The 57,671-nt window shown below is 33.2% G+C and carries 38 protein-coding genes (1 of these 38 only partly in view); 25 read left to right on the plus strand and 13 right to left on the minus strand.

From position 1 onward, the window contains the following. The 12 genes from NAB20_RS07250 to NAB20_RS07305 all read left to right on the plus strand — a co-directional run. Positions 1-4,433, plus strand: partial view of a hypothetical protein gene (locus NAB20_RS07250; protein ID WP_375604861.1) — the 3' portion only. It extends 163 nt beyond the left edge of the window; 4,433 of the gene's 4,596 nt are visible here — the last part of the coding sequence; its start codon lies beyond the left edge, outside the window; the stop codon is at positions 4,431-4,433. A 137-nt stretch (positions 4,434-4,570) separates the two neighbouring features. Further along, positions 4,571-9,589, plus strand: coding sequence for a fibronectin type III domain-containing protein (locus NAB20_RS07255; protein WP_375604862.1), 5,019 nt, complete (start codon positions 4,571-4,573; stop codon positions 9,587-9,589). Next, on the plus strand, positions 9,573-10,073 hold the full coding sequence (locus tag NAB20_RS07260; protein WP_375604863.1) for a hypothetical protein: 501 nt from the start codon (positions 9,573-9,575) through the stop codon (positions 10,071-10,073). Before NAB20_RS07255 ends, NAB20_RS07260 begins: the two co-directional genes overlap by 17 nt. A 382-nt stretch (positions 10,074-10,455) precedes the next feature. Then, complete coding sequence (locus NAB20_RS07265; protein WP_375604864.1) at positions 10,456-13,482, plus strand: hypothetical protein; 3,027 nt, start codon at positions 10,456-10,458, stop codon at positions 13,480-13,482. Between the two features lie 6 nt (positions 13,483-13,488). After that, positions 13,489-14,538, plus strand: coding sequence for a hypothetical protein (locus tag NAB20_RS07270; RefSeq protein WP_375604865.1), 1,050 nt, complete (start codon positions 13,489-13,491; stop codon positions 14,536-14,538). Then, complete coding sequence (locus NAB20_RS07275; protein ID WP_375604866.1) at positions 14,535-14,858, plus strand: hypothetical protein; 324 nt, start codon at positions 14,535-14,537, stop codon at positions 14,856-14,858. Before NAB20_RS07270 ends, NAB20_RS07275 begins: the two co-directional genes overlap by 4 nt. A 21-nt stretch (positions 14,859-14,879) precedes the next feature. Continuing rightward, positions 14,880-16,865, plus strand: coding sequence for a hypothetical protein (locus NAB20_RS07280; RefSeq protein ID WP_375604867.1), 1,986 nt, complete (start codon positions 14,880-14,882; stop codon positions 16,863-16,865). Positions 16,866-16,883: 18 nt separating this feature from the next. Continuing rightward, on the plus strand, positions 16,884-17,384 hold the full coding sequence (locus tag NAB20_RS07285; RefSeq protein ID WP_375604868.1) for a hypothetical protein: 501 nt from the start codon (positions 16,884-16,886) through the stop codon (positions 17,382-17,384). 4 nt (positions 17,385-17,388) lie between these two features. Continuing rightward, positions 17,389-18,099 carry a hypothetical protein gene (locus NAB20_RS07290; RefSeq protein WP_375604869.1) on the plus strand — a complete coding sequence of 237 codons (711 nt, stop codon included), beginning with the start codon at positions 17,389-17,391 and terminating at the stop codon, positions 18,097-18,099. 9 nt (positions 18,100-18,108) lie between these two features. After that, positions 18,109-18,735, plus strand: a complete 627-nt coding sequence (locus NAB20_RS07295) for a hypothetical protein (protein WP_375604870.1) — start codon at positions 18,109-18,111, stop codon at positions 18,733-18,735. Further along, complete coding sequence (locus NAB20_RS07300; RefSeq protein WP_375604871.1) at positions 18,728-19,000, plus strand: hypothetical protein; 273 nt, start codon at positions 18,728-18,730, stop codon at positions 18,998-19,000. Before NAB20_RS07295 ends, NAB20_RS07300 begins: the two co-directional genes overlap by 8 nt. 182 nt (positions 19,001-19,182) lie before the next feature. After that, positions 19,183-19,524, plus strand: a complete 342-nt coding sequence (locus NAB20_RS07305; protein ID WP_127823686.1) for a hypothetical protein — start codon at positions 19,183-19,185, stop codon at positions 19,522-19,524. A 321-nt stretch (positions 19,525-19,845) separates the two neighbouring features. On the opposite strand, the gene NAB20_RS07310 is transcribed toward NAB20_RS07305, so the two are convergent. After that, positions 19,846-20,904, minus strand: a complete 1,059-nt coding sequence (locus NAB20_RS07310; protein ID WP_105196189.1) for a 3-oxoacyl-ACP synthase III family protein — start codon at positions 20,902-20,904, stop codon at positions 19,846-19,848. Between the two features lie 806 nt (positions 20,905-21,710). Between NAB20_RS07310 and NAB20_RS07315 the strand changes: the two genes are divergently transcribed. The 3 genes from NAB20_RS07315 to NAB20_RS07325 all read left to right on the plus strand — a co-directional run bounded on the left by NAB20_RS07315 (position 21,711) and on the right by NAB20_RS07325 (position 26,451). Beyond that, entirely contained in the window at positions 21,711-23,849 is a 2,139-nt protein-coding gene (locus NAB20_RS07315; protein ID WP_375604872.1) for an N-6 DNA methylase, read from the plus strand. 32 nt (positions 23,850-23,881) lie between these two features. Beyond that, positions 23,882-25,411: a hypothetical protein gene (locus NAB20_RS07320; protein ID WP_375604873.1), complete on the plus strand. Its 1,530-nt coding sequence runs from the start codon at positions 23,882-23,884 to the stop codon at positions 25,409-25,411. 137 nt (positions 25,412-25,548) lie between these two features. Further along, on the plus strand, positions 25,549-26,451 hold the full coding sequence (locus NAB20_RS07325) for a DUF5655 domain-containing protein (protein ID WP_375604874.1): 903 nt from the start codon (positions 25,549-25,551) through the stop codon (positions 26,449-26,451). A 3,347-nt stretch (positions 26,452-29,798) separates the two neighbouring features. Here the strand turns inward: NAB20_RS07325 and gcvP are convergent. After that, on the minus strand, positions 29,799-32,648 hold the full coding sequence (gcvP, locus tag NAB20_RS07330; protein WP_105195471.1) for an aminomethyl-transferring glycine dehydrogenase: 2,850 nt from the start codon (positions 32,646-32,648) through the stop codon (positions 29,799-29,801). A 159-nt stretch (positions 32,649-32,807) separates the two neighbouring features. Between gcvP and NAB20_RS07335 the strand changes: the two genes are divergently transcribed. The 5 genes from NAB20_RS07335 to NAB20_RS07355 all read left to right on the plus strand — a co-directional run bounded on the left by NAB20_RS07335 (position 32,808) and on the right by NAB20_RS07355 (position 43,129). Beyond that, positions 32,808-38,510, plus strand: coding sequence for an alpha-2-macroglobulin (locus tag NAB20_RS07335; protein WP_127823690.1), 5,703 nt, complete (start codon positions 32,808-32,810; stop codon positions 38,508-38,510). 131 nt (positions 38,511-38,641) lie between these two features. After that, on the plus strand, positions 38,642-41,023 hold the full coding sequence (gene pbpC / locus NAB20_RS07340; protein ID WP_375604875.1) for a penicillin-binding protein 1C: 2,382 nt from the start codon (positions 38,642-38,644) through the stop codon (positions 41,021-41,023). Next, positions 41,016-41,822: a hypothetical protein gene (locus tag NAB20_RS07345; RefSeq protein WP_375604876.1), complete on the plus strand. Its 807-nt coding sequence runs from the start codon at positions 41,016-41,018 to the stop codon at positions 41,820-41,822. Before pbpC ends, NAB20_RS07345 begins: the two co-directional genes overlap by 8 nt. Before the next feature lie 6 nt (positions 41,823-41,828). After that, positions 41,829-42,269 (plus strand): hypothetical protein, encoded by a 441-nt coding sequence (locus tag NAB20_RS07350; RefSeq protein ID WP_127823693.1) that lies wholly within the window; start codon positions 41,829-41,831, stop codon positions 42,267-42,269. A gap of 572 nt (positions 42,270-42,841) precedes the next feature. Beyond that, on the plus strand, positions 42,842-43,129 hold the full coding sequence (locus NAB20_RS07355) for a hypothetical protein (RefSeq protein ID WP_127823694.1): 288 nt from the start codon (positions 42,842-42,844) through the stop codon (positions 43,127-43,129). Positions 43,130-43,285: 156 nt separating this feature from the next. Here NAB20_RS07355 and NAB20_RS07360 read toward each other — a convergent pair whose 3' ends face one another. The 5 genes from NAB20_RS07360 to NAB20_RS07380 form a co-directional block, all read right to left on the minus strand. Beyond that, positions 43,286-43,735: an SRPBCC family protein gene (locus NAB20_RS07360; RefSeq protein WP_127823695.1), complete on the minus strand. Its 450-nt coding sequence runs from the start codon at positions 43,733-43,735 to the stop codon at positions 43,286-43,288. Positions 43,736-43,876: 141 nt separating this feature from the next. Next, positions 43,877-43,942, minus strand: a complete 66-nt coding sequence (locus NAB20_RS07365) for a hypothetical protein (protein WP_375605777.1) — start codon at positions 43,940-43,942, stop codon at positions 43,877-43,879. Positions 43,943-44,101: 159 nt separating this feature from the next. Beyond that, positions 44,102-45,010, minus strand: coding sequence for a TIGR01777 family oxidoreductase (locus NAB20_RS07370; RefSeq protein WP_127823697.1), 909 nt, complete (start codon positions 45,008-45,010; stop codon positions 44,102-44,104). 2 nt (positions 45,011-45,012) lie between these two features. Further along, on the minus strand, positions 45,013-45,831 hold the full coding sequence (locus tag NAB20_RS07375; protein ID WP_375604877.1) for a DCC1-like thiol-disulfide oxidoreductase family protein: 819 nt from the start codon (positions 45,829-45,831) through the stop codon (positions 45,013-45,015). Then, a complete protein-coding gene (locus NAB20_RS07380) occupies positions 45,828-46,541 on the minus strand; it encodes a YqjF family protein (protein WP_375604878.1) in 714 nt (237 codons plus the stop codon). Before NAB20_RS07380 ends, NAB20_RS07375 begins: the two co-directional genes overlap by 4 nt. A 141-nt stretch (positions 46,542-46,682) precedes the next feature. On the opposite strand from NAB20_RS07380, the gene NAB20_RS07385 reads away from it, so the two are divergent. Continuing rightward, positions 46,683-46,832 carry a hypothetical protein gene (locus NAB20_RS07385; protein ID WP_258129754.1) on the plus strand — a complete coding sequence of 50 codons (150 nt, stop codon included), beginning with the start codon at positions 46,683-46,685 and terminating at the stop codon, positions 46,830-46,832. Between the two features lie 95 nt (positions 46,833-46,927). After that, complete coding sequence (locus NAB20_RS07390; RefSeq protein WP_105195480.1) at positions 46,928-47,302, plus strand: type II toxin-antitoxin system HicB family antitoxin; 375 nt, start codon at positions 46,928-46,930, stop codon at positions 47,300-47,302. 171 nt (positions 47,303-47,473) lie between these two features. On the opposite strand, the gene NAB20_RS07395 is transcribed toward NAB20_RS07390, so the two are convergent. The 6 genes from NAB20_RS07395 to NAB20_RS07420 all read right to left on the minus strand — a co-directional run bounded on the left by NAB20_RS07395 (position 47,474) and on the right by NAB20_RS07420 (position 54,182). Then, the gene (locus tag NAB20_RS07395; protein WP_105195481.1) at positions 47,474-48,133 is read right to left on the minus strand and encodes a vancomycin high temperature exclusion protein; all 660 of its coding nucleotides are present in this window, start codon (positions 48,131-48,133) and stop codon (positions 47,474-47,476) included. An 18-nt stretch (positions 48,134-48,151) separates the two neighbouring features. Beyond that, complete coding sequence (locus NAB20_RS07400) at positions 48,152-50,179, minus strand: M3 family metallopeptidase (RefSeq protein WP_375604879.1); 2,028 nt, start codon at positions 50,177-50,179, stop codon at positions 48,152-48,154. A gap of 266 nt (positions 50,180-50,445) precedes the next feature. Continuing rightward, positions 50,446-50,928, minus strand: coding sequence for a 5-(carboxyamino)imidazole ribonucleotide mutase (gene purE / locus NAB20_RS07405; protein WP_105195498.1), 483 nt, complete (start codon positions 50,926-50,928; stop codon positions 50,446-50,448). 67 nt (positions 50,929-50,995) lie between these two features. Continuing rightward, a complete protein-coding gene (locus tag NAB20_RS07410; RefSeq protein ID WP_375604880.1) occupies positions 50,996-51,583 on the minus strand; it encodes a hypothetical protein in 588 nt (195 codons plus the stop codon). Continuing rightward, on the minus strand, positions 51,583-52,893 hold the full coding sequence (locus NAB20_RS07415) for an AAA family ATPase (protein WP_375604881.1): 1,311 nt from the start codon (positions 52,891-52,893) through the stop codon (positions 51,583-51,585). Before NAB20_RS07415 ends, NAB20_RS07410 begins: the two co-directional genes overlap by 1 nt. 128 nt (positions 52,894-53,021) lie before the next feature. Next, the gene (locus tag NAB20_RS07420; protein WP_375604882.1) at positions 53,022-54,182 is read right to left on the minus strand and encodes a 5-(carboxyamino)imidazole ribonucleotide synthase; all 1,161 of its coding nucleotides are present in this window, start codon (positions 54,180-54,182) and stop codon (positions 53,022-53,024) included. A 921-nt stretch (positions 54,183-55,103) separates the two neighbouring features. Here NAB20_RS07420 and hpt point away from each other — a divergent pair. The 3 genes from hpt (at position 55,104) to NAB20_RS07435 (ending at position 57,643) form a co-directional block, all read left to right on the plus strand. Beyond that, positions 55,104-55,637, plus strand: coding sequence for a hypoxanthine phosphoribosyltransferase (gene hpt, locus NAB20_RS07425; RefSeq protein WP_088393136.1), 534 nt, complete (start codon positions 55,104-55,106; stop codon positions 55,635-55,637). A gap of 38 nt (positions 55,638-55,675) precedes the next feature. Next, on the plus strand, positions 55,676-56,248 hold the full coding sequence (locus NAB20_RS07430; RefSeq protein ID WP_105195485.1) for an adenylate kinase: 573 nt from the start codon (positions 55,676-55,678) through the stop codon (positions 56,246-56,248). A gap of 162 nt (positions 56,249-56,410) precedes the next feature. Then, complete coding sequence (locus NAB20_RS07435) at positions 56,411-57,643, plus strand: hemolysin family protein (protein ID WP_240668988.1); 1,233 nt, start codon at positions 56,411-56,413, stop codon at positions 57,641-57,643. Positions 57,644-57,671 lie beyond the last annotated feature (28 nt).

Here is a 57,671-nt window from a genome sequence, read left to right on the forward strand (position 1 = left end):
TTGAATTACCCATAGGTATTAGAAAAACCGTAAGTAACGTACAATATTCAGTAGGAGTTACAAAGGCTACTTTTACGCCTGAATATACCATGCTAACCGTTTTTTGTCGTGTGGATTTACCACAAACCAAAGCCGATGGTACCCCAGTGCAATTGTTTTTTGGAGCAGATAATATAAAGCTTTCACATCAAGGTGGAATTATAGGCGAAGCGAAATTAGTATTGTTAGGAAATATTGATATTCCTTTTAATAATAACCAATGGCAACTCTCGCTCTATGGCGGTTTTGATATGAAAACAGGAGCAGTAAATAGTGAGCTTACTTATGTTACTATAGACTGTGATGGTTTTAAAGAGATGAAAATTTCAGGAGCTGTTGAATTTTCAAGAGATTTGATTTTGCCTTTAGAAAATGGCGTTGTAAACGAAGCTAGAACAACTGTTCCTAAAACCTATTATAATGGTGTAACCAAACAAGTGCCTAATAGAGTAAAAGGTGAGTTCTCCATCATGGGGAGTAATTTTAATGATATTTTAGTCAATGTATCCTTGCAACCCTTTGTTCTAAAAGAAAAGCGAAATGGCAGTAATTATGATGGGAATTTTCAATTTTTAGTTAGTAATGCAGTATTGGATTTAAGTGATTTGCAAAATCATCCTACGGTACAATTTCCTGATTATTATCAGAATAACGGTTTATTAATGCCTACCGCCAATGCTTGGCGAGGGGTGTATGTAGAAACATTTGATGTAGGTTTACCCAAGGAATTTAAGACTACCGATACCCAACAAACCAAAGAGCGTATACACTTAGGGGCATCAAAACTAATCATCGATAAATTTGGTGTTTCAGGAACTTTTTATGGTGACAATATTTTCCCTTTAGAAAAAGGAATTACAAGTGATCAGAAATCATGGGCTTATTCTTTAGATCATATAGATGTTACAATAGCGGCTAATCATTTTGTAAAAGCTAATTTGAATGGACAAATTTTGTTGCCGATAACGAAGAATTCGAGCAATACAAACCCTCAAACTAGTTCAAAAGCATTAGCGTATAGTGGTTTTATCTCTAAAGAAGAACAACGATTAATAGTTGTTACGAAGGATGCGTTAAGTTTTGATTTATGGAAAGCCAAAGCGACCTTATTACCTAATAGTTCCGTAGAATTGAAAATAGCTAATGGTACTTTTTTACCCAAAGCTAATTTGCATGGAACATTGTCTATTACAACAAGTAAGTCAGATACTGAAGAAAATTCTACAGGAAAGAAAACAGTTGATTTTAGTGGCATCACCTTTCAAAATTTGCAATTACAAACGGTAAGTCCCGTGATATCTGTACAGTATATGGGATATGCAGGTACCGTAAGTTTTGGTAATTTTCCCGTCTCTATAGGCAATATAGGAGTTAGTATGCAACAATCCTCAGCACGTTTAGATTTTGATTTGGGGCTGAATTTGATGGAGAGCATAGGAGCAGGAGCTACAGCGCGTATTGGTATAAAAGCCAAATTACACGAAGAAAACTTCCGTCAGAAGTGGAAATATGATGGTTTAGATTTATCCGCCATCAACATTAAGGCTGATTTTAGCGGGTTTAAGATGAATGGTCAGCTTATCCTGATGGAAAACGACCCCACGTATGGTGATGGGTTTAGCGCTGATTTAGATGTAGAAGTAGTCAGTGTTGTAAAAGTTAAAGCTAAAGCCATATTTGGAAAAACCACCTTTAAGTATTGGTATTTTGATGCTTCTGCCAAATGGCCCGCAGTCCCATCCCCTTTTATGATTAATGGTTTTGGAGGAGGAGCCTATTATAAAATGCGTCGTAAAGAAGGCATTTCACCTACAGAGTTTTCCCCTTCTGGATTGAGTTATATTCCAGATGAAACAAGAGGATTAGGTTTGAAAGCCTTAATTTATTTCCATATAGGTAAAGAGGAAGTTTTTGATGGTGAAGCAGGATTTGAAATAGCCTTTAATACCAGTGGGGGAATTAATACTTTGGCCATATTTGGAAAAGGAGGTATCATGGCTAAAATTCCTGGATTAAAAAGTGTTTCAGGTTTGATGAATAAAGTAGCCTCGAGTCCAGCTGCTATGAGTAGTTTTATGGGGGTATCAGAATCTAGTTTAAACGGTTCCTTTGCAAGTAAATTTTTACCCAAAGCCAAAACCTCTATTCCTGGCGAAATATCAGACAAAGTAGGGATTAATGTAGAAGCTGCCATCGAATTTGATTTTCAAAATAAATCGATGCATGGGACTTTTGATGTTTACATTAATACCCCTGGTAATTTTATAGCAGGTGTAGGAGCTGGAGGTCGTGCTGGTTGGGCAGTTTTTCATAAAGACCCACAGGATTGGTATATCTACATAGGTACTCCTGACGATCGTTGTGGGGTGAAGATGGGTGTTGCTGGAATTAGTCTAAAAACTACCAGTTATTTTATGGCAGGAACTGAACTACCAGGTAGCCCACCACCGCCAGATATAGTAGCGCAAATATTAGGAGTAGATGCCCAATCTCTCAATTATATGCGTGATGAAAATGCGTTGGCTAATGGAGGTGGTTTCGCTTTTGGAGCGAGTTTGGATTTTGATACGGGCGATTTGAGTTTCTTGCTGTTTTATGCACGTTTTCAAGCAGGTATAGGATTTGATATTATGCTGAAAGATTACGGAGAAGCCCGTTGTTCCAACACGGGTGATCAAGTAGGGATTAACGGCTGGTATGCCAACGGGCAGTCTTATGCTTATTTACAAGGTGAATTAGGGATACGTGTAAAACTGTTGTTTATTAACATGAAAATTCCAATCGTATCTGGAGGCGCTGCGGTTTTGTTGCAAGCTAAATTACCTAATCCATTCTGGATGCGTGGCTATGTAGGAGGATATATGAATATTTTAGGAGGGTTGATAAAAGGACGTTTCCGATTTAAACTAACCATAGGAGAGGAATGTATCTTTGAAAATGCAAGTCCTTTAGGAGGTATTAAATTAATAACCGACGTAAGTCCTAAAAAAGGGACAGAAAAAGCCGATGTATTCACTATACCACAAGCCACTTTCGCGATGAAAGTTAATGAGCCTATAGTGATACCTGAAGATGATGGTGATCAGACTTATAAAATTATTTTAGAAAAATTTAAGGTTTTAGATGGCACTAAGGAAGTTGCTGGTACTATAGAATGGACTAGTATGAAAGATAGAGCCAATTTTATATCAACTGATATATTACCTCCTAATAAGCCTTTGAAAGTTCAAGTTGAAGTAAGTTTTCAAAAACTTGAGAATGGAATTTTTAGGACCGTTATGCAAAATGGTCAAGTGGCTAAAGAACTAGAAGAACGTGAATTTACTACGGGAGGTGCACCTAACTATATTCCGTTAACCAATATTTTATATTCGTATCCTGTGGTCGATCAAAAATACTTTTTTGAAGAAGAATATGATAAAGGGTATATTAAACTAAAACGAGGACAGGATTATTTATTTGAGGATCCTAGTTGGGAAACTCAAGTAAAAATGAAAGTCCTTCCTTCTGGTACAAGTTTGACTACGGCTTTTAACTATGACACAAATGCTAATGAGGTTTCCTATACATTACCTAATATAGAGCAAGATAAAAAATATAGTTTTGCTATTATTAGTGGTTTAAAAGGTGCAGTTGCCACTACCTCAGCTAGTACAAGTACGACTAGCATAACGGAAGGTGATAATGACATTAGTATTACTCAAAACCAAGCACAATCACAATCTAAAGAAGGAGAAATTGAACGTATAGGTTATGGTTTTGGAACCAGTAAATACAAAACTTTTACACAAAAAATGGAGCATTCCCCTACTCAAAACTATAATTTTGGTATGATTTATTCCGATGTAATTTATTTGAGTAATACTTTGAATAGCCAAGAAGCTTTTGATTTAACCGATTTACAAGGGACTATGTACAGTGAAACAACCCCTTTATTAACGGCAACTTCTAAGTTAAATGACACCTATTACACTACAGATATGGCTCCTTATTTGTATAAAGCCTACCCTTTAGCAGGCAGTTATACCCTTCGAAATCGTGACACGAATGAGCTAGGATTACCTCCGGCAAAAGCTTTGCCAATAAGTACTTATTATCTGACAAGTTTAGAGAATGACACAAATACGCAATGGTTAAAATCAAATTTTCCATTTAAGTATAATTTACCTTTGCTTTATAAATCCGATTGGATGGATTTAAGAGATCAGGTGGTCAATGATTATGTGAATGGTACGATTACGTCAACAAGTTTAGCGTATCAGTTTTTAAGTAAAGAATATACTTTTATGCGTTTTGGATTTTATGAGGTAGCTTTAAAATATCGTCTGCCAGGTAATAAAAAAACAACGGAGTATACGTATAAATTTAAAAATGAGAATCAGGTTAGGTTTTAGAATTTAGAGTTTAGAATTTAGAGTTTAGAACTTGAAACTTTGAACTTGAAACTTTGAACTTGAAATTTAGAATACAATATACAAATTACACTATACAGTATACAGTATAAAACACTTGGTTAAGTAAATATAAAAATATGGGGAAAATAGTTCAAAAAATTATCGCATCACTCCTTCTTTTCACCTCATTGTTGGGTATGGCGCAGGTGTATCCGGTACAGATGACACCGGTGTTTCATGTGCCTTATAGCAGTCGATTATCGGACTATGCTAACAGTATGGATGTTAGAATGCGCTTATTGGTTAATACCACTGATATTGGGATCAACAATCGTCAGGTGCGACTTAAAATGTATGTGCAAGGCAACGGGATTCAGGCGCAGAGTTCGGAGGTGGTGGTAGGCATGAACCCGATATATATAAATGGTGGTGAATTGCTAACGTTGACTAACCTAGAGTTGGCACCTTTATTCCGATTGGAAAACCTAGAAGGCATGAGTCCTTCGCAATATGCTAATGCGTTGCCCGAGGGCTTGTATACTGTTTGTTTTGAGTTATATGATTTTTTAACTAATCAGAAAATTTCGCAAAAAAGTTGTGCGCAACTGTATTTGATGCTCAACGATCCTCCACTGCTTAATACGCCCTCTCGAAATGAAAGTATTGCGGTAAGCGATTTCCCGAATATTTTATTTACTTGGACCCCTCGACAAATAAATGCTACCAATGTCTCGTATCAGTTTGAACTGAAAGAAATATTGGATCCTACCATAGATCCACAAATAGGTTTTTTAACCAGTCCCTTATTGTATGAAGAGGAACTGCGTAGTACAGCCTTGTTGTATGATGTGAGTAAACCCAACTTATTGCCAGGCAAACGCTATGCATGGCGTGTGCGTGCTATGTCAACCTCGGGATTGTCGCTTAATAATGTGTTTAAAAACGATGGTTATAGTGAGATTTACCATTTTACGTATGCCAGTCATTGTCCTGCTCCTACTTTTATATTAAGCGAGGCTGTAAGTGCCCGTAGTGTTCGCGTGAGTTGGTTAGGCGATAAAAGTCACACTAAATACCATGTGCAATACCGCAAGTCGAACGTAGCGGGAGCCGAATGGTTTGAGGTGTACACCATGAACACCCAGACCACACTTTCGGACTTAGAAGCCGGTGTGAACTATGAATTTCGTGTGGGAGGCAGTTGCGAGCCAGCCGTTTTGGGCAATACCGCCACGTTTACCTACTCGGGGATTAATCAGTTTAGCATGCCTGCTACAGGTACTGCTACTACGAGTTTTACCTGCGGATTGAATCCTACTATTGCTATAGCCAATCAAACCCCTATAACCAACCTTATCGTTTCAGAAACGTTTACTGCTGGAGATTTTCCTGTAAAAATATTGGAATTGACAGGTAATAATCCATACACTGGCAAAGGCTATATTATAGTTCCTTATCTTGCCGATACTAAAATTGCGGTTGCATTTAATAACATTACGGTTAATACCAGTTACCAATTGATAACAGGAGTGGTAGAAACCACGTATAATCCTGAAGCGCCGAATATTAGTGATGTAGAGGATTTGAGTGGTGGGAATAATGGACAAATTGTGACTCAAACCGTGCCGTTTGTAATTACTACTGTCACTGTTAACCCCAATGGCGATATTATTGTAGGCGGAGCCAATGGAGAACAAATAACCATACCTGGCGGGAGTAATACGGTGATTACAGGCGGAAACGGACAAATATATAACGTAGATAGTCAAGGTAACGCAACAGGACCATTTGTGCCAGCTCCGGGGGGTGCTACTACTGTGCAAAATACTGATGGAGTCGCTTCAAATGGACAAGCATCGCAGTTTACTGCACAAGGGGTTAGTGTGCGTTTTGAACCTATCAGCAGCACAAAATATGCTTGGGATGCCGCTCCTACTACCGCCCCTAGTTATATTAAAGAGAAATATGCTAAAGTGGGTAGTGACTATTTGTCTTACAAGGCTGTTGTAAACGGTCAGCGTGATGTGCTGAAAGCTAAAATTGCCATTTCAGATCCTAAAATAGTACAGGATAGTATTATTTTTAAAACACAGCATGGAGTACTGATAGATAAAGAAAAAACAGCTGATGGTTACCTACTTACATTAAAAGGGACTAAAACCTATGCCGAAGAAGAAATTCAAGCGGTCATTAAACAAGGGGGGAAATATAAAATAATTAATGCTTTTCGCTTGACACATATTAGCGAAAAACCAATTAATGTTACCCTTATCCCCTTAAATTCGAGTAATAATATTCCGAGCTCGGCTATCACACAATTGCAGGAAGTGTACACCAAGGCAGGTGTAACGCTTAACATTAAAACGGCACCAGTCTTGACTTATGATGGTGGTGGCGATACCAAAATAACCACTAGCGAAAGTGGCGTTTTTGATTATTATACCGATGAGGAAAAAAGCATAAACGCTAAAATAAAAGCGTTACCTGATTATGATCCTAAAACGTATTACCTGATTTATTCTAACCTGCCAAGTGATAAAGGTATAGAAGGTTTTATGGCGTTATATGGGCAGTTTGGGTATGTGTTTCCTAATGCCGGAAACAAAACAGCCTCTCACGAGTTAGCGCACGGGGTTTTTGCTTTACAGCATCCTTTTGCTAATGCCACTGATAAAGGGGAAACCCCTTTCTTAATGGATTATGGCTCTGGTACTGAGTTAGGACATCTTGATTGGGCACAGATTAATAATCCTGCACTGAAATATTATGGGTTTCAAGGGGATAGTCAGGGGGAGGAAAATAAATTTGCACACTTTGCACTTACACCAAGTGGTACTATTATAGATGATTTTTATAAAGACGGCAAAAAAACTCCTATTACGGTTCTGATAACAAAAGATTACACTATAGCATCCGTTAAAGACAATAATACAACCTACAATTGGGATATTCAAACTAAGGCTTATACAAACGGCGATAATAAAATTACAATAAAGAAGATAGAAAAATTTTTAAATGATAAAGTAAATTTGTTCCGCTTAAGAGGAGACGGCTGTATGTACGATTACGTTGTAATTCCTTGGAATGTTAAAGATGAAAAAACAACGGATGTACAAAACACGATAGCTGATAAAATAAAAACTTTTAAAGATACCGATTGGACGATTTCTCCTTTAGATATCAGAGATGCTTCTTGTAATAATAACTTTACCCAAGAATTATTGGCTCAAGACCAGAAAGATTGTGCACAAACTGAATTACAAACAGGTATCCAAAATCTAAAAGCTGCCATTAAACTGACGGATGCAGAAAAAGTAGTCTCTACAGTGAACAGCACTTGTATGGCAGCTATCCGGAATCTTACATATGAAGAGATAGAAAGCCTTATTACCACTGTAGCAGGACAAACCACCCTGAAAGAGCAGTCTGAATTGGCAATTCTGCGTTTGATGTCCGCTATCAAGACCAGCAATTATGGAGACTTCTATACGTATTTAGAGAAAAACAACAACAAAGTCTTAAAACATCTAGTAGCAGAGCTAGACGATGCTTCTATCTATTTCTTGACAGATAAAAAGAACTACACCAATTTTATAGGAGCATTGGTAACAATGTTTAACCAAGCACCACAATCTTTAGAAAAAAGATGGCCTACTAAGGCAGATGATTTTGCAACAAGAATGATCAACCTGAATGCGATTAACTATAGTAGTGATACCTCTTCTGCTATTGCACCAAGATTTACTTCTAAAGTAAATGCAGGAGAATATAGTGAAAGTACAGGAAACATAACTTTGAACGATGTTTATACCACTTATTTTTACAATGCTTTTGATACTAATGGAAGCGGTGTTGTAAAAACAGAGCATACCGAAAAAATAACGGAAGTATCTCCTCTTACGCCGATTATTATTGTGCCAAACGGTGACAAGTTGCCATTGATTGCTACGGCTTTAGGAGAAAACAGCATTGGCAATAACAATTACATTGTGCCAGCTATTTTGCTAAAATACCAAGCCGACAAGATACGCAACGATTATATTGAGAAAGGCGTAGTAACTACTCTAGATTTAGCAACCATCTATTTTAGCGGAGGCACTGCCTTGGCTACCAAAGTAACTTGGGTACGCCGAGCTTGGGCAATGGCAGAAGTAGCAGGTGCAGTTGGGAATATTGCGGTAAATACTGGTACGGTAGAACCAAACAGTAACCTTGGCAAAGCCATTAACGCTTTCAATCTTGGTATGGCAGTTATTGGTGTGAAAAATCTGACTGTTGGAGGATATAAATTTGTAGTTGCACTTCCTGAAAATACCAAAAACTTTTTACAACAAAACAAAGGGATTAGAGATTTATTAGTAGCACAGTACACACAATGGAAAACATTGACCACAAATCTTGATAACCTTTCTCCTACTGAAAAACAATTGGTAACAGAGCAAGAAAAAGTTTGGAAAGCGTTTGCAATGACAGAAAATGTCGTTAGTGGAAATTTGATTTTTAAAGGAGATATAGGTAAAATATATAGTGTATTTATTAATGCGGGATATAAACAAGAAAAAGTGGGGAATATTATAAAAATATTTTCTAAAGACGATAAATTATTAGCTGAAATTTCAGAAAATACAATTAGTTTTAATTATGAAGGATGGGGAAAGAATATAGTTACAAATTCCGACAAAACCACTACTTGTATAGCAAAATTTGATGATGTGTTAGATGCACCTGGTTCTAAATGGATAAAGAATGATTTACCTGAAGGAGCTTTTGGAAGAGGACAAGTCAATAAAGGAGGAATTAATATTTTGGATGTAGATGATAATACATATAATGGATTACAAAAAATAGCTGTTGAAAATTTAAAAAAGTTGGGTAATATTAATCCAACAAAATCAGAAATTATTACAGAGGCAAATGAAATATTCTGGAAAGATTATAATTTACCATTTTTAGAAGAAGCCTTTGCTAGAGGAGACAATATTAGGCTGTTATCTGACCCAAGTACTTTATTTGGATCTACAGGATTTTATCAACGAGAAATTGAGGTTATTACGATAGGATGGAAGAAACCTGATGGAACATTTATTCAGCCTCTTAAAACAAAGTATAATTATAGGTTTAATGACATTACAAAAACATATGAAAAAATTAAATAGTATTAATAAGGTTTCTTTCAAAGAAGAGGCACTATATTTAGAAGATATTCCTATTAATGTTGGTGTAAATATTGAGAGCTGGTTAAAGGAATTTTGTAATATCTCTTATAAATTTGAAAATTATTCAAAATCATATTCAGAATTGCAAAGAGTAATTTTTGAAGATTCTCCATATATAGTGATTTACTTAGAAAATAAAAATGTAGAACGTATATGTATTTTCCCACGAGTCTGGGAAAATGATAGTCGATGTTATCAGGGAGATATCTTTATTTTAGATGAAAGATTAGAAGTTCCTTTTTTGTCAGATAATATTGAAAAATACTTTCCAAATATTCAAATAAAATCCAAGGGATATTGGGATAGGTTTATTGCCCACGAAAGTATAGACTACCTTATAAATAATGATATGAAAATAGAAATATCAATGTCAAGGGTTCCTTCCCTTGTAGGAAGTCTATGTTTGAAAAAGAATGAGAAATAAAATTAGCCCTGCTACTTCCTCAACACTTTTAGAAAAAAGTGTTCCTTATAAGGAATAGTAGCGAAGGGAAGAACGGAAGTAAGATTGATGCTTAGAAAAAGAAAGTTAAGCTGTTTGTAACTTAAAAAGTATCTTCTTGCGTTGCGCGTTAGGGATAGTAGCGGCATCCTGCTGTCTTGAAAAGCAGCAGATACAGCGGATAGCCCGACCTTGTTGCTTAGAAATCGTTGTTTTTAACAACAAACAGGTATGCAACAAGGGAACGCCCAAAACCGTATCTTTGGAAGCTGATTAGTCATTTATGCTAAAACGACTTGTTTTACTCGCATCACTCCTACTTTTCACCTCATTGTTGGGTATGGCGCAGGTGTATCCGGTACAGATGACACCGGTGTTTCATGTGCCTTATAGCAGTCGATTATCGGACTATGCTAACAGTATGGATGTTAGAATGCGCTTATTGGTTAATACCACTGATATTGGGATCAACAATCGTCAGGTGCGACTTAAAATGTATGTGCAAGGCAACGGGATTCAGGCGCAGAGTTCGGAGGTGGTGGTAGGCATGAACCCGATATATATAAATGGTGGTGAATTGCTAACGTTGACTAACCTAGAGTTGGCACCCTTATTCCGATTGGAAAACCTAGAAGGCATGAGTCCTTCGCAATATGCTAATGCGTTGCCCGAGGGCTTGTATACTGTTTGTTTTGAGTTATATGATTTTTTAACTAATCAGAAAATTTCGCAAAAAAGTTGTGCGCAATTGTATTTGATGCTCAACGATCCTCCACTGCTTAATACGCCCTCTCGAAATGAAAGTATTGCGGTAAGCGATTTTCCGAATATTTTATTTACTTGGACCCCTCGACAAATAAATGCTACCAATGTCTCGTATCAGTTTGAACTGAAAGAAATATTGGATCCTACTATAGATCCACAAATAGGTTTTTTAACCAGTCCCTTATTGTATGAAGAGGAACTGCGTAGTACAGCCTTGTTGTATGATGTGAGTAAACCCAACTTATTGCCAGGCAAACGCTATGCATGGCGGGTGCGTGCTATGTCAACCTCGGGATTGTCGCTTAATAATGTGTTTAAAAACGAGGGATATAGTGAGATTTACCATTTTACGTATGCCAGTCATTGTCCTGCTCCTACTTTTATATTAAGCGAGGCTGTAAGTGCCCGTAGTGTTCGCGTGAGTTGGTTAGGCGATAAAAGTCACACCAAGTATCATCTCCAGTATAAGAAAGCTCCCCCTTTGGGGGCTGGGGGGCTTTGGTTTGAGGTGTACACCATGAACCCCCAGACCACTCTTTCGGACTTAGAAGCCGGTGTGAGCTATGAGTTTCGTGTAGGAGGCAGTTGCGAGCCAGCTGTTTTGGGTAATACCGGCACGTTTACCTACTCGGGGATTAACCAGTTTAGCATGCCTGCAGCGGGGACTAGTAACACGAGTTTTACTTGTGGGCTAAATCCTACTATTGCTATAGCCAACCAAACCCCTATAAACAACCTTATCGTTTCAGAAACGTTTACAGCTGGAGATTTTCCTGTAAAAATATTGGAATTGACAGGTAATAATCCATACACTGGCAAAGGCTATATTATAGTACCTTATTTGGCCGATACTAAAATTGCGGTTGCGTTTAATAACATTACGGTTAATACCAATTACCAATTGATAAAAGGAGTGGTAGAAACCACGTATAATCCAGAAGCGCCGAATATTAGTGATGTAGAGGATTTGAGTGGCGGGAATAACCAAAATAGCAATGAAAATAGTGGTTCAATCGTTACTTTTCCAATAACTTCTACTGAAAATATTCAAGTTAACACTTCACAAAGTATTATAAACATAACAAGTCCAAATGGTCAAATTATTACAATTCCTATAAATAGCAATAGCCAAACTACAACTGTAACAGATAGTCAAGGAAATTCCTATGAAGTAAATAATTCAACAGGAGAAGTAAAATCTACAAAATCAATAAGTGAAGTAGTTACTACTGAAGAGCAAGCAAAAGCAGAATTAAAATTTGCTTATAAAGGAGTAGAGTTTTTGCACAAAGACAAACTAGCAACAATGCTACACGGTAAAGATTTGAAAATTGAAATTAAAAAGAAGAATGAAAGTATCTCATTAAGTATTGAAAAAACAAAATTAAAACTCGATGACAAAGATGTAAATTTAATTAAAGAGAATGGCAAGTATTTTGTAACTATAAAAGCTGATGCAGCTACTTTGAAAAAAGAGAAAACAAAACTAATTGTATTGGATAGTATTGGAAAAACCGAAATAGCCATTTTGAATATAGTAACTTACACAGCACCAGTAGTAAAATTTAACAGACCTGATAATTATACTGGAGAGTTCTTGTACGATGACGGTTTTGAAAGGCACGCTACTATAAAAAGCAATACTTATTATCAAAGTATTATTGTTGGCAAAAAGAAAGAAGTTTATTATGCTCCTGTGATTGGTTTGAAAAAAGATCAAATTGCGACAATTAAAGTTGATTTTAACGATTTTGATGATATAGCAAAAAAAGATCCTGATTTTAAGTTGGTTTTTAGACCGACAGTGCAAAATAAAATAGAAATTAATAAACAATCCGAATTAGAAGTAAATGCAAATGATATTAAAACGCTTAATCAAATTATAATAAACGCATTGGAATATGTAAATATTCCAAAACCAAAAACATTAGATCCTATTTTGATAGAAGTTTTTGTAAAAGAGACAAAAGAAAAAGTTGGTTTAATAGAATATTATTGTGCGGAGACTATAAAGAAAAATATACATTTAATTTATGTTAAATTTAATGATGACATAACTTATCCTAGCCCTTTTACCAATCAATCTTTACAATATTATTTAAATACACATTCGCACAATCAATTTTTTATTAAATACACAGTTGACAGTGAGAATTTTAATATAAATCAAACTAAAACAACTTTTTCTACTACTTATTCAAGTACAAATGATATTTTGAAAGGATTAGATGGTTTTAAATTTCCAGGTGTAGATAGAAGTCAGTTTGATCCACCAAACTACGATAAAGCAAATGATTATTATTATGTAACCAGTTTAGTAAGAGAAAAAGCATCAGTATCTAACGACGAATCATCGCAATTCCTTGGAGGGGCACATTTTACCGGAGGAGTTGGTGGTTTTCACGTAAAAGCAACTTCAAGTATTGGAGAGACTCAAGAAGAATTAGCAGCACACGAATTTGGTCATTGGTTGCGTTTACCACATACATTTGAAAGTAATGGGTGGTTAAATATAATTTTAGATTCTAAATTAAGTAATACCAAACATAATTTTATGGATTATCAGATAAACAGAAAAACGTGGTTTAAGATCCAGTTATTAAATACCGAAAGAACTTCTAAATAAAAAAATATGATAAATAAATTAACAATAATTTTCATTTTATGTGCTTGTTGTAAAATGAATGCACAACAAATAAAATATGTATCAAGAGATACGATATTAAATATTTTTAAAAATAATAATGTCTATGATGCAATAGATAAAATAAGGGATCAAATTAGTTACGAAAGAGGAGATTTAGATTACAAAAGCCTCTATTTTGACAAAGAAATAAAAACTTATTTCTTAAAAAGTTTAGATAGAAATTCTCGTTGTCAATATGAATTAGAGAATAAAAATAGAGAATATATAAAATTATTAGATGATAAAAAAAGACTTGAATATGAAGTTGAGAGTTATTTGTACAGAAAAAAAAGAAGCAAGCAAATAGATTCTATTTTAAAATCTGAAAAATTAATATTAAAATTAAAAGACAGTGTAATTGCAGATAGAATTTTGTTGTATAAAAATGGAAGAGACTGTAAAGGGGCTATCCCTAATTTATATTTAATAACAAAAATAAAATATCCTGAAGCATATGATAGTATAAAAAAATGGAGTAAAGAACTACTCGAATGGAATTTTACAGAAGAATTATTAGCGTTTAACGATCCTGATGCAGTCAATTTATTTAATGAAAAAGTAAATAATTATGTCAAAACAAATGGCAAAAACGAATCATTTAGAGATTACCATAATATAGTAAGCTATATTAACACTTCAAGTATAAATAATAAATTATATGATTTATTATTAGTGAATAGGCAAGAAGTTATTATGAGTGAACACGTATTTAATGCTGATGGGACATTTGCTAAAAGTAATAGTATTTATACCTCTCCGAACTTTGATTTTGCAGGAAAAGTATTTTATCTGGTTGATAAATATAAACTTCCTTATGAATTAATAAAAAATGAGTTCGATAAGGTAGCGAAAAGCAACGACATTTCTATTAAAGATAAATTTGTTAAAAAAAATATTAAAATTCTAAAAAAGATAGTAATCGAAGGTTGCTCAAAAATGGAAAAAGAAGAAGAATACTGGATGGTCAATATGCCTTTTTATAAAAAGAAATTGTGAATTCAAAAAATAAAATATTATTTTTTTTAATATTCCTATTTCAATTCCTATCAGCTCAAGAATATTCGATTAAAAACGAGGTTACCTTTGTAATTACTACTGTCACTGTTAACCCCAATGGCGATATTATTGTAGGCGGAGCCAATGGAGAACAAATAACCATACCTGGTGGGAGTAATACGGTGATTATAGGCGGAAACGGACAAATATATAACGTAGATAGCCAAGGTAACGCAACAGGTCCATTTGTGCCAGCTCCGGGGGGTGCTACAACTGCGCAAAATACTGATGGAGTCGCTTCAAATGGACAAGCATCGTAGTTTACTGCTCAAGGGGTTAGTGTGCGTTTTGAACCTATCAGTAGCACAAAATATGCTTGGGATACCGCTCCTACTACCCCTGCAGCGGGTACTGCTACCACGAGTTTTACCTGCGGATTGAATCCTACTATTGCTATAGCGAACCAAACCCCTATAAACAACCTTATCGTTTCAGAAACGTTTACAGCTGGAGATTTTCCTGTAAAAATATTGGAATTATCAGGTAATAATCCATACACTGGCAAAGGCTATATTATAGTACTTTATTTGGCCGATACTAAAATTGCGGTTGCGTTTAATAACATTACGGTTAATACCAATTACCAATTGATAAAAGGTGTGGTGGAAACAACGTATAATCCTGAAGCGCCGAATGTGGTGGAGCAGGATCCTTTGATTGTAGAGGTGTTTGGACCGCAAGGAGGAGGTCAAGATGTAGGAGTAGTTAGTGTAAACGAATCAGAAACAAGTGGAACTACAACAGAAGTAAACTCTGGAAACAATATTAGTAGTTCCTCAAATGTAGGTAACATAAGCACGACTGGGGAGAACCAGTCAAGCAACAGTAATACAAATTCAGAAGGTACTACAAATGAAACTTCAAATCCTACCAATGAGACAGCTTCAGGAAATACAAATCAAAATAGTACAGGAACAAATGTAACGGGGAAAGATTATTACATAGAATACGAAGACAAAAAATATTATACAGGAGGGAAAATAAAAATTCCATACAAGAGGAGTATGTATGAAACTTTCGAGATGAAAAATTTAGAAAAAGGGACAAAAGTAAATTTTACTATTCATGAACCTGGAAAAGAGACGTTATGGAGAGGATATGATGCTACAACAGCCAAACAAAGTTTACCAATTGAGGATAACACCCCGAATTTAATTAATTTGTTGAAATTTGATCTTGTAGCAAATGCTTTTGAATTAGAGAAAAAACCAAGTGTAAGAATAGAGATTGAGAAAACATTAAAACCATTTGTTTTTACAAAACTAGAAGCTATTGATTTATCAAATACAAAAAGAATAGCAGGTGAAGGGGAAACTTTATATTATGTAAATAAACCTACTGTTACAACTGAAGTTAAAAATACAGAATTTAGAATTACTAATACACCCAACTTGATGATAAATGAAATTCCTATTGAAAATGTTAAATGGAAACTTAATAATATTGATTACACTAGTGGTAAGGGAATTTTAAGTTTTTCAAAATATATAAATGAAAAGAAAGATGTAAAGGTAACAGCGATTACTGGGTTTCCAAACTCTAGTAGTAAAGATGTTAATGTGAAGTGGATAAACGAAAACAGAGGAGATGCAAGTTTTATGCCTCCAGCTGTTAGTAGTCAAATAACCCAGTTTAATGATAAATTATTACTTCCTTTCAAAAAAGTATCTGATAAAATTAATGATTTCTTTGGAACAGATAAATTTAAAATTGAAATTAAACCATTAAAAATAAAAGGAGAAAATTATAATGATATTGATTTAAATTCAAGACATTATTTTAAAGTTCTTAAAGGGAGTATCAACGGAGGTTTGTCTCTAAAAGGTGAATTCTTGGGTTATCCACCTTTTCTAAAAATTCTTAATATTGAAGATGTATCAAAAGTCGGAGTTTTTGCTTCGCCGAAAGTTGAAGTTAATTTAATTGGTGGTTCTTTGAAAAAAACAGTTGGCGAAACAAATAATGTCTTCAATGATGAATTTTATTTTGAAGGAAATTTAAAAGGATGTCTTGAATTGGGGCTTAAAGCAGAACTATTAGTCGCCAAAGATTTAGTTGATTTTTCTGTAAATGGTTTTGGAGAAGGCTGTGGTTCTGGAAAAGTTGTATATGATATAACCAGTAATGAGTTTAAAGGAGGTTTTTACTTTGACCCCATAAAATTAGGAGTCAAAGCCAAAATAAAATCAAAAGGAGGCATTAGTTTTACGTTAGTTGATGTAGATAAAACTTGGGCTATAACTGACAAGATTACTTTATATGAATAAAAAATAATAGTTTAAAATATGCTGACAAAAAAAATGATTCGAATTATAAGTATTCCTTTTTTTTTATTTTCATTACTTGGTATTTTTCCTGTTTTTTTTAGTTTAACTACTATAATAAGAGATCGAGATTTATTAATAAATTATAATGAATACCAAAAAAAATATGTCTTAATTGATTCTATTATCTGCACTGATAACGAGGGTACTAATTCGAGTTGGGTTTATGGCTTTTCTAAAGAATTAAATAATTATAAAACTAAAATCTATTTTGGATCAATTAAGGATGATGATCTTAGTGAAAAAATCGAAACATCAAAAAAAGGGTATATTTATAAGTATGTTTGGTATAGATATTGTACCACCAAAGCTTATCTTGGAGAAAAATCACAAATCAAATATCCAATTAAATCTCATTTATTTAATATTTTAAGACTCCCCGTTTTGTGGGTAGTTTCATTATTAATATGCTACATTTTTATAGAAATAGAAAAAAAAGAAAAAAAATTAAACCTAAGATAATAAAATGAAGAGAAAAATATCCATTAGCCTTTTTACTTTACTTCTTTTTTTCCAAAACACTTATTGTCAGGAAAAATCTAACCGAATCTATTCTTTTAATTTAACTGAAATTTATTTTTATAAATACAAACCTGAATTTATAATAAAAGCTACAAAGGATTTTAAAAATATAAAAAATGAGTTTCCAGAGGAATTAATCCAATCAATTCTATCATGTTCGAATGAAGAATGGGAAATTTTCAACACATTGGGAGGTCGGCAAAAAGCAGACATAAATGATCAATCCCACTATGATAGAGTAAAGAAAATGAACGTTGATAAAAATTATTTTGAATTAAAACATAAACTTGAATTTGAAATAGATGGAATACCTACTGCAATTGTGAAATTTTATTTTATAACTCAAGAAAGTCCTAAACCTCAAGCAGGTATTACTGTGATGCAAAAATATGCTGGAAGATGGTATAAAACTTCGATGAAAATGGTTTCTAATTTGGCTATGACAGCATTAAGATTGAAAACTGATGAGTTAGAAAAAATTATTTTAGAAAAGAATGAATCACCTCAATTGCAAGAACTCAATAAAAGAGTATTTATAAAAGGAAAATTAGATTTTAATAAATTAAATCAAGAAATAGACTCTTGGTATATTGATAAATCAATTAATAATTTAAATAAAAAAGATTACTTCAAAGATCCTTATTCAATTTTATAAAAATATACAATGAAAAAAATAATATTTATAGCGATTCTGAATTTTACTCTACTTAACTATTCTCAAAATAATTTGCGAGAATTAAAAGGAATTAAGACTAATTCAATTGGTACATTCCAATTTTCAGAAGCTTCGTATTATGACTATTTAATAAATTCTTCTAATGTAACTGACTCACTTTATGTAAAGGTTGATTATTTGAATTCACCAGAGGGATTATTGACTCAAAAATTTGATAATTTATTATCCATTAACAAGGACAGTATTGTAAATAAAATTTCTGTATTCTCTAAAATCAGTCTTGAATATAATCAAGAAATATATTGTTTTATTAAATTTAGAAGTATTCAACATAAATCCATTTCCAAAAACCAAATATTCATTTCCAAAAAAGAATCAAATGTATGGAAAGAATATATCGAAACAAGTAAAATTATAGAGCATTTAAAAGTAATTTTTTTATTAAAGGAAAAAGCCTTTTCTCAATTTGAAATAAAAGATAATAATCCTAAATACCCTGAAATAAACAAACTCAAGCCATTGGTAAGAGATGCAGATGGTACTTTAAATCTTTATAAGCTGTCAAAAATTATTGAAGAAAACAAATCTACTCTTTCCAAATATTTAGATGAATAAACACCTCATTATACTTTTCATTTTCCTGAGTCATTTATTAATGGCTCAGGAAAATTTGAATAAAAAAGAGGTTACCTTTTTAATTACCACAATCACCATAAACCCCAATGGCGATATTATTGTAGGCGGAGCCAATGGAGAACAAATAACCATACCAGGAGGGAGTAATACGGTGATTATAGGCGGAAACGGACAAATATATAACGTAGATAGTCACGGTAACGCAACAGGGCCATTTGTGGCCCCATATTTCAATAAGCTGTAAAATTTATTTTTTCTAATACGTAATCTGGGTTTAATGATCAATATTTCAAAAAAAGAAAACCTATTGGGTCTGCTACATGTCAAGAAATGAAGGCATTAAATATAGGTTAAGTTTTTGTAAATCTGTTTTTTGTGTGATTTGTTCTCCTAATTTTGTCTTATAAACAAATAGAAAAAGAAATCATGAAAAAATTAATCAATGTATTAGTAATTGTTTCGATTTTATTAAGTTCGGAATTAATAATGGCGAAATCAAGTAAAGTAGATGAAGATTTGCCAAGAGCGACAAAAGTGATAATAGAAGTAACAAAAAACGCATTAAAAGATATTGAAGTAGAAAAGGAAAGCACCGCTTATGTGCTTTTTACAGTGAATTCGGATAATGAATTAATCGTGTTAGATGTTAAGAATTCCGATAAAAACATACGACAAACCATAAAATTAGCTCTCAATTCAAAACCTGTAGCAGAAGCTGGTTTAATAGCAGGAAAAGTCTACAGTGTAATTATTAGATTAAAACAATAATACAAAAAAGGCAACCCAATTGATAATATCCTTAACCCAGATTCCGCATTAGACTTCGTTGTAAAACAAAAAATTTCAATAAATTCAAGTGCTCACGAAAAATTTTAGAAGATGAAATAGCCCATTATCTTGATCAATAAAATTAGAGTACATGCCTGAATTAGAAGAAAAATAAAGTGGAATAGATTTACTTCGTCTATTCGCTACGCTCGGGTCTAATGCGAATTAGGGTTTAAATGACTACAAAAAAAAGTATTTTTTAGAAGCCAAGCTTTTTTATTTGGAATAAAATTTTAGCGGATAATCCAAGCCAAAAATGAATTAATACTTATATACGATAGCATTAATGTTCATTCCAGCGCCTACCGATGCAAAAATAATGACATCACCCTTATTAATCTCTTGATTTTTGATTGCTCCTTTAATAATTAGATTAAATAGGGTAGGGACAGTTGCGACGCTAGAATTACCTAATTTATGAATACTCATAGGCATAATGTCTACTGGAGGCGTTTGTTTGTATAATTTATAAAAACGATGAATGATCGCTTCATCCATTTTTTCATTAGCTTGATGAATTAATATTTTCTTTACCTCATTAATAGCTAGACCACTTTTATCCAAACATTCTTTCATGGCCTTTGGCACATTGTTTAAGGCAAATTCATAAATTTTTCGTCCGTGCATTTTAATGTAACGAACATTCGGATCGTGCTCTTTATTAAAAGAATTGCCAAAAAATAAATAATACGCCTCATCGTAAGTAAAGCTTGCCGATTCATGCGCTAAAATACCCCCCTCATCTTTTGATGATTCAATAATGGTAGCACCAGCACCATCCGAATAAATCATGCTATCCCGATCATGTAAATCAACAACGCGCGATAAAGTTTCAGCCCCAATAACCAAACATTTTTTGGCCATTCCTGCTTGAATAAATGCTTTTGCTTGAATGACACCTTCTATCCAGCCAGGACAACCAAAAAGCATGTCATAAGCTACACATTTAGGATTTTTAATACGTAAATTATGTTTTACACGAGTTGCCAAACTAGGCAAAATATCAGTTTGTATTGCACCCTCTTTTACATTGCCAAAATTATGAGCAAATATAATATAATCCAACGTCTCGGGATCTATAGTAGCATCTTCTATAGCCCGTTTAGCCGCTATGGTGCCAATGTCAGAAGTTAATAAATTATTTGTAACGTACCTGCGTTCTTCAATTCCAGTAATGTCATGAAATTTTTCTGCAATGGTTTCGTTAGGTAGAGGAAAAGGCGTGCCATCGTCATTTAAAAAAACATGTTTAGCAAAATCCAGATTGCTTACAATTTCAGTAGGGATATAGCTTCCTGTACCAGTTATCTTAATATTCATTTTGTATTGGGTTTTGAAAACGACTAATTTAGCGAAACAAATCGTTCAATACGAGGTAAATTTTACTTATATCCTCTTTTTGTAAAGTATGTAAATAAATAGCTTTTAAATTATGTTTTTGTATGAATAGTTTAAATAAATCCTTTTATTTAAAAATAGCATCTAATAAATTAACAAAATGAGAGAGCCAGTTTTTTGAAAAATGGAGATATCATAAAGCCTCTTTTTAAAAAATAAAAGAAAAAAAAGAAGTAGCCAAAAAAAACAAGTAATTTTTAAAATTTGAAACAAGACCCCAAGCGGTCCCATAACCATTAAAAAATGATTTTTTGAGGAAGATCACCGAATAAATTTTTATAGTAAATAAATCACCCTTCACTCTTCACTCTTCACCATTGCCTATTGCCTATTGCCTATTGCCTCTTCACTCTTCACCTTTCACTCTTGCCTCTTGCCTATTGCCTATTGCCTCTTCACTCTTCACTCTTCACTCTTCACCCTTCACTCTTCACCCTTCACTTTTCACTCTTGCCTATTGCCTATTGCCTCTTGCCTCTTCACCATTACCTTCTCCCTAAAAAGAATTAAACCCAACGCGAATTAACAAAAAACTCACCGAAGTAGCTGCTTTTATAACAGGAGTTAAAGCGCACAAGGCAACCTTACCATAGGCAAATGAGCGAGTCAGCAATGGCACTCTTTTTTGTATCCAAATACAATAAGATACTAAAAACTATCATGCGGTAATTGTAATAGTAGTTTTTTATAGTTAGTTTTGAAAAAAAATACCGTCTACACCTTAAATAATGAAACTAACTGATATACTTAAAGATACCAATTACAAACTAACCCAATTTTCACAAGATAAAATTTCAAAACTAGAAAATTCAATCTATCTCGAAAAAGACAAAAAAGGAACTGCCATTCCCTATATTGATTGTTTGGTTAGAAACAAAAAAATAAAATTAACCCCCGAGGAAGTAGTTAGACAATTATATCTTTTGGTTTTAAATCAAGATTACGACTATCCGTTTGAAAGAATGGAACTAGAATACGCCGTTAGTTTTGGTCGTGAAAAAAAGAGAGCCGATATCGTTATTTTTGATAAGCAAAACTCAACGTCCATATACATAATGGTTGAACTCAAAAAACCAAAACTCAAAGACGGTAAAGAACAACTAAAATCCTATTGTAATGCTACAGGTGCCCCTATAGGAATTTGGAGCAATGGCGATAGTATATCATTTTATAACAGAAGAGACCCCAATTATTTTAAAGACATCCCTGAAATTCCCAACGCATCCCAAAAATTAACCGATGTATTAACCGAACGATGGACGATTGACGACTTAATTGAAAAAGACAAATTAGTAAACGAGCGTAAATCATTAAAAGATTTAATTCTGGAAATGGAGGACGAAGTACTAGCAAATGCCGGAGTAGATGTTTTTGAAGAACTCTTTCAATTAATTTTTACCAAGTTATACGACGAGTTAGAAAGTACCCGAAATAAAACCAGAACACTAGAATTTAGAAACTACGGAGAAACCGAAACCGAACTCAAAAACAAAATTCAAACCTTGTTTGAAAAAGCAAAAGCAAAATGGGAAGGTGTTTTTTCTGAAAGCTCTAAAATTAGTTTAACCCCCTCACATTTGGCTATTTGTGTCTCTTCATTAGAAAGCATCAAATTGTTTAATTCCAACTTAGATGTCGTTGATGAAGCCTTTGAATATTTAATAAACAAAAGTAGTAAAGGCGAAAAAGGCCAGTATTTTACACCCCGATATGTCATTGATATGTGTGTAAAAATGCTAGACCCCAAGGCAGAAGAAACCGTTATAGATACCGCTGCGGGTAGTTGTGGTTTTCCTGTACACGCCATTTTTCACGTATGGGAAAAACAACTCAAAGAACGAGGACTCAATAAAAGTCATTTATTTACAGCCGAAGAAAAACTACCCGAACAAAAAGATTATGTTCGAAACAACGTATTTGCAATTGACTTTGACGAAAAAGCCGTTCGCGTTTCGAGAACCTTAAATCTAATTGCAGGCGATGGACAAACCAATGTTTTGCACCTAAACACGCTAGATTTTGAACGTTGGGACGATTATTACAATGATAAAAATTGGGATGAAGTATATGGCAATGGTTGGAAAAATTTAAGAAAACTATTAAAAGACAATAAAGTAAAAACCGAAACTTTTGAAGAAGAAAAAAACGGCAAAATATATGTAAAAGAAAAACAAATATACAACTGCCACGATTTTCAGTTTGATGTCTTGATGGCCAACCCACCCTTTGCCGGCGATATAAAAGAAACTCGTATCATATCTAAATACGAATTAGGCAAAAAACCCACAGGGAAATATCAAAATGCCGTAGGTAGAGACATTTTATTTATTGAAAGAAACCTAGACTTCCTTAAGCCAGGCGGACGAATGGCCGTCGTATTACCACAAGGGCGTTTTAATAACAGTAGCGACAAACACATACGTGATTTTATAGCCGAACGATGCCGAATTTTAGCGGTAGTAGGCTTGCATGGCAACGTGTTTAAACCCCATACAGGCACCAAAACCTCCGTATTGTTTATACAAAAATGGGACGATACCTTATGCCCAAAAGTAGAAGATTACCCTATTTTTTTTGCTACCATGCAAGAACCCAGTAAAGACAACAGTGGCGAAAAAATATTTGTAAAGAAAAAAGATTTCCCTAATACAAAAACAAGTAACAATACAACAGTTAATGAAGTAGCCGAACCTGTTGATCATTACAATGAATTACCACAAAATCTAGAAGAATTTTTATTAGACTCACACGGGCACCTAATAGTTAAACACGATTTATTTAACCACGACGAACGAACCCAAGACGGTATAGCCGAAGCTTTTATAGAATTTGCTAAAAAAGAAAAACTGTCTTTTGTGGGAAAGTAACTAGCCGTTTCAACCAAACCAGATATTTGGAATTGTTGGAACGGCTTGAGACTAAAGAAGTAAATTTTAGTGAAGTTTTTAATAACAAAGATTTTAGAGTTGATACAGACTTTTGGACAAAAGAACCAAAACTGAACCCCAAATTAAAATATGATTTAATCGGAAATTGTTTGATTAATGCGCAATATGGGATTTCATTGTCAATGAATGAAGATAACAAAGGTTATCCAATCTATAGGATGAATGAAATTCATAATATGCTTTGTGATTTTGAAGTTAACAAATATGCAGATATTACATCTTCCGAATTGGAAACTTTCAAATTAAATAATGGTGATGTGTTATTTAATAGAACAAATTCTTATGAATGGGTAGGAAGAACGGGGATTTATTACAAACAAGATGATAGAGACTTTATATTTGCTTCATACTTAGTTAGATTTATTCCTAATCAAAATAAAATTTTACCCGAATATTTATCTGCATTTCTAAATTCAAAAATTGGAGTATGGGATGTAAAAAGGCGTTCAAGACAATCTATTAATCAGACCAATGTCAATCCTGAAGAAGTAAAACAAATAAAAATTCCTTTATTAGGGATGCTATTTCAAAATAAAATTAGAGATAATTTTGTTTTAGCATCAGGTAAATTAAGAAAATCAATAGAACTCTACACCCAAGCCGAAACCCTATTATTACAAGAAATTGGTTTTGATGAGGCTAAGGGTTATGAATCCTGCGGTCACGAGGAACCTTTGGAACCACAATCCGGCGCTCATAATGTAAACATGAAGGGCATAGCTTCCAATCCTGATAAAATGACAACTTCTATGGTAGCGAAGACGGGAATCGAACCCAATGTAAATGTGAAATCTTTTAAGGAAAGTTTTGGCATTACAGGCAGGTTAGATGCCGAGTATTACCAAAAGAAGTATGAACAATATGAAGAATTAGTGACTAAAAACAAAAAAGGATATTCTTATATTAAAAATGAATTTGAGCTCATAAAAACTATAGCTAAAAAAGATAAGTTAGGATATAATTATATTGAGATTGGAGATGTAAATGTTGGAGATGGATTATGTTCGTTCAATTATATTTTATCAGAAGACTTGCCAGCAAATGCAAAAACCATTGTCAAAAAGGGTGATATTTTGATTTCTAATGTTCGACCATATCGAGGAGCAGTTACGATTATAGATTTTGAAATAGATGATTTAATTGTTAGTGGAGCATTTACAGTCTTGAGAGAAAAAGAAAACACAAAATTTTCAAACGAAGTATTGAAAGTACTTTTGAGAACTAGTACATATAAAGATTGGCTTTTGAAATTTAATGTTGGCACTTCATATCCTGTTATTAAAGATGAGGATGTATTAAATTTACCCATTCCATTTATTTCAGAAGACACAAAAAAAAATATAACAAAAAAAATACAGGAATCTCAAAATCTCAAAAAACAAAGTGAGCAACTACTAGAAATAGCAAAAAAAGCCGTAGAAATAGCCATTGAAGAAAATGAAGAGGTAGCGATGGCGTTTATCAATACCAATACAATTTAAACCAATGCAAGAAGCAATCATAAAGGCTTTCTGTCTTGCAATGACTAAACACACAGTCATGCGAGAAGGCAAGACAAAGTAATGACACTATTGCTACGTAACAACAAAGGAATCTAAATAACAAAAACAAATAAAAAATGAATCTTTACAACCTTAATAAAACCAAACTAACCCAACTAAAAGAAAACCCTTTTAAATTAGAACGAGATATTCAACATCTTTTTGAAGAAAACCTAACCTTACTAACAGGTTTAGAGTTTGTCAAAAGCGAATTTACTATAAAAGGCAAACGGATTGATACCCTAGCTTACGACCCACAAGCAGAATCATTCATCATTATCGAATACAAACGCGATAAAAATGCAAGCGTAGTCGATCAAGGCTTTACCTATTTAAGCTTGATGCTCGAAAACAAAGCAGATTTTGTACTGACCTATAATGAAACGTTAAACAAAAACTTACATAGTAGCAAAGTAGAATGGTCACAAACACGCGTAGTTTTTGTATCGCCCAGTTTTACCGAAAATCAACGATTGGCCACAAATTTTAAAGACATAGCAATCGAGCTATGGGAAATAAAACGTTTTCAGAACGATATTATCAGCATTAACCCTATTAAAAAAACAAGATCAGCCGAAAGCATCAAACCTGTTACCCAACAAAACGAAAAAATAAAATCCGTTACAGCCGAAATTAAAGTGTATACCGAAGAAGACCATTTGGGCAATGCTTCAGATGAGGTTATAGAATTATATGAAACCTATAAAAACGCCATCTTAAACCTTGCCGATGAAATAGAAGTGGCTCCCAAAAAACTATATATCGCCTTTAAAAAAGATAAAAACATAACCGATGTAGTTGTTCTTAAAAAAGGATTGAAGTTTTTTATCAATCTTAAAAAAGGACAATTAGAAGATGCAAAAGGATTAGCAAAAGATGTTTCAGAAACAGGCCATTGGGGCAATGGTGATTATGAATTAACCGTTACCGACACTTCCGACTTAGAGTATATAATGAGTTTAATAAAACAAGTAATTTAAAGCCAGATTCCGTATTAGACTTTGTTATGAAACAAAAAAATCGAATAAAATCAAGTATTCACAGAGAATTTTAGAAAATGAAATAGTCAACTATTTTAAAAAGTAAAATGGGAGTACGTGCTTGAATTGGAAGGAAAATAAAATAAAAATTTAGTACAAATAAAGAAGAACCTTATATCTAATAAAAGGTTCTTTTTTTATGGCATTAGGGCAGGAGTAAAAGTGGACAATCTTATCATTTACAAAATAGGAGCGAAATCATACCATGTAAACTTAGAATTTTCTTTTTAAACCCAGATTCCGCATTAGACTTCGTTGTGAAACAAAATTTCTCAATAAATTCAAGTGCTCACGGAAAATTTTAGAAGAAGAAATAATGAACTATTTTGATGATTAAAAATGGAGTACCTGCTTGAATTGGAAGAAAAATAAAGTAGAATAGATTTACTTCGTCTATTCGCTACGCTCGGGTCTAATGCGTAATCTGGGTTGAAAAATAGTACCTCTACAAAAACAACAAAAATAAGTGTTCGTTCTCGATGCGCTTCGCACTCAATGTCATTAAGTTAAGCCTCTCGTTTCATCCCGACGGAAGGAGAAATCACATAAAGTAAACAACACAGCAGGCTCAAAAATTGAATTAGATTAAGCGACTCCTCCTTGCGTCGGAGTGACAAACAGAAGGGTGATTTATTCAAGAAAATTTTCATAATCTTGTCATTTCGACATAAGGAGAAATCACATAAAGTAAACAACACAGCAGGCTCAAAAATTGAATTAGATAATGCGACTCCTCCTTGCGTCGGAGTGACAAACAGAACGGTGATTTATTCAAGAAAATTTTCATAATCTTGTCATTTCGACGTAAGGAGAAATCACATAAAGTAAACAACACAGCACGCTCAAAAAATGAATTAGATTAAGCGACTCCTCCTTGCGTCGGAGTGACAAACAGAAGGGTGATTTATTCAAGAAAATTTTCATAATCTTGTCATTTAGACGTAAGGAGAAATCACATAAAGTAAACAACACAGCAGGCTCAAAAATTGAATTAGATTAAGCGACTCCTCCTTGCGTCGGAGTGACAAACAGAAGGGTGATTTATTCAAGAAAATTTTCATAATCTTGTCATTTCGACATAAGGAGAAATCACATAAAGGAAACAACACAGCAGGCTCAAAAATTGAATTAGATTAAGCGACTCCTCCTTGCGTCGGAGTGACAAACAGAAGGGTGATTTATTCAAGAAAATTTTCATAATCTTGTCATTTCGACATAAGGAGAAATCACATAAAGTAAACAACACAGCAGGCTCAAAAATTGAATTAGATTAAGCGACTCCTCCTTGCGTCGGAGTGACAAACAGAAGGGTGATTTATTCAAGAAAATTTTCATAATCTTGTCATTTCGACATAAGGAGAAATCACCGCTCGTGCGCGAATCCTTTCGCGTTCGTTTGTCAGTAATGAAATATCTAAGAGAAGCTGAAATCAAATATTCAACAAAGTGAAACGAATTTAGCTAGACAGATAAAAAATTAAAAAAAGAAACTATCCCATAAAATGTGTAAGTCAAAAAATAAAGGCTCAGATTGAATGTCTGAGCTTTTTTCATATAACCACTCATTTTAAACAGATTATTAGACTGTTTTAGATTCTTTTAGATTCTAATTATACCTTCTGAGGTTCTAATTAATCCCTTTTAGATTATAATTAATCCCTTTTAGGTTCTAATTATACCTTCTGAGATTATAATTATACCTTCTGAGGTTCTAATTAATCCCTTTTAGATTATAATTAATCCCTTTTAGGTTCTAATTAATCCCTTTTAGATTATAATTATACCTTCTGAGATTCTAATTAATCCCTTTTAGATTATAATTAATCCCTTTTAGGTTCTAATTATACCTTCTGAGGTTCTAATTAATCCCTTTTAGATTATAATTATACCTTCTGAGATTCTAATTAATCCATTTTAGATTATAATTAATCCCTTTTTGATTATAATTATAGCCTCTGAGGTTCTAATTATACCATTTTAGTTTTGAAATTACCTAAACCAAAACTCACTACAGAATATACGAATCAAGAGATATTACACGATATTATTACAGTAAATTTGAACCTTAAATGATATTACTTCGTCTATTCGCTACGCTCGGGTCTAATGCGTAATCTGGGTTTAAAAATAGTACCTCTACAAAAACAACAAAAATGAATGTTGGTTCTCGATGCGCTTCGCACTCAATGTCATTAAGTTAAGCCTCTCGTTTCATCCCGACGTAAGGAGAAATCACATAAAGTAAACAACACAGCAGGCTCAAAAATTGAATTAGATTAAGCGACTCCTCCTTGCGTCGGAGTGACAAAAGAAGGGTGATTTATTCAAGAAAATTTTCATAATCTTGTCATTTCGACATAAGGAGAAATCACATAAAGTAAACAACACAGCAGGCTCAAAAATTGAATTAGATTAAGCGACTCCTCCTTGCGTCGGAGTGACAAACAGAAGGGTGATTTATTCAAGAAAATTTTCATAATCTTGTCATTTCGACGTAAGTAGAAATCACATAAAGTAAACAACACAGCAGGCTCAAAAATTGAATTAGATTAAGCGACTCCTCCTTGCGTCGGAGTGACAAACAGAACGGTGATTTATTCAAGAAAATTTTCATAATCTTGTCATTTCGACGTAAGGATAAATCACATAATCTCTTTAAAATCATCAATATAACAAAGTGATTGTTGAATTAAATTTCCTTAACTTAATGACATTGGCTTCGCGCTCAAACTAGCGGTGATTTCAATTATAGACTCAACCCGCTGTTCGAGTTGTTTTTAAAATGAAAAAAACGTATCGAGAACATTACTTTTTATTTAAGTTTAAATGGTATCATATACTAATAATGAAACGTTTCCCTTGGGGCAAAGAGCCAAATGACGACTAGATTACGGCTTTTGCTCCCTATCCACAAAAAAAATCCTTCCTTTTTTTGTCTTTTCATCTCGCCCATGAAGTTTAACCCAAATTATGCGGTAGAAATTTATTCCAAACAAAGAAGAACTCTAAATCTAAAAAACGTACTTTTTTATTAAATTAGGGCTGTCTTAAAAGTTCACAATTTTGTCATTTATTACCCCTTTACTATTGCCTCTTCACTATTGCCTCTTCACTATTGCCTATTGCCTATAGCCTCTTGCCTAATCTGTATGTTTTTTAATCTCTAACACGTAATCAGGGTTTAAAAGAAAAATTTTTATAAAATAACACAAATAAAAAATGTCCCACATATTATGTAGGACATTTTTGTTTATATCGGTTAAACGATTTTTAGCAAGTTCAGCAAACTAACTTTCCATATACGCCTCAATAGGCGCACAAGAACACACCAAGTTTCTGTCGCCATACGCATCATCTACACGACGAACAGAAGGCCAGAATTTATTATCTGCAATATATTCTAGCGGATAAGCCGCTTTTTCTCTAGAGTAAGGTAATTCCCAAGTATCAGCCGTTAACATAGCCAATGTATGCGGGGCGTTTTTCAATGGGTTGTTAGAATCTTCTGCCGTAGCTTCAGCAATTTCTTTTCGGATTGCGATTAAAGCATCACAAAAACGATCCAATTCTGCTAAATCTTCCGATTCGGTTGGTTCGACCATCAAAGTACCCGCCACCGGAAAAGATACAGTAGGCGCGTGAAAACCATAATCCATTAAACGTTTAGCTATATCACCTACTTCAATACCTTGTTGTTTGAAAGCGCGACAATCTAAAATCATTTCGTGTGCAGCACGTCCCATTTCCCCAGAGTATAATACTGGGTAATGTTCTTCTAAGCGTGCTTTCATATAGTTCGCATTTAAGATAGCGTGTTGCGTAGCCTCTTTTAAGCCTTCTGCACCTAACATCGTGATGTAACCGTAAGAGATTAAACATACTAAAGCCGAACCATAAGGCGCAGCCGATATAGCCGAAATAGCATGTTTACCACCAGTAGCTACCACAGGATTAGTAGGTAAAAAGTCAACTAATTTTTCGTTAACACAAATTGGCCCTACACCAGGACCACCGCCACCGTGAGGGATAGCAAATGTTTTGTGTAAGTTTAAGTGACATACATCCGCCCCAATAGTAGCAGGGTTTGTTAAGCCTACTTGCGCATTCATATTGGCACCATCCATATATACTAATCCGCCGTTTTCGTGAATTAGGTTTGTGATTTCAATAATCGTTGATTCATAAACCCCGTGTGTCGAAGGATACGTAACCATCAAACACGACAAATTAGCAGCGTGTTCAATTGCCCTAGCTCTTAAATCCTCCACATCAATGTTACCTTCAGGTGTGGTTTTTGTTACAATAATTTTCATACCCGCCATAGCAGCAGATGCTGGGTTCGTACCGTGAGCAGAAGAAGGAATTAAACACACATTTCTGTGTCCTTCGCCACGTGATTCATGATACGCACGAATAGCCATTAATCCAGCATATTCTCCTTGAGCACCAGAGTTAGGTTGTAATGACGTGCCTTTAAAACCTGTGATAACATTTAACTGTTCCTCTAATTTTTTAAGCATAGTTAAATATCCTTGAACTTGGTCGGCAGGGGCAAATGGGTGAATGTTATTCCAGTTGCTTTGGCTTAATGGTAACATTTCAGCAGCAGCATTCAATTTCATCGTACAAGAACCTAACGAAATCATAGAATGATTTAACGATAAATCTTTGCGCTCTAATTTTTTGATATAACGCATCAACTGACTTTCAGAGTGATGATTGTTAAATACATCGTGCTCTAAGAAAGTAGACGTTCTAATTAAGTTAGCAGGAATATGAGTTTCAGTAGCTAATTCCGTAATATGTATAGCTGATTTTCCAGCCGCTTCTGCAAAAATGGCAATAATGGTGTTAATATCAGCAATAGACGTTGTTTCGTTAAAAGAAACACTTACACAATCTTTATTCGGATAAAAGAAATTGAATTCGTTTCTCTCTGCAATCTCTTTTACCTTCTCGGCATCTGCTTTTACCAAAAGGGTATCAAAGAAAGAAGAATTTACTTGATTAATATCCAAAGAAGCCAATGCTTTAGCAGTCGTTACTGCCGAAGCGTGCACTTTGTTCGCAATATATTGCAACCCTTTAGGGCCGTGGTAAACCGCATACATACCCGCCATAACAGCAAGTAGTACTTGAGCTGTACAGATATTTGAAGTAGCTTTTTCACGTTTAATATGTTGCTCACGAGTACCCAATGCCATACGAAGGGCACGGTTTCCGTTTACATCTATAGATACACCAATAATTCTACCCGGCATAGAGCGTTTGTATTCCTCTTTTGTAGCAAAAAATCCAGCGTGAGGACCACCATACCCCATAGGGATTCCAAAACGTTGTGTCGTACCCACTACCACAGAAGCCCCTAACTCACCTGGAGAAGTTAGTTTGGCTAACGATAAAATATCAGCAGAAACAGCTACCTTAATTTCATTTTCAGTAGCTTTAGCTATAAATTGTGAATAGTCGTATACCTGACCATACTGACCAGGGTATTGTACGATTGCTCCAAAAAAGTCGGAAGAAAAAGTAAAAGTGTCATGATTACCAACCACTAGTTCTATACCTATAGGGGTGGCCCTAGTTTGTAATATAGATAAAGTTTGAGGTAATATTTCTTCAGAAACGAAGAACTTGTTTGAATTGTTTTTCTTTTGATCACGTGTGCGAACGTCAAAAAGTAACGCCATTGCTTCAGCCGCAGCTGTACCTTCATCTAATAAAGAAGCATTGGCAATTTCCATTCCAGTCAATTCGATAACCATAGTTTGGAAATTCAATAAAGCTTCTAATCTACCTTGAGCAATTTCGGCCTGATAAGGTGTATAAGCAGTGTACCATCCGGGGTTTTCAAAAATGTTTCGTTGGATAACAGGAGGAACGATTGCGGGGTGATAGCCCATGCCAATGTATGATTTGAAAACTTTATTTTTAGCACCTAACTGTGTTATATGAGTCAAGTACTCATATTCCGTCATTGCGGGGTCAAGCTTTATGTCTTCTTTTAAACGAATTCCATCTGGAAAAGTTTCGTACAATAATTGGTCAATATTTTTTGCACCAATCGTTTTAAACATGTGTGAAAGGTCTTCTTCTCTTGGACCAATGTGTCTTAAAGCAAATGTATCTGTTCTCATTCAATCAAAAAATAATGTGTTGTTTTGAGTGCCTCAAAATTACTACTATTTAACTAACATTTAGAGGTGTTTAACGAAATTAATTTTTATGTGATATTTTTATACATTAAATCGCTTACATTTACGTTTGCTAATCTAAATAAATAATTTTTGAGAATAATGAAATTATCTAGACTACTTGTTTTGTTTTTCGTGCTTTTGTTTCAGTTTTCGTGTTCTAAAAAAGCATCTGATTTTAATTCTAATTTTGGACTGTTTAAAGGATATATTAATGCTTTTACATCAGGGTTTGTTTCCGTCAAATCGGATATTCGAGTGCAGTTAGCTTTTCATAATTCAACTTGGAAAGTTAATCAAGAATTGGATAGTGATTTGTTTGATATTTCTCCAAGCGTAAGGGGAAAAGTAGTTGCCCTTTCCTCCAATACAATAGCTTTTGTTCCAAAAGATAAATTAGATCAAAATACATTGTACGAAGTGACTTTAAATCTAGAAAAAATAAAATCGGTTCCTAAAGAATTAGAAGAATTCAAATTCTCTTTCAAAACTATCAAACAAGATTTTATTGTGAAGACAGATGAGTTGCAATCTTCAGATAAAGAAACGTATTATCTAATAGGTACAGTAAAGACTGCCGATGTAGCGGATTTTGACGATATAGAAGATTTGTTAGAATGCTCACAAGAAGGAGATGATTTAGAAATTACTTTTGATAAAGACGAAAGCACCAATACTGAATTTAAATACCGAGTAGAAGGTATTAAGCGTTTTGACCAAGCTAGTGAAATAGCATTGGAATGGGATGGTGATGCAATAGAAGCAGAAAACGAAGGAAAATCTAAATTAGCAATTCCCGCAAAAAATGATTTTAAAGTAATGCGTGTTGAAGTAGGAGATGAAAACAACCAATCATTACTAATAAATTTTTCAGACCCCTTAAAAAAAGACCAAGATTTTAGCGGATTAATAAATATTCAAAATACAAAGGGCGTAAAGTATGCAGTAACAGGAAATATTTTAAAAGTATTTTTTAACAACAACAAACCCGAAAAAGAAGAAGTAATCATAGCAGCACCTGTTGAAAAAGAAACAATAACCGTTGTAGAAACGGAAGATACCACCGCAACAGCTATTGACTCAACTGTAGCAACAGTACAAGCAGTAGACTCCATAACAACTGTTCCAGTATCAAATGAGAGCGATGAATCGTATGAAGAAGAAACAGCAGAAGAAGAAGAAACGCCAAAAGAAACGTTAAGCGGATCACGATTAGTTGAAATTTTTCAAGGAATTAAGAATATTTATGGAGACGAACTAAAAGAAAATTATGCAAAAACAATTGATTTTGAATCCATAAAGCCAGCTGTTCGACTAATTAAAAATGGGACTATTTTGCCAAGTTCTAACCATTTACAAATCCATTTTGAAGCGGCTAATTTGAAAAAAGTAAACGTGAAAATTTATAAAATATATGAAAACAATATCTTACAGTTCTTACAAGATAATGAATTGAACGGTAACAGAAACCTTAAAAAAGTAAGCCAACCAGTTGCCAAAACCACCCTTGAATTAAAACAAAATGAACTTTTAGATTATAGTAAATGGAATACTTATGCTCTTGATTTATCCAAAATGATAGCATCAGAACCAGGCTGTATCTATAGAGTAGAATTTTCATTCAAAAAGAGAGACGCATTGTATAAATGTTCAGGAGATAATGAGGAAATAATAGAAGAAGAAGAAGAGGTAGAAGAAGATGATGTAAACTATAGTGGAGAAGATTATGATTACTATTATGAAGAAGACTACGAATGGTTACAAAGTCAAGATCCATGCACAGATTATTATTACAACAACACAAAAGTATCAACAAATGTTTTAGCTACCGATTTAGGCGTTATAGCTAAAAGAGGAAATAATAAAAGTATAACAATAGCAGTAAGTGATATTGTATCAACAGATCCTGTAGGAGGTGCAACCGTAGATTTATACACTTACCAACAACAAAAAATAGCCACTTCAACAACCGATGGCAGCGGAATAGCCAAATTTGACTTAAAGAAATTTGCTTATTTTGCTATAGTAAAACAAGGAAAAAGCACAACGTATGTTAAATTAGATGATGAACTGTCTTTATCATTAAGTAATTTTGATGTAGCAGGAGAATCGTTACAAAAAGGATTAAAAGGTTATCTTTATGGCGAAAGAGGCGTTTGGCGTCCTGGTGATTCTATTCATCTATCATTTATCTTAAATGATAATGCAAATAAAATACCCGTAAATCATCCCCTAAAATTTAGATTCAATGATCCAGCAGGTAAAACTATTTATCAATATATTCATAAGACCAATGAAGATCATCATTACCGTTTTGATATAGCAACCAATACGGATGCTCCAACAGGAAACTGGGAAGCCAAAGTAAATGTAGGAGGAGCCAATTTTTATAAGAGTATAAAAATTGAAACAATTAAACCGAATAGATTAAAAATTAAAAATAGTTTTAATCAAAAAGTTCTTTCAGCTACAAGAAAAAATCATAACACAATTAAAGTTACTTGGATGCACGGCGCTATTGCCAAAGATCTAAAAACCGAAGTACAAGCCAAGTTTACTCAACAAACCACAACTTTTGAAGGATATTCTAATTATGTTTTTGATGATCCTACTCGTGCTTTTTCTACAGAAGAAGTAAATGTGTATGCAGGAAAAGTTAATCAAAATGGTGTAGCAAGTTTTTCTATAGATCCTAATTTGAAAGGACAAGCACCCGGCATGTTAAATGCAGCTTTTATTACAAAAGTCTATGAAAATGGAGGTGATGTAAGTACCGATGTGAGCGCAGTGAAATATTCTCCTTATCCTACGTATGTGGGTATAAAAACACCCGAGCCTAATAAATATGGTTTGTTAGAAACAGGCAAAAAGAATCGTTATGAATTTATAACACTAAACGAGAAAGGCCAACCTAAATCGGTAAGAGGACTAGAGATAAAAGTTTATAAAATTGATTCCAGATGGTGGTGGGACGAATCGTCTGATAATTTGTCAAATTATAGTACAGGCACATCTACAACACCGTATGATACTTTTCGAATTAATACAGATAGTGCTGGGCGAGGTAATGTAGCCTTTTCTGTACCAGAAGACGAATGGGGACGCTATCTAATTAGAGCTATAGACCCTAACGATGGTCATGCGACTGGTAATACAGTGTTTTTAGATTATCCTTATTGGTCGGAACGTTCTAAAAATTCGGATGGTAAAGAAGCTACTATGTTACGTTTTTCAACCAATAAAAAAGAGTACAACGTAGGCGAAACAGCCAAAATCTTCTTCCCATCTAGTGAAGGGGGACGAGCGTTGATCTCGATCGAAAATGGTTCTCGAGTGGTAAAAACATTCTGGGAAAAAACAGATAAAGGGGAAACACAAGTAAATCTTGATATTACTAGTGATATGGCTCCTAATGTTTATATTAACATAACGATGCTGCGTCCGCACGCTTCGACCAAAAATGATGCGCCTATTCGTATGTACGGACTCGTACCTATAAGTGTGGTTGATAAAGAAACGATTTTGAAGCCTAAAATTGAAATGCCAGAAGTCTTAAAGCCTGAAAGTACCGTAAATGTTAAGGTTAGTGAAGAAAATGGTAAGGATATGACCTATACGATTGCGGTGGTTGATGAGGGTCTTTTAGATTTAACCCGATTTAAAACGCCCAACGCTTGGGATAGTTTCTATACCCGTGAAGCTTTAGGTGTTCGTACTTGGGATATTTATGATAATGTAATAGGAGCTTATGGTGGTCGTATCAATCAGATTTTTAGTATAGGTGGTGATGCCGAAAAAGGCGGAGCAAATGCTAAAAAGGCAAATCGCTTCAAACCCGTAGTAATGTATTTTGGCCCGTTTAGATTAAGTGGAGGAAGTAAAACGCATACATTCAAACTACCTAAATATATAGGTTCGGTAAAGACTATGATCGTGGCTGCGAATGCCGAAAAAGGAGCCTATGGTATGGCCGAAAAAGTGACGGCAGTGAAAAGTCCGTTAATGGTGTTAGCCTCTTTGCCTAGGAAAATTTCTCCTTCGGAAAAAGTAACGTTACCCGTAACGCTTTTTGCAACAGAAAAGCATATTAAAAATGTTACCGTACAAGTAAAAACAAACAATGCAGTCAAATTGACGAGTCCAGCGACACAAAAAGTATATTTCGCAAGTCCGGATGAAAAAATGGCCTATTTCAATTTGAGTGTTGGAAATGTTACAGGTATTGGAAAAGTTCAAGTTATAGCAACTTCTGGAAATGAAAAATCGGTTTATGAGGTCGAAATAGATGTTATGAATCCTAATCCAGTGACTACGCTTACATCAGATGCGCTTATAGGGGGGAATGCTCAAAAAACGATGGATTGGAAATCATTTGGTGTAGCAGGAAGTAATAAGGCGGTTATTGAAATTTCATCTATTCCTACAATCGATTTTGGAAGACGTTTAGATTATCTTATTCAATACCCTCACGGTTGTGTGGAGCAAACGACTTCTTCTGTTTTTCCACAGTTGTATTTGACAGATATTATCGATGTAGATGCAACTAGGAAACAATCTATTCAGCGAAATGTGACCAAAGGGATTGCAAGATTATCCAGTTTTCAGCTTGTTGCAGGGGGTGTAAGTTATTGGGAAGGTGGTACAACGCCAGATGATTGGGGAACGAGTTATGCAGGACATTTTATGCTAGAAGCTGAGAAAAAAGGATATGCCTTACCTGCAAATTTTAAATCAAAATGGATTGCTTACCAACAAAAAATAGCGAAGCAATGGCGAATGGAAAATGATTATAATACCGATTTGAATCAAGCGTATCGTTTATACACTTTGGCACTTGCTGATGCAGCCGATTTAGCTTCGATGAATCGTTTGCGTGAAACAAAAGGTATTTCAAATGAAACTAAACTTCGTTTAGCAGCAACGTATGCGCTTATTCAGCAAACCAGTGCAGCAACGGAATTGTTATTGCATAGTACTATTGACGATACAAATTCAGGGTATTATTATAGTTATGGTTCGGCAGATAGAAATCGAGCCATGACACTAGAGACTTTAGTTTTGATGAATCAAAAACAAAAAGCGTTTAAAACGGCGGTGACCTTAGCTAAAAATCTTTCTTCAGACACTTGGATGAGTACGCAAACGACGGCGTATTCATTGTATGCCATGTCTAAGTTTGCTAAATTTAATGGCGGAAAAGGAATTAATGTACAGTTGACAAATGCTGGTAAAACGGTTGCTATCAATTCTGCAAAGCCTATTGCGCAGCGTACTATTATCACGACAGGAGGTATAGGTAAAGTGACTTTGAAAAATAATAAAAACAATACGTTATTCCTTAGAATTATTAATAGTGGAATACTACCTGTGGGACAAGAAAAAGTAGCTTCTAGTAATGTTACGGCTTCGGTAGTATTTAAAGATAGAAAAGGAAAAGCGATAAATGTTTCTAAAATTGCTCAAGGAACAGAACTTATTGCTGAGGTGGTGCTTAGAAATGGCAAAAACGAATTTGTGCCGAACATAGCACTTACTCAAATTTTGCCTTCTGGATTTGAAATTGTCAATACGCGTTATACTGATTTTGGTAACGCAACAGAAAATCTAGCAGATTATATTGATATCCGTGATGATAGAGCGAATTATTACTTCGGATTAAAATCGGGAGAAACTAGAGTATTCAAAATGCTGATTAATGCTTCCTACTTAGGAAGTTATTATTTGCCAGGTGTACAGTGTGAAGCTATGTATGATAATAGTTTTATGGCTCGTACGAAGGGACAATGGGTGCAAATCGTGAAGTAAAAATTGAATTTAGCACAGTAACACAAAGTCTCACAAAGTTTTTTCACAAAGTTTCACAAAGCTTCGTGAAACTTTGTGTTTCCTTTGTGTAACTCTGTGAAATAAAAAAATCCGAAAATATTTAATCATAAATGGATTTAAAAAATAAATTTCATAATATAAATTTCTTTAAACAAATAAAAAACTGGATCATTTCCAATAAAAAGAAATCCATCATTGGATTTATAGTCCTAATTATTTATTATTTTTCATTACCACGAATACTTTTTGTTGAACCTTATTCAACGGTGATTGAAAGTAGTACGGGTGAATTATTAGGAGCAAAAATTGCTTCTGATGGTCAGTGGCGGTTTCCAGAACAAGATGCTATTCCTGATAAGTTTAAAAAATGTGTGGTCTATTTTGAAGACGAGCATTTTTATTATCATCCTGGTTTTAACCCTATTGCGATGGTTAAGGCAATCAAACAAAATAGAGCAGCAGGAAAAGTAGTGCGAGGAGGAAGTACCATTACGCAACAGGTGGTTCGTTTGTCTCGAAAAAATCAAAAAAGAACTTATTTTGAAAAAATTATCGAACTTGTTCTTTCCACTCGTTTGGAGTTCAGGCACTCAAAAGAACGAATTTTAGAATTATATGCAGCACACGCACCTTTTGGAGGAAATGTGGTAGGTCTTGAAATGGCTGCTTGGCGTTATTTTGGGGTGCAACCGCATCAATTATCGTGGGCTGAAAGTGCTACATTAGCGGTTTTGCCTAATTCACCCAAATTGATTTATCCAGGGAAAAATCAGCAGCAATTACTAAAAAAACGCAATCGATTGTTAAAAAAATTATGGGATAATAAAATTATCGATAAACTTACTTTCGACCTTGCTATTACAGAACCTTTGCCTCAAAAACCATTTAATTTGCCGCAAATCGCCCCCCATTTATTGCAAAAAGTGGCTAAAGAAAATCCTGAGCAAAAAATGGTAACGACTATCGATATTTCTCTGCAAAACAGAGTCAATCAGATCGTGAGCCAGTATTACAATCAATATAGTCAAAACGAAGTCCATAATATGGCAGTGATTGTACTCGATGTTAAAAACAGAAATGTACTAAGTTATGTAGGAAATACGCCTACAGATAGGTATCACGATAAGGATGTAGATATTATTACGGCACCCAGAAGTACAGGAAGTGTATTAAAACCCTTGTTGTTTGCATCAATGGTAGATGAAGGTGAAATTTTACCCAATACATTAGTTGCAGACATACCCACGCAAATTTCAGGGTATATGCCTCAAAATTTCAATTTAACGTTTGACGGTGCTGTGCCAGCACAAAGGGCTTTGTCTAGATCCTTGAATATTCCTGCGGTTTTGATGTTGCAAGAACACGGCGTTCATAAATTTTATGAAACATTAAAGCAATACAAGTTAAAAAATATCAATAAACATCCAGATCATTATGGTTTGTCACTAATTTTAGGTGGTGCCGAAAGTAATTTATGGGATTTAAGTCGGACTTATGCTAATCTAACTTCTTCGTTAAATTATTATCAGAAGTCACAGAAATACAGAACAAATGAATTTTGTGAAATCAATTATAAGAAGGATTTTTTACAAGAATTTGGAGATGAAAAAGAAGAGAAAAACACCGTTGGAGCAGGAGCAATTTATCTAACTTATCAAGCGATGAAAGAGGTAAATCGTCCAACGGAGGATGAAGCTTGGCGTTTTTACGATTCTTCTATACAAATTGCTTGGAAAACGGGTACAAGTTTCGGGAATCGTGATGCTTGGGCAATAGGAACCAATAGTGATTATGTCGTAGGAATTTGGGTTGGTAATGCTTCGGGTGAAGGACGTCCACAATTAACAGGAATTGATAGTGCTGCACCTGTTTTATTTGATGTCTTTCATTTGTTACCACGTAAAAAATGGTTTTCAGAACCCCAAGATTTAGTTTCGGTAGATGGCTGTAAACTAAGTGGGTATTTAGCCAAAGATGACTGTCCAAAAGTAAAGCAACTTATTCCTAAAAGCGGGATGAAAACGAAAGTTTGTCCGTATCATAAAACCATACATTTAGATCCAACAAGACAGTATCGAGTGAATAGCACTTGTGAATCTGTAGATAATATTGTTACCCAATCTTGGTTTGTCTTACCTCCCGTGATGGAATGGTATTACAAAGGACTGCATATAGATTATATGCCATTGCCACCGTTTCGATCAGATTGTAAAGACGCAAATACAAATTCAATGGGATTTATTTATCCTAAAGCTAATAGTAAAATCTACCTCACGAAAAACTTTGAAGGAAAAATACAGCCTGTTATTTTTAAAATAGCACATTCAAACAGGGATACAAAAATATATTGGTACATTGACAACGAATTTAAAGGGACTACACAAACTTTTCACGAAATGCCCATTATAACTTCCACTGGAAAACATTTGATTACAGTAGTTGATGAATCAGGTAGCGAATTAAAACAGTATGTAACTATAGAAAATGAGTAAACTGCTCAAAAAGATTTTCGACTTTTATATCAACGGAAGCATTCACGTAGCTTTAGCGGTTTTTGCTTTTATAGAAATTACGTGCGCTGAATTTCAGTTACGAATTGATAATAATGTATCTTGGTTTGCCTTTTTTGGGACAATAGTAGGTTATAATTTTATCAAATATGATGAATTAGCTAGAGTTAAAAAAGTAGTTTGGCATAGTCAATTGAAAGGGGTTATTGTGTTAAGTTTTGTTTCGGCAGTATGTTGTGGATATTATTTTTTTCAACTTAACCAGCCAACCCAAATTATCGCCATCGTGTCATTGTTTCTAACCGGTTTTTATACCCTGCCTATACTACCTAATTCAACAAATTTTAGAAATTGGAGCGGCGTAAAAATTTATCTAGTAGCATTGAGTTGGGCTATTGTAACAGTCTTTTTACCCATTTTTTATTCAGAAATGCTAATTGGAGAATTGATTTGGATTTATTTAATCCAACGTTTTCTTATTGTTTTTGTTTTGATGCTTATTTTTGAAATTGTTGATTTATCTAATGATGCATTGAGTTTACAAACTATCCCGCAACAAATAGGAGTTAAGAAGACAAAGTGGTTGGGGTATTTTGTGCTGTTCTTAGTAGTATTTATAGGAGTAATTTCAAATTTCAAATTTCAAATCTTAATTAGCGTAATTGCAATCGCACTGTTTTTTGCAAAAACTAATCGTTCTAAATATTATACATCATTTTGGGTGGAGGCAATACCAATTGTTTGGTGGGTTTTATGTCTGATTCAACTTAAAAATTATTAAAGAAAAATGAAAAAAATATACATTTTAATGCTTTGTATGATTACTTTAAGTTGCAAGCAAAAAATTGATTCCAAACAAGAAGTTTGTAAATGTAACTCTAATTTATTTTCTAGATATTCTTTGTTTATAACCAATGTAGTTGTAATTGATGCTTTAGATAATTATGAATTAACTTATAATTGTGCATCGGTTAATTTTAACATTAAATCAATTTTTAATTCAAAAGAAAATGCAGAATTATTTAATATTGATTGTATTTCAGAAGAGGTGAATAAACTAAAGTTAGCTAAAGATTTTAGCTACAGTACTGAAGAAATGAAATATATGGAAATAACAGTTGAAGGAGCACGATTAGATTTTTTTGAAGAGGTGAAAAATAATAAAAAAGCAATGTTTATGGTTAGATTGAATGAAAAGAAAGAGATAGATTTAATTGAAAAGATTTAAGTTTTAATTTTCAAGAATGTTTAATTAATTGCTTTGCTGTTTGTGATTTTAAAAACTCGTTCACCTTAACAACCATTTTTTAACAACCTTTTCTCAATCAAGAAATTGAAAAATTTCTTTTGGATTCTTTAAACACTTGATTATTAGATGCTCTTAATTGTTTGGAATCAATTCACAAGCAAAATACTCTTGTGTATCATTTATAGTTACTTTATACCAAAAAATCCCTCTCTTATTCCTAAATAAATTTTCTCTCTTTCTAAATCGACTAATTTAGAATCAGAAATAAAAACAAAGAATACTTTGGTAGGTTGATCGTGTATGTTTTGCTAGGGAGTAAAATCATATTTGTTCAATAGCCAATTCAAGTTTTATTCTAAAAGTTTACTAGTTAACTTTTTTATTGTTTCATTTTTTATGAGCTGGAACCCCATAAGTATATATAAATTAATTAAGCAACAATCTATATTAAATAAATGGAATCCATTAAAAAAAACTGACTGTAACAGTTTAAAAACAGGGCGGATACTGAAAAGCCAAACGAGTAAGAAATCTATTTAACAACTAAAATTATGTCAACTAACACAGTATTAAACGAAAAAGAGGTTGTATTAGGAGGTTGGTCTCCGTATCATCCATTAACACCACAAGACATAGCTGTATTTGATGAGGCTATGAAAGGTTTTGTAGGTGTAAAATATACGCCAAATACAGTTTCAACTCAAGTAGTAGCAGGAACAAACTACCGTTTTAAATGTACGGCTAGTATGCCTCCTTCAGAAGTGATTTGGGAGGCTATTGTGGAGATATTCCAACCATTAAATGGTAGCCCTTATGTTACAGGAATTGTAAGGTTATAATAAGGTAGTATTTAGCATAAATTTGTAAGCAAGGCTGTTGAAAAATAGCCTTGCTTTTCTGTAAATTATTTTAGTTCACTATTTCTTACTATCGATTAGTTTTTGTATTTCTGTGTGAAACTTTGTTAAGTTGCTTCAACATGCGGTTCTTGGGTTTTATTGCTCTGCTAGCTTTTTTAGAACTCGATTCCGATGTAAAATAAAATTTGTCAAATGATTTTTTAATAAAAATCTATCGAATAATTTACCAAATATCCCAAAAGGAGTTTCGTAGGTAACAATATCGGTAACTACTACATAATTTTCTTTTTGTTCAAAAAAATGCTGGTGTTTAAAACTTTTAAAATGACCTTTTAGTTGCTCATCTACAAAATAGGTTGGAAAATTCATTTCAGAGATAATGCTTTGATGAGTAAAATAAAATCCAAAATGTTTTCCTCGCCAAGTAACCGTTTCATTTTTATTAATCAGCCCAGAAGTTATCCCTGCAATAGCCACCTCTTTTGTTTTACTAGCCGATTGTTGATGAATATCAATATCTCTATTGCTATCAAAGACTTTTTCAATGGGAGCAAAGTAGTTTGTGGTGATTTTTAGGGTTGCCATATTAAATTTTGGTTAAAATTCCAGTGAATATTGCTGCTGTAGAATACGATGCGATTATGTCAGTAGTCATTTTACCTCCAATTAAATTAGCGGTGCAAATTACCCCTAGAACTATGAATGGAATAAAAATAATTTTTAGCATTAAAATCGACATCTTTTTTTTGAGATAAGCAAAACAGAAACCGCACAAAATATAAGTAGGAGCAGAAAAGAATAAACTGAAGATTAGCGATACAGGATAAACTTCTAAAAGGCCAACAATTTTATTAGGGTTTAAGTCATAAAAGTACATGATGATTTGAGAAATAAACGGTCCCAGTAGATTTGTATACATCCAATGCTTTAGTAAATAAGAGTTTTTCATATTCATTTTTGTAATAAATCTTCGAATGTTTTTGTTATTTTGTCATACGTAAATTCAAATCCATTTTCGATTAATCGTTTCGGAATTACATTTCTACTTTTTAAAACTAATTCGGTTTCAGTACCAATGATTTTTGCGCCAAATGCTAACATTCGTTTGCCTAGCGGAGTGCCAAAAGGTATTTTCATTTCCTTACGAAGTGTTTTCATAAAGACTTTGTTTTGGATAGGTTCGGGAGAAACTAGGTTTACCTTGCCTGTAATTTCTTTTTCAATAATAAAATCTATCGCTCGGGCAAAATCTTTTTCGTGTATCCAACTTATAAATTGGTTGCCATTTCCTTGTTTGCCACCAAAACCCATTTGCACAAGATTTTTAATAGGAGGAAAAGCACCACCTTTTTTGCCTAAAACAATAGAGGTTCTCAATGCTGTTTTCTTTGTTAGTGGGGTTTCGGTTTTAAAGAAGGCTTTTTCCCAACTTTGTGCGACATTCATCGAAAAATCATTGCCTATCTCTCCAGTGTATTCATCCATTTGCTTGTCTTCAGAATGACGATATATGGTCGCAGTTGAAGAATTCAGCCAGTGTTTAGGTGGATTCTGACATTGTAAAACGGCTTCGTTCAGGATTTTGGTACTTCTAATTCTAGAAAGTAAAATTTCTTTTTTGTTTTTCTCATTGTATCTACAATCAACAGATTTGCCTGCCATATTTATTAATACATCAGCATTCTCTAATGCAGTTTCCCATCCGCCTAAACTTTTAGCGTTCCAGTGAATATAATATATGTTCCCTTCTTGTCTAGATTTTCCTCTAGTTAAGACGATGATTTCCGTGAATTTTTGTTGGAAATACGCTACAATGACATTTCCTAAAAATCCTGTTCCAGCGGCAATGATGAGTTTCATTTTTAAAATTTTAATAGTAATACTAAAACGATAATTCTATAAAGAATCCAAGTATAACTTAGATAAGAAGGCAGTTCTAATAGTTGTACTCGTCTTTTGTGTTCAAAAAACATAATGAGCACAACTGTAAAAAACCAAATCGCAACTATCGGAAATGACAAACTAGTAAGAGCATTCAATACTAACATAGGACTTAAAAGTATTGAACCAATTAGTGAAACCGTAATCAAATTTCCATAATAATCCATTTGTTTTTTTAAAGTGTCTTTGTGAAGAAAAACCATTTGAAAAAGTAGTTGACCTAACGCAATGGCTATTTCTCTAAAATGACTACTTTGTTTTATATACGGAATCAAAGTTGAAAATTTTGTCAAAACGAACCCTGTGATTAGTATACTAAAGAGTAAATAGCCTATTCTATAAGCTAGATTAAAGCTTGGTTCGCAATTTACTTTTTTACTTTTAGGATTGCCTGGTAGTATTACTTTTCGATTGTAAGAGATAAAAGAATATAGTTTTTTTAGAAAACAGTGAATTGGCTTAAAGTTTCCAATTTTTTGAATAATAGGGAAGGAATTACCTATTACTTTTAACAAACTATCAATTCCATAAATTACAGTTTTGTTATGATTGTCAATTAATGCTATTTCATTGGAAGCTCTTACTATATCTACATAACTCTTTTCTTCAAGATTGATGGAACAATAAGATTTTCTGCCATTAGTATCTAACATCCCTGTTTTAATGAAAGTAGTAGTATAGGCTTTGCAAAGCGGACAATCTTCGTCGTATAGCAATGTTTGGTTTTGTAATGTTCTCATAGTACTAGCTTTCTTTTGTTTTTTACTGCAATCACTGAACCTTTGGCTAGATAGACGGAACAAGGTTTCATTGTATTTAAAAAGCTAAAGTCAGTTCCATAATTTTTTTCAAAATCAACTTCAATACAATAATTTTTAATTGAATACTGTTCCCATTTAGGATGTTGTACTTCGTATTCATAGGTTGTGTTTAAGTTATATTTTGTATAGCCATAATAATGCTCCATAATAAATTCGGCTTCACTATTGGGGTCTAATGGTAACAGAAAATCATAGGCATTCACCTCAATTTTGTTGCTGCCGTTTTCTTGATGCCATTGATAGCTAACATTCAAAATCTCTGCTTCTAAATTTGTCTTATGACTCATAGTTTGGGTTTCATAATGCTCTTTATATAAAGTGTTAGCAACAAAAGTGATAGCGCTTTTAGGAACAATTTCTTTAATAAACACAACACCACGTCTCCATTCACCATTTTCAAATCGTTTTACATAAAACCGAAGATTTACTTCTTCAAAATGGATGTGATTGGGAATTTTTACGCCTAAAACTTTTGTGTCTTCAAACATAAATCCAACTAAACTCACATAACAGTTGCCGTTAAAAAAATCCAATTCGGTACCAGTAGGAAGATATTTTTGTAATACTATAGGATCAGTAACATAATTTGCCATGATCAGATTTTTCCATTGTGCGGTTAAGAAGTTCATTTTTTATTTTATTTTTTAAACTTTCAAAAAAAAATGAAAGTATGTTTATGTTTTATTTTTGTTTAAAATTATAGGAGTTAGGATTGGAAAATATTTGCAACTAAAAAATAGTTACACTTTAATTTTATTTAATAAATTTGTATGAGTAAAATTGAAAAACTAATAGAACGATTAAAATCAAAGCCAAAAGATTTCACATGGGAAGAAATGTTAAAGGTTTTGAAATATTATGAATATGAAGAGCTATCGAAAGGTAAAACAGGTGGAGCAAGAAGGAAGTTTGTTAATTAAAATAAGCAAATTATAAGTTTACATGAACCCCATCCGCAACGAATTTTGAAAGCCTATCAATTAGACATCATAATTGATTTCTTAAATTTATAAAAATGAAAAATTATTTAGAGTATAAAGGCTATCTTGGAACTGTTGAGTTTTCAGCAGATGATAAAATATTTTTTGGGAAAATTCATGGAATTAATGATTTAGTAACTTTTGAAGGCAGTTCAGTGGATGAATTAGAAGTTTCTTTTAAAGAATCGATTACGGATTATTTAGAAACGTGTAAAGATTTAAATAAAGAACCCGAGAAAACTTATAAAGGAACATTTAATGTGAGAGTTTCTAATGGATTGCATAAGAAAACGGCTCTATTAGCATCTAAAAAAGGGCTTAACTTAAATGATGTGGTAAAGATTGCGTTGTCTTATATCGTAAAGCACGAAGAAATTTTAGATGACGATACGTTGACATTGCTTGAATAAATAATTAAAATATCATTCAAAATATACCAAATTCTTTTGATTCTATAATGTTGAACTAATCAATTTAATATCTGTGCATCTGTGGCAAAAAAACTGAAAAGATTTTACCACAAATGCACAGATTTTTTTGTTGAATATAGCTAATTTAAATTAATAGCAATTCTAAAACTATCACCTTTTATCCTCTTTGCTAAAATTGGAAACCCCTTCTATAGGAATTACAGTACCTAAAAAGCGAGGTTTTCGATTTCTAAATACATCCATTACCGATTTGAATCTAGAAAAATACTCTCTAAAACAAACATATTTATAGCCTTTATAGGCTCCTTTGTTTGCTGAATAGCCAATCACATCAAGTCCCTTTTGACTTCCAATATAAATAGCACGATTCAAATGGTATTTTTGGGATATTAAAATGGCATTCTTTATTTTAAAAATACTTTTGGCGCGATACAATGTTGAGTAGGTGTCAAAACCTGCATAATCAATATAGATTTTTGTCGTATCTACACCGTTTTGATAGCAATAGTTTTTCATTACGGTCAATTCGTCGTACTCGTCTCTGCCATTATCACCCGAAAGAAGTATCTTTTCAATTTTATGTTTGTTGTATAGTTGGATCCCCGCATCTAATCGGTCTTTTAGATATTTACTGGGTTGGTTACCATTAATTCCAGCTCCGAAAATTATCCCCACTTTGGTGGTGGGGATTTTGGTGTCGGAAGTGTAAATCAAATCTTCGGTAGTCGATTTTATATAATAATTTACTGCAAAAATAGTAACTATAAAAAGAGCTGAACCGTATAAGGTGATTTTAAAATATTTTTTCAAAATAATTAATGGTATAAATTATAATAAACCTGCACGTTTCAACAAAGCTTCTGGTTTGGGCTCTTGACCTCTAAATTTTTTATACAACGTCATTGGGTGTTCTGTACCACCTTGTGACAACACATAATCTTTAAATTTAGTAGCAATTTCTTTATTGAAAATCCCATTTTCTTTAAAATATTCAAAGGCATCGGCATCCAAAACTTCTGCCCATTTGTAACTGTAGTACCCTGAAGAATAGCCCCCTTGGAAAATATGAGAGAAAGCAACGCTCATACAGTTTTCTGTTACATCAGGATAAAGCATTGTGTTTGCCATAGATTGTTTTTCAAACGCTTTTACCGAAGTGATTTTAGATGGGTTTTGCCCATGAAAATCCATATCTAATAAACCAAAGCTTAACTGACGCAACGTTGCCATACCTTCTAAAAAGCTGGCGCTCTCCTTAATTTTATTTACATATTCTTGTGGAATTACTTCTCCCGTTTTGTAGTGTTTAGCAAATAATGCCAAGGCTTCGGGTTCATAACACCAATTTTCCATTACTTGACTAGGTAATTCTACAAAATCCCAAAATACGGAAGTACCCGATAAACTAGGATAGGTAGTATTGGCTAACATGCCATGCAACGCATGACCAAATTCGTGAAATAAGGTCGTTACTTCTTGAAAAGTTAATAAAGAAGGTTTAGTGGGTGTAGGTTTTGTAAAATTGCAGACAATAGAAACATGTGGTCGTTCATTTATTCCGTCTTTAAGATATTGTGGTTTAAAGGAGGTCATCCATGCGCCATTACGTTTTCCTTCTCTTGGAAAATAGTCAGAATAGAAGATGGCTACTAAGTCTCCTTTTTCATTTGTAACTTCAAAAGTGTGGACTTCTTCATGGTATTTGTCGATGTCAAAAACTTCTGTGAATTGTAATCCAAATAAGCGATTCGCAATTTCAAAGGCTCCTTTTTCAACATTTTCTAATTGAAAATAAGGTTTTAATTTTTCATCGTCTAAGTTAAATAGTTCTTGTTTTAATTTTTCAGAATAGTAAGCCCCATCCCATTTTTCCAATTGCTCTATCTTGTCTAACTGTTTGGCGTAGTTTTCAAGTTGGTTAAACTCACGTTGCGAAGCGGGTTTTGCTTTTTGTAATAAATCGTTTAAAAAGGCGGTTACTTTTTCAGGGCTTTGCGCCATACGTTCTTCTAAAACAAAGTGCGCATGTGTTTCATAACCGAGTAAATTAGCTCGTTCATGACGTAAAGTAACGATTTTTACCACAATTTGTTCGTTGTTATGCGCATTGTCTTGAAAGGCTTTTTTACCATACGCAATACTCAATTCTTTTCGTAGCGTTCTATTTTCTGCATAGGTTACAAAAGGTAAGTAGCTAGGCATATTTAAGGTAAATAGCCAGCCTTCTTTGTTTTTGTTTTTAGCTAATGCTAAAGCGGTATCAATAGTATCTTGCGGTAAGCCTTTTAAATCTTCTTCTTTTGTAATTAGGAGCTCATAATTATTTGTTTCTGCTAAAACGTTTTCGCCAAAAGTTAAGCTTAGTTTAGAAAGTTCTGTATCAATGGCACGTAAATGATTTTTTTTATCCTCTGGGAGTAAAGCACCATTACGGGTAAAACTTTTGTATTTTTTATCTAATAGAGTAGTTTGTTCGGGAGTTAATAGCAACGTTTCTTTTTGTTCATAAACGTTTTTTATGCGATTAAATAAATCAGTATTCAAGGTTATGTCGTTACTAAATTCTGTTAAAAGCGGAGAAACTTCTTGTGCAATTTGTTGCATTTGATCAGAAGTCTCGGCAGCATTTAGGTTAAAAAAGATACTCGTAATTCGATCCAAAGTTTGACCAGAAAACGCTAAGGCTTCAATAGTGTTTTGAAAAGTTGGCGTTTCAGGATTTGTAATGATAGCGTTAATTTCTTTTTTTGCCAGTTCAATAGCTTCTATAATTGCAGGTTTATAATCTTCCATTTTTATAGATTGGAAAGGCGCTGTATCGTGTTTTGTTTGAAATTTACGTACTAAATTTTTCATATTTTTTTCGTATGATTTTTGAAGCTATAAATATAGTTGTTAAAAGCTAAATAATAAATACTAGAAGGGGTATCTATTTATGACTGCTTATAGCAAGATTGTCTGATTTATGTTAATTTATGTTTTTTGTTTTTTGTTTGAGGAATCATAAGAGAGACTATCCGTTTATGGATCAAAAGGGAAAATCACAGAGCGATACTAATGCGATTTTCCCTTTGATTGAAGTGATAGACTTCCTGTGAGTTGTTGTTTTCGGGTAGTTCCGTTTATTTTTTAAGTGTACTAGCAGCGGTAAGTACGGCTTGTTTTAATCCTTCTTTATATACAATCATCTTTTCTAAAAAGGTTGGATTTTGTGCTCCTAGTATTTGTGTGGCTAATAAACCCGCATTTTTAGCGCCATTTAATGCTACTGTTGCTACAGGTACCCCACCTGGCATTTGCAAAATAGATAATACGGAATCCCAACCATCAATTGAGTTGCTAGATTTTACAGGTACCCCTATAACAGGCAGTGGACTCATACTGGCTACCATACCCGGAAGGTGTGCCGCACCACCAGCTCCAGCAATGATAACAGCAATGCCTCGTTTGTGTGCATTGTTGCTGAAATCAAATAATTTCTCAGGCGTTCTGTGCGCTGAAACAATATCTACTTCGGTTTCAATTCCAAATTCTTTTAAAATATCTATGGCATCTTGCATAACTGGCATATCCGATATGCTTCCCATTACGATGGCTACTTTCATACGATGTGCCCTAATTCCATTACGATGGAAATCCTACTTAGGGGGGTAGGGTTTATGTGTTCTTAATTTATTCTGGTTGTGGAATCATATTCCAAATGTCTATGTTGAATTCAATCTCTAAACTTCGTATAAATTGAAGATTGTTTATGTTTTTTTGAATTATTTTTTGGAAATAAATAGTAGGGTTTTCATAATATTGCATTAATTCAATACATAATTCGATATATTTTTTTCTCTCAACAGATAAGTCATAATCGTCTAGTTTTAAAAGTTCTACTAAATTTACAGCTTCTCTATCCTCCTCATCTGTTGCTTCAAAAAGTTTTAAATCTTGATTGTAAGAAATTCTTTCTTCAAAATTTACATCAAGTGGAGATAAAATAGGTTGATATTTGCCCCATTTGTTTGATTTTTCTCTATTCCATTGAGCTTTGCAAAGAAAAATATTTTGGTACTTATTTCTGTCCGTAAAACTTTTAGACGAATTAAAATGGTCAATATCTTTTTGGTCAGTTCTGCCTAAATAAGTTTCCGTATAAGCACAAAATCCTTTTTGTTCATTGAATAGAATTTGGCAAAGTTTTGAATTATCTCCATCTTTTATATAACTCAAATTTTTAGCTAAAGAATCTGTAAATTTAACTTGCTTTCTCATTAAAATTTATAAGTTTTAGCAAGAGTTAAAATTTCGTCTAATAATTTATCTTTTTCCTCTTCATCGTCTACCGTAGCAATTTTCCTCTTTAATTCTCTAAATCTCTCAAAAGCTTTTCTGCCTTTTTCGTTCATTAAAAATTCTAATTCAAAATCATTTTTTAAAATATCATTCGGGTCATCACCTATAGGAGACGTTCCTTGTCTTACAGCCACTTTTCCTTCTGCATCGAAATATAAAATAAATCGTTCACAAGGTTCAAAAGAGGCTGCAATAAATGGAGAGTGGGTTGCTATTATAAACTGTGCTTTTGGTGCAAGATTTTGATAATAGTCCATCAAATCCATTTGCATATCTGGATATAAAGAACGTTCTGGTTCGTCTATTAAGATGATTGATTCTTTGGTGTCTAATTTGTAAAGTGGAAGAAATGACAAAAGTAAACCTTTAGTTCCTGTACTCGTATTTTGTATAGGTATGATTTCATCAGTTGTTTTATTCCTAATAGGAATTGAATATTCTGTGTCTATTATATCAACTTCAAGATTTAATTTTTCTAAAATTGGATTAAAATTTTCTGCAAATAATTCCAAAGTATTTGGATTGTCTTTTTGCCATTTTTTAAATTCATAACTAAGTTTTTCAGTATTTGCCAGTAACCCTTTATGAATTAACTCTGACATTTTTTGAGTAAAATTCTTTCGATAATCAAGAATTTCACAAATAAGAAATAACCAAGTACTTTCATCAACTTTGTCGTTAAAAGATAAAATTTGTGGTTTTAACTTATTATTCCTTTTAGAAATTTTAATATTCTCAATTTGAACAGTATTTTTTTCAATTAAATCAATAGGATTTTTTGAAAATAGCTCAATATTTTTATCAGAAATAAGACTTGATTTTAAATAATACAAACTATTTGTAAGATCCAAAGGTATTAGCTTCCCTAATTGCCCATTCCCTTTACTAAAAGTAAATTCATTCTCATTAAAAGTAATAGATTCGTTTTTGTAATGGAGTTCCTCATTTTTCAATTTTAAAATTAGTTCTCCTTTTAATAAATTCGAATCGCCGAAAAGATTAAATAAATATTTATTATCTATTGTCTCTAATTCTAATAGATGTTTTAAATTTTCAAATATTAATTCTAACAAACTAGTCTTCCCTGTTGCACTTTGCCCAATAAAACATATTTTGTTCAAAGGTTTTCCACGCATTGTTTCATCGTGAAAATCCATAGGGTAGGTAAAGTCAAAATTTAAGTCTTTTAAATGTTTATACTCGTCTATATATAATTTCGAAATCTTCATCGATGTGTGTCTTTTTACAAAAATAAATAAAATTGGTACAAACCATCTAGTTTCATCTTATTTTGAAAAATATTGAAAAATTAGCTTCATTTTTTAACTTTTAGAATGACTGAAATACTAAATATTGATCACTGACCACTAATCACTCTAATATTATTTTTCACTTCTTCCGCAATTCGTCTGGCTTTGCTCATATCTTCATTTACTATCGTTACGTGTCCCATTTTACGGAAAGGTCTTGTTTCTCTTTTACCGTAAATATGAGGTGTAACTCCATCAATTGCCATGATTTTGTCAATGTTTTCATAAACTACTTGCCCAGAGTAACCTTCTTCGCCTACTAAGTTTACCATGATGCCTGCAACTTTACTATCGGTATTGCCTAAAGGCAAATCAAGAATGGCGCGTAAATGTTGTTCAAATTGCGATGTATAACTGGCCTCAATACTGTAATGTCCTGAGTTGTGTGGACGTGGTGCTACCTCGTTTACAATAATTTCATCCTTCTCTGTCTGGAACATTTCTACGGCTAGTAATCCGACATGGTTCATGGCTTCTGAAACTTTTAAGGCAACCTCACGTGCTTTCCATGCTACCTCAGGAGCAATTCGAGCAGGACAAAGAGTGTACTCTACCTGGTTAGCTTCGGGGTGAAACTCCATTTCTACAACTGGATAGGTTTTAATTTCGCCTTTTGGACTTCTAGCAACAATAACGGCTAATTCGTTTTTGAAAGGAACTAAATCTTCTGCTAAGCATTCTACTTCAGGAAGCTCAAGTAAATCCATGGTAGAGCGTACAATTTTTACGCCATTACCATCATAACCTCCTTGCGCCGCTTTCCATACAAAAGGAAAATTTAGTAAATTTTTATCCAACGTGTTTTTTAAGTCATTCAAGTCTACAAAACGTTGATGTTTCGATGTCGGGATGTTATTTTCAATATAAAAATCCTTTTGACGTCCTTTGTTTTGAATCAAACGTAAGGTTTTGGGTGATGGATAAATAGCTAAGCCTTCTTCTTCTAGTTTTTCTAAAGCTTCTAGGTTTACATGTTCTATTTCAAGAGTTAATAAGTTAACTTTTTTCCCAAATTGATAAACGGTGTCAAAGTCTAAAAGACTTCCTTTTTGAAAAGTATTACAGCCAAAACGAGAAGGGGCTTCTTCATCGGGGTCTAATACAAGTGTTTGAATGTCAAATTTACGTGTGTCATACAATAGCATTTTTCCTAATTGACCACCTCCTAATATTCCCAATTTAAAATCGGAAGAAAAATAATAATTCATTGTAGTTGTTGTGTTGTGTGTGGCGCAAAGATACTATTTTTTCAAAAAAACGAATGAAGGGATACTATTAACACAAAAAAAAATACCCCGTTTGGGAAGGGTATTTTAATGAAAGACGACTTTGGGTTAAAAGTACGCTTTGAAATAAGTAGGGTGTTATATAGTCTTTTTTAGTTTGTTTTGCTTGATTCAAAATTAGGGCAAATCTTGTTAAAATTCATACGGGAAAACCGTATATTTTGTTAAAGTTCATTTTTGATTTTAATTATGGGTGCTAATGTTTGATAATTAAGGTGTTGTGTTTTTTATATATGTCTTCTTCTTATGTTTCAATATAAAGGTTCTTGATTGGGAAAAGAGTGGATAAGGAAATAGTTTTTTTTATGTGGAAAAATAATAATTTATTTTTTGATTCTAAAATGAGTTTGTTGTCTGTTTTTTAATTCAGATTTTGTATTCGACTTCGTTGTGAAATAAAAAATTAAATGTTCAGAGATAATTTCATAAGAAGAAATAAGAAACTAATGATTAAAATTTTGAGTATGTGTTTGAATTGTAAGAATAATAAAAAGAATAGATTTGACTTGGCTAATTATTTTGGGTCTAATGCGGAATTTAGGATTTTAGGTAGATAAGAAATGTAAGCATCTATGTTGGGTTGGCAAAAAAATAAATTTATAATTAGAGAATATATAGATGATTTCTTGAAATTTAAAGATAGTGTTTAAGTCATTTTTAGAATTAAAGTATAGAAAAAAGATTTAATCAGGTAGTTGTTTTGAAATGTAAATTGTGAATTTTTATAAGAAAAAAACATTAGAATTTTCTCTCAAAAAGTACATAAAAACTTAGGTGGTAAAAATCTAATATCTAAAATCTTTATGCTATCTTTGCCGTTTATTTTTTTAAACAACACAAAAAATGGAGATTAAATTACACGATAAATATTTTAAACCTTTTATAGGGATGGAAGAGCTTGATTTTGCTATAGGTAGTTTAGCTCAGCAAATTAAAGATGATTTTCAAGATGAGATACCCGTTTTTATAGGAGTGCTTAATGGGGCATTTATGTTTTTGTCTGATTTGATGAAACATTATGATTCTTCTTGTGAAGTGTCTTTTGTGAAATTGGCTTCTTATGAAGGAACTAGTACGACTCATGAAGTTAAGCAATTAATAGGTTTAAATGAAGATTTAAAAGATAGGAGCGTTATTATTGTAGAAGATATTGTAGATACGGGAAATACCGTAGAAGAATTAAAAAATATTTTTAAAAATCAAGGAGTTAAAAGACTTAAAATTGCTACTTTATTTTTTAAACCAGAAGCTTATACAAAAGAGATAAAACTAGATTACATAGGGATTAGAATTCCGAATAAGTTTATTGTAGGATACGGATTGGATTATGATGGATTAGGTAGAAATCTAAAGGAAGTTTATCAATTGGCAGAATAGAGATATAAAATTAACAAAATAAAAAATTTTTAAAGAAAATGATTAATATCGTTCTTTTCGGAAAACCCGGAGCAGGAAAAGGAACTCAAGCTGAATTTTTAACAAAAAAATACAATCTGACACATTTGTCTACTGGAGATATATTTCGTTTTAACATTAAAAATGAAACGGAGTTAGGAATGTTAGCTAAATCTTATATGGATCAAGGAGAGTTAGTGCCTGATGATGTTACTATTAATATGTTAGAATCTGAAGTTGAAAAGAATCCTAATTCATTGGGTTTTTTGTTTGATGGATTTCCGAGAACTATTGCACAAGCGGAAGCATTAGATGCTTTTTTACTTTCTAAAAAGCAGTTTGTTACAGCTACTGTTGCTTTAGAAGCAGATGATGAAATTTTAGTACAACGTTTATTAGAACGTGGCAAAACCTCAGGTCGTACAGATGATCAAGATGAAGAAAAAATAAGAAATCGTTATCAAGAATACAACGAAAAAACCGCCCCTCTGATAGGGTACTATAAAGGTAAAGATAAATTTTATGAAGTAGATGGTATTGGTACCATTGAAGAAGTGGCACAACGATTGAGTTCCGTTATAGAAAGTTTATAAGATTTCGTTTTAAAATTAAAAAATCAAATTGTTATATTTGTTACTTAATGTTGTTTTTTTAAAACAGCTTTTATGTGCATAAATATTGTAGCTTAAAAAATAAAATAGCTAATGGAAATAGTCATAATATTCTTGCTGATACTGTTAAATGGAGTTTTTTCCATGTCAGAAATTGCACTCATATCAGCAAGGAAAAATAGGTTAGAAACCGCCGCCAAAAAAGGCAATACGAGTGCAAAAACAGCGTTAGATCTTGCTAATTCACCTAATAAATTTTTATCAACAGTACAAATTGGTATTACTTTAATTGGTATTTTAACTGGGATTTACTCTGGTGATAAAATTACACATGATGTACAAGCATTCTTTTCAAGCTATGTAATAACAGCTCCCTACTCCAAAGGTTTAGGTACAGGTGTAGTTGTGGTAGTTTTAACATTTTTTTCCTTAGTTTTAGGAGAGTTATTACCGAAAAGAATCGGTTTAAATTATCCCGAAATGATCGCTAAAGCTGTCGCTGTTCCTATGAAAATGATTTCAATAGCTACGGCACCTTTTATTTGGTTGTTAACTACTTCTACAGAGTTTGTTTTAAAGGTTTTTAATATAAAACCAACAGCAGATGGAAAAGTTACAGAAGAAGAAATAAAAGCCATTATAAAGGAAGGTACAGAAGGAGGAGAAGTACAAGAAATTGAACAAGATATAGTAGAGCGTGTTTTTCATATTGGAGATAGGAAAGTAAACTCTTTAATGACTCACCGAAAATCAGTAGTCTACCTCTCTCTAGAAGATCAAGTAAATGAATTAAAAACACAAGTTTTAGAAGAGTTACATTCTGTATATCCTGTTTGTGAGGATAATTTAGATAATGTAGTCGGTGTTGTCTTTTTGAAAGATTTATTTGCAAATTTTGAAAAAGGAGGAAAATTTGAATTACGTTCTATAACAAAAGAACCTGTTTATTTTATTGAGCATACCTCTGCATATAAAGCATTAGAAATTTTTAAAAAAACAAAAGTACATTATGCTTTTGTAACAGATGAGTATGGTGTATTACAAGGTATAATAACTCTCAATGATATTTTAGAAGCATTGGTAGGAGATGCAGCTGAGTTTTATGAGGAGGAATTTCAACTAATAGCTAGAGAAGATGGAAGTTGGTTAGTAGACGGACATTATTCCTTGCATGACTTTTTAACTTATTTTGACATGGATGATCTAATTAATGATTATGAAGTAACAACAGTAAGTGGGTTGATTATGACCGAACTAGGTTCTATTCCTAAAGTGGGAGAAAAACTAATTTGGAATAGGATGGAATTAGAAGTGATAGATATGGACGGGGTAAAAATAGACAAAGTAATTGTTCGTTCATTAAAAGAAATAAATTAAACGTTAAAAGTTATTAGCTAATAGGAAG

Source organism: Flavobacterium davisii (assembly GCF_042182265.1).
In the GTDB taxonomy this organism is placed as follows: Bacteria; Bacteroidota; Bacteroidia; order Flavobacteriales; family Flavobacteriaceae; genus Flavobacterium; species Flavobacterium davisii.

Excerpts from the sequence above, each read along its gene's own strand:
- NAB20_RS07385 (WP_258129754.1), top strand. The coding sequence starts at position 46,683 with ATGAGTAAAATTGAAAAACTAATAGAACGATTAAAATCAAAGCCAAAA.
- NAB20_RS07430 (WP_105195485.1), top strand. The coding sequence starts at position 55,676 with ATGATTAATATCGTTCTTTTCGGAAAACCCGGAGCAGGAAAAGGAACT.
- NAB20_RS07410 (WP_375604880.1), bottom strand. The coding sequence starts at position 51,583 with ATGAGAAAGCAAGTTAAATTTACAGATTCTTTAGCTAAAAATTTGAGT.
- NAB20_RS07290 (WP_375604869.1), top strand. The coding sequence starts at position 17,389 with ATGAAGAGAAAAATATCCATTAGCCTTTTTACTTTACTTCTTTTTTTC.
- NAB20_RS07260 (WP_375604863.1), top strand. The coding sequence starts at position 9,573 with ATGAAAAAATTAAATAGTATTAATAAGGTTTCTTTCAAAGAAGAGGCA.
- hpt (WP_088393136.1), top strand. The coding sequence starts at position 55,104 with ATGGAGATTAAATTACACGATAAATATTTTAAACCTTTTATAGGGATG.
- NAB20_RS07390 (WP_105195480.1), top strand. The coding sequence starts at position 46,928 with ATGAAAAATTATTTAGAGTATAAAGGCTATCTTGGAACTGTTGAGTTT.
- NAB20_RS07345 (WP_375604876.1), top strand. The coding sequence starts at position 41,016 with ATGAGTAAACTGCTCAAAAAGATTTTCGACTTTTATATCAACGGAAGC.
- NAB20_RS07420 (WP_375604882.1), bottom strand. The coding sequence starts at position 54,182 with ATGAATTATTATTTTTCTTCCGATTTTAAATTGGGAATATTAGGAGGT.
- NAB20_RS07355 (WP_127823694.1), top strand. The coding sequence starts at position 42,842 with ATGTCAACTAACACAGTATTAAACGAAAAAGAGGTTGTATTAGGAGGT.
- NAB20_RS07285 (WP_375604868.1), top strand. The coding sequence starts at position 16,884 with ATGCTGACAAAAAAAATGATTCGAATTATAAGTATTCCTTTTTTTTTA.
- NAB20_RS07400 (WP_375604879.1), bottom strand. The coding sequence starts at position 50,179 with ATGAAAAATTTAGTACGTAAATTTCAAACAAAACACGATACAGCGCCT.
- pbpC (WP_375604875.1), top strand. The coding sequence starts at position 38,642 with ATGGATTTAAAAAATAAATTTCATAATATAAATTTCTTTAAACAAATA.
- NAB20_RS07435 (WP_240668988.1), top strand. The coding sequence starts at position 56,411 with ATGTCAGAAATTGCACTCATATCAGCAAGGAAAAATAGGTTAGAAACC.
- NAB20_RS07300 (WP_375604871.1), top strand. The coding sequence starts at position 18,728 with ATGAATAAACACCTCATTATACTTTTCATTTTCCTGAGTCATTTATTA.
- purE (WP_105195498.1), bottom strand. The coding sequence starts at position 50,928 with ATGAAAGTAGCCATCGTAATGGGAAGCATATCGGATATGCCAGTTATG.
- NAB20_RS07380 (WP_375604878.1), bottom strand. The coding sequence starts at position 46,541 with ATGAACTTCTTAACCGCACAATGGAAAAATCTGATCATGGCAAATTAT.
- NAB20_RS07360 (WP_127823695.1), bottom strand. The coding sequence starts at position 43,735 with ATGGCAACCCTAAAAATCACCACAAACTACTTTGCTCCCATTGAAAAA.
- NAB20_RS07310 (WP_105196189.1), bottom strand. The coding sequence starts at position 20,904 with ATGAATATTAAGATAACTGGTACAGGAAGCTATATCCCTACTGAAATT.
- NAB20_RS07415 (WP_375604881.1), bottom strand. The coding sequence starts at position 52,893 with ATGAAGATTTCGAAATTATATATAGACGAGTATAAACATTTAAAAGAC.
- NAB20_RS07375 (WP_375604877.1), bottom strand. The coding sequence starts at position 45,831 with ATGAGAACATTACAAAACCAAACATTGCTATACGACGAAGATTGTCCG.
- NAB20_RS07265 (WP_375604864.1), top strand. The coding sequence starts at position 10,456 with ATGACACCGGTGTTTCATGTGCCTTATAGCAGTCGATTATCGGACTAT.
- NAB20_RS07335 (WP_127823690.1), top strand. The coding sequence starts at position 32,808 with ATGAAATTATCTAGACTACTTGTTTTGTTTTTCGTGCTTTTGTTTCAG.
- NAB20_RS07270 (WP_375604865.1), top strand. The coding sequence starts at position 13,489 with ATGATAAATAAATTAACAATAATTTTCATTTTATGTGCTTGTTGTAAA.
- NAB20_RS07255 (WP_375604862.1), top strand. The coding sequence starts at position 4,571 with ATGGGGAAAATAGTTCAAAAAATTATCGCATCACTCCTTCTTTTCACC.
- NAB20_RS07315 (WP_375604872.1), top strand. The coding sequence starts at position 21,711 with ATGAAACTAACTGATATACTTAAAGATACCAATTACAAACTAACCCAA.
- gcvP (WP_105195471.1), bottom strand. The coding sequence starts at position 32,648 with ATGAGAACAGATACATTTGCTTTAAGACACATTGGTCCAAGAGAAGAA.
- NAB20_RS07325 (WP_375604874.1), top strand. The coding sequence starts at position 25,549 with ATGAATCTTTACAACCTTAATAAAACCAAACTAACCCAACTAAAAGAA.
- NAB20_RS07350 (WP_127823693.1), top strand. The coding sequence starts at position 41,829 with ATGAAAAAAATATACATTTTAATGCTTTGTATGATTACTTTAAGTTGC.
- NAB20_RS07295 (WP_375604870.1), top strand. The coding sequence starts at position 18,109 with ATGAAAAAAATAATATTTATAGCGATTCTGAATTTTACTCTACTTAAC.
- NAB20_RS07370 (WP_127823697.1), bottom strand. The coding sequence starts at position 45,010 with ATGAAACTCATCATTGCCGCTGGAACAGGATTTTTAGGAAATGTCATT.
- NAB20_RS07305 (WP_127823686.1), top strand. The coding sequence starts at position 19,183 with ATGAAAAAATTAATCAATGTATTAGTAATTGTTTCGATTTTATTAAGT.